We start from the raw sequence: 57,671 nt of genomic DNA, 5'->3' as shown, positions 1-57,671 counted from the left end.
GGCCGCGCGGTCCGCGACGACGGCACGGTGATCGAAGGGCTCTATGCTGCAGGTAATGTCAGCGCACCGGTGATGGGCCACACCTACCCGGGTCCGGGCGGCACCATCGGCCCGGCGATGACCTTCGGTTACCTCGCGGCGCTCCACCTGGCAGGAAAGGCGTAATCCGTGCCCATCAACCTCGACGAAGCGCTCGGCGCCGAGCTTGCACCTGTCGAATTCTCGTGGACCAGCAGCGATGTCCAGCTGTACCACCTGGGCTTGGGCGCGGGTGCAGACCCGATGGACAAGCGTGAGCTGCGCTACCTGACCGACGACACCCCGCAGGTGCTGCCGACGTTCGGCAATGTGGCGCAGAGCTTCCACATGACCGAGCCGCCGGCGGTGAAGTTCCCGGGCATCGACATCGAGCTCAGCAAGGTGCTACATGCCAGCGAGGCGGTGACGGTTCCCGGGCCGATCCCGCCGTCGGGCACCGGCACCGCGGTCACCCGGTTCACCGAGATCTGGGACAAGGGCAAGGCCGCGGTGATCTGGTCGGAAACGACCGTCAACGATCCGGCCGGCACGCTGCTGTGGACGCAGAAGCGGTCGATCTTCGCCCGCGGCGAGGGTGGCTTCGGCGGCGACCGCGGCCCGTCGGGGTCGTCGGCGGCCCCCGACCGGTCCCCCGACCTGGAGCTGACCGTGCCGACGTCCCCGCAGCAGGCGCTGCTCTACCGGATGTGCGGCGACCGCAACCCTCTGCACTCGGATCCGGATTTCGCTGCCGCAGCAGGATTCCCGCGTCCCATCCTGCACGGGCTGTGCACGTACGGGATGACGTGCAAGACGCTGGTGGACAATCTCCTCGACGGTGACGTCAGCGGCCTGAAGACCTACGGCGCCCGGATGGCCGGTGTCGTGTTCCCCGGCGAGACGCTGCGCATCAGCGTGTGGAAGCAGGACGGGGCCTACACCGCCACGGTCACCGCACCCGAGCGGGACAACGCCGTCGCGCTGGCGGGCGTGGAATTCGTGCCCGCCTGACCGCCCGGGGCTAGGCGCAGAGCTCGTCGACCCTCGCCGCAGTGGTCTGGGCGTTGTTCATGCGCTCGGTCTGGGCCTGGTCGGCACTGCCCGCGCCGGCGAGCTGCCCCATCCCGATCTCGGTGAGATCGTCGGCGAAAGAGCGCACCGCGTCCGCGAGTTCGCCCGGTTCTGCATCGCTGACCTGCCAGCGCAGGTACTGTCCGCCGCCCAGCGTGGCCAGCCGGGCGTTGGCGGCCACTGCCTGCGTCGCGACCCGGTCAGGTCCCAGATTGGCGTTGGTCTGCAGCGACACCGCATTGCGCACGGTCTCGAAAGCTGAGCACAGCTGCGTTTTGTCGACTGATCCGGCGCTGCTCGCGGAGTCATCGGAGCGCAGCAGACCCCACGCGGCGAGCACCGCAGCGACGAGGGCGATGACCAGGGCGGCTGGGGCGACCCATCCTGCGGCGGTGCGATTCGAGTACGTGGTGTCCGGCATTCGGCGATCATAGCCGGGCGGGAGTTGCTCGACGACAAGATGTTTGGCAGGTGGAGAGCGCGACAACGGCCGGGTACGGCGCCTGGAGGCGACCGGACCCGGCCGTACGTCGACCTACTGTGCCTTAGTCGTCGTCGCTGCTGCTCGGCGCCGGGGTGCCGTCGCTGCCGTCGGTGCCGCCGCGGCCGGCTTCGCCGCCGTAGCCACCTTCGGCGTCGCTCTGGTCGTCGGCGGTGGCGTTGCCACCGTCGCCGCCGTCGCCGCCACCGCTGAACAGGCTGCCGCGGCCACCGTCGCCGCCCCAGCCGCCGCCGGCCTTCTCGCCGCCGTCCGCGTCGCCGCCGCGACCACCGTTTCCGCCTTTACCGCTGAAGGTGGCATCGCCGCCGAAGCCGCCATCGCCGCCGTAGGCGGTGTCGTTCTCGGTGACCGCGTCGCCGCCGTCGCCACCGTCACCGGCGTCGCCGTTGCGGCTGGTGCCACCGTCGCCACCGAAGCCGCCCTCGGCGTAGGCGTCGGTGCCGCCGTCGGCGTCACCGCCGTCACCGCCACGTCCGCCGGCGCCGTTGAAGCCGGCCGAACCGCCGGTGCCACCGTCCCCGCCCAGGGCCTCCTCGCCCTCGGCGTTGGCCGTGGAGTTGCCGCCGTTGCCGCCGGCCCCACCGTTGCCGATGTAGCCCTGCGAAGACCCGCCGTCACCACCACGGCCGAACGAGACGTCCTCGTTGAAGTAGCCGTAGGCGCTGCCGTTCTCCGAGGACGCATCGCCGCCGTCGCCACCGTTGCCGCCGTTGCCGATGTAGCCGCCGCGCCCCCCGTTGCCGCCGTTACCGGCGTAGGCATTGTTGCCCAGCGACTCGTCGCGCTCGGTCTCCTCATCGTCGACGAAGTCCTCGGTGTTGAAGTCGTTACCGCCCTTGCCGCCGTTGCCGCCGTTACCGAACCAGCCGCCGTTGCCGCCGTTACCGCCCTTGGTGGCGGCCGTGCGCGCGCCGGTTTCCTCGTTGTAGACGGCATCGAGGCCATTACCGCCGTTGCCGCCGTTGCCGAAGAACTGGCCGGCGTTGCCGCCGTTGCCGCCGTTCTTACCGTCGCCGCCGTCGCCGCCGAGGATTCCGCCGTTGCCGCCGTTGCACGCGGCGCCGGTGCAGTCGTCCGCGGCATCAAGACCGTTGCCGATCAGCCAGCCACCCGGGCCGATCATTGGCCGGATCGTCGGGAGGTCCGCCGCTGCGAGGGCGCCCGCCTGGTCGGACCCGGCCGACGAGCGCGAGTCGCCGTAGCCTTCCCACCACTCCTGCGACACCAACTGGACGTCGTAGGACCGCTGCGCAGGAGCGTCGTCGGTCCCGATCAGCGCAAGAGTGCCCAGACCGGCCATCGCTGCGCCGGTGACGCCCGCGGTGAGAAAGGTCTTGACGGCCAGAACCCGTTGACCTTTGCGGGCGGTGGAATGCTTGGGCATGGTCGGTGCGTCCCCTGTCGTGTCGGAAAAAGAGCGTGTTACCGGGCGTGCGTTCTTCGACGGTACTCCACCACGAAGACTCCGCGGACAGAATCTATGAGTTTGCTGACGGGCCTGTCAAGACTTCCCCCCGTACTTGCTGCGCTGCGCACTGCAGGCAGCCGAAGCGCAGTGTACCAGCCGAATACTCCCCACCGGCGGGTAAAGGTGCCGGTCGGCGCCGGGATCGGACCGCGGACGCTTTCTCCTTTGCTCACCGTCGGGCTGGCTACAGCAGGGGCGTTCGGGTGAGAACACGTCCGCGACCGCGGCCGGACCTCGTCGCCGGTCGATACGCGACGTTCCCCCAGCTCCGGCGGGTGAGACCGACATGAGACGACGGGCGACCTGCTACTTTGCTCCGGGGGCAACCTCGCTGCTCGTTGAACCGAAACCAGGAGGAAGATAGTGAAGATCAAGCCCACGTGGGCTGCTGCCATCGGATCCGGCGCTGTGGCGCTGGCTCTCGCCGGTGCACCGTTGGCTTCGGCCGAGGCCGACGTGAAGTACCTCGGCCAGCCGGGCGAGCTGGTCAACGGCTCGGTGGTTCAGCACTGGACCGTCACCGACCTCAAGCCCAGCTCCGACGTCATCCCGTACCGCCCGGTGGGCACGCTGTGGGAGGCGACGGCGACCGACGAAGCGGTCTCGGGCGCGGTCACCCCGATCGTCTCCAACTTGAACGCGCGCGCCGGGAACGGCGAGACGTACCGGGTGTTGTTCGGCGTCGCCACCGAACAGGGCGTCAACCCGGCGACCATCACGCAGGGCCAGAAGACCACCGGCAAGATCTACTTCGACGTGACCGGCGCCCAGCCGGACAGCGTCGTCTACAACAACGGAGGCACCGATCTGCTTGTCTGGGTGCAGGCGCCGCCGGCGCCTGCGGCGGGTGCGACCAGCTCGAGCCCGGCCTACCCGGGGGGCGCGTCGCCGTCGACGTCGGCAACCGCCGAGGAAGCCGCGCCCGCGACTGATGCCGCAAACCCTGACGCCGCGGCAGCGGAGGCTCCCGCGCCGGAGGGGATGCCGGCCGGCAGCTCGGGCACCCCGTTGCCCGAGGGCAGTTCCGGCACGCCGCTGCCGGAGGGCAGCTCGGGCACACCGTTGCCGGAGAACGCCGCTGTAGCACCGGAGGCTCCGGCTCCGGCTCCGGCCCCCGCGGCCGCCCCGGCTCCGGCGGGCAGCGCCGGCACCCCGCTCCCGCAGGGCAGCGCCGGCACCCCGTTGCCTGATGCCGCGGCGCCGGCTCCCGCAAATTCGGCGCCGGCCACCACGGTCGTTCCCGCACCGCCGGCCTGATCGGACTGCGGACGTCGCACTCCTGACCGGTCGATCCGCCGGTCAGGAGTGCGACGACCACCAGGTGTAGAGCTGCACCATGTTGGGCCCTTGCGGACCCGAATGGACTTCACTGAGCAGCCGGTCCGCGGTGGTCGTCCACGCGACCGTCGGCCTATTCTGCTGAAAACCGCACACCAGCGTGCCGGCCACCTGATCCGGGGTTGCGTTGCGCCGCCACGGTCCAGGGGACTGAATGTTGTTCGGGCAATTCACCACCGAAGAGGTGTCCACCACCTCGTCGAACAACTCCGTCAGCGCGTCGGAGTCGCGGGCCAGCGTGTATGTCGCCGCCAGCGGGCCACCGGGATCGGTGTTCGGACCGCAACTGACCTGTGCCAGTGCGCCTTTCGGCGGCACAACGGGCGCGCACGCGTCGGCGGGATATCCGCGCGGCACCAGGCTCAGGACGCGGTTCTCGGCTTCAGGCTGGGAAACGGTTGGCGACGTGGTCGCCGGCTCGGAGGCCTCTGATGTCTGCGGCTCGTCCGAAGAAGGCCAGAACGACCACGCGAGCACGCCGAGCGCGATCACGGCGACGGTCGCCGCACCCACCACGACCAGAGGCCGACGGTCACGCTGCACGGGCCGCGGATTGACCGACAGTGGCGCGTCGTAACGCGATCCCGAGACGCCCGTGTCCGGCCGACTCGCAGGCCGCAACGGGCCGGTGTCATCGTCATCGGCGGGAGGTGGCTCGGAGGAGCTCATCTGGTCAAGGGTAGTGGGCCTCGACTGGTCGCCGTGGGCAGACACACCCTGACCGGCCGCGACCGGGGCAACAGTGGAACCCGGTGATCAGCCCATCAGCATCGCGTATTGTTCGCGTGCTTCTCCGATCCGGCGCAGAGAATGCCGCACCACGCTGCGCACCCCTGGGTGCGCCAGCACATAGCCGGTGAGCGCCGTCCCGGGCCATCGGCTGGCCTTGTAGACACGGGAGCGTAGGGACTGGCGGGAGACGAATCCCGTGGCGATGTCGCAAGAATTGTTGGTCAGGGCGTTCTTGTACTGTTCGTCACCCCGCGAAAGGTCGATGCATCGGACACCGCGAGCGAATGCCGCCTCGATGGTCCGAAGCGTCCGGATGGCTCCAGGTGAGTATTGCGCGTGCTCCGGGTTGTGCGCCGCGAACCATCCGGCGAAGACCGTGTCCGTCGACAGGCTGAGGTCGGTGGCCACCACCTCGCCCCGGATACGGAGCGACGATCCGACCGCGCGCATCCCGTCTCCATGTCCTTCGGCGAGCAGTCGCAGTAATGGGACGGTCTCGTGTTGAGCGAAAAGATCGGGCCATCCGCTGCGTCGGTATTGCCGTGACTTCCATTTAGCGAGCCGGTCGAGGTCGGCGCAGTCCACGGCCCGACCGGTTTCGAAGACCACGTCGTCGCCGTGGTCTCTGCGCAATTTGCGCTCCTTGTAAAGGATCGTCTTGACGGACTTGTGTGTGCGAATCGAGGCCAGGTAGCTGCTCCAACCACCGGCAGTGTCGATCATCGGGGAACTCGCGGCGACCAGGGAGCGGAAGCCGGCGCCCTGCGCGCCGACGACATCCTGTAATTCGAGAACATGGAGTCCGGTCGCGGCGAGCAATTCCGTCCACGCCCACACCAGCCCCGGCTGATGGATGAACCCTTGGCGGGTGTTGAGCTTCCGGCCGATCGGGGCGGCGACCCCACGCGAAATCATCTGGAAGGGCAAAAAGCCGACGATGGCCGCACCGTCCTCGAAGACAGCGACACGTGCGTCGTCAGAAACAAAGTCAACCGCGCAGGCGAAAGCCGGCGCGAGGAAGGGAGATTGCAGTTGGGGATCGGCAGCCTGGAATTCGAGCCAGCGCGCACACTCACGTGGCCCGAGCTCCCGCGGACGTATCAGGGTTGCCCTCATCGCGACCGTCTCGCCCCCTATCCATAGACGCGCACGTAATCCACCAGCATCCGATTCGGAAAGACCGTGTCAGCGTCGGGCGGTCCCGGCCATTCACCGCCCACCGACAGGTTCAACAGCAGGTAGAACGGGTGGTCGAAGACCCATGACCCACCGGCTTCGTCGGCGGTGAAGGTCCGAGTGACCTCTCCGTCGACGTACCAGTCGATATGGTCCGGATACCAGCGCACCGCGTACGTGTGCCAATCGCCGACGGACTGTCCCTCTGGCAGAACGTGTTCCGCTCCCCAGCGGAGATCTGGCGCCTGGACGTGCTGTTCGACATCGCGGACTCGGTGGCCGAGTGTTTCCAAGATGTCGATCTCGCCCGCCTCGGGGAAGCCGATGTCGTCGATGTTGCTCCCGAGCATCCAGAACCCTCCCCACATGCCGGTACCGACCGCCGACTTCACCCGCGCCTCGAACATGCCGTACCGCTGGGCGAACAGTGACTTCGTCGTGATCTTGCCGCTGATGTAATCACAGCGTCCGTACCAGCATTCGAGAGGTTCCTCGGCCTTGCGTGCCTCGATGACGAGGTGTCCATCCCCGTCGAGGAAGACATTGCCCGACTCGGTATAGAACTGCAGCTCCTCGTTCCCCCATCCGTGGCCGCCCACGTCTGGCGCCCACTTTCCTCGGTCTGGGAGCGACCCTGCAGGTCCGTCGAATTCGTCCGTGAACACCGCCGTGGCGGGGTCTGGTGCAGCCTCGCCCCGCGGGAGCGGCTGTTGACAGGCGACCAGCAGGACCGCGATCATGAGCGCACCCAGCACACCCGAATGCCTGTTCGCCCCGCACCCGTGCATCCTCATGGCTTCCCCACCGCCCTCCGGTCGCCATCCGCGATTGCAGCGCGCGCGATGACGACGGTGGAAACACCGAATCGCCGCACGAGTTTCGATCGCTGTAGTCGGGGGATCAGCGCTCGGTACCGCGGGACCAGGCGACCTGGAATCCACGGGTAGTGCGAGAGTAGAGGCCATGCATAGCTGACGTCGACGACATCGAACCCGGCTGCGGCGATCAAGGCTCGCAGCTCCCGAGGCCAGTAGTTGCGCGCCTTCATCACCCGCAGAGACAGTTGACGAGGAAGCCACGGAACGAACGGGACCGGCGAACTCACGTTCCACCCGCCGAGGCGAATTCCGTGTCCCTCGAATGGAAACCAGCGATTGGGGCTGAATACCACGAGCACTCCGCCAGGCGCGAGCACACGTCGGAGCTCACGTAGCACGCATTCCTGGTCGGCCACGTGTTCCAGCACCTCGTTGAGGAGAATCCCGTCGAAGTGGCCATCGGGGTACGGCAGCGCCTCGGCCGACGCCGCGATGAACTCCACCCCAGGCCGGCTGGCCCATCGACCGCGTGCCGCCTCGGTACGCCCGGGATCCGCCTCGACACCGACGACGGTGTGCGCACCGTGTTCCTCCAACCCCGCGGTGTATTCACCGTCGCAGCTACCGCAATCCAGCCAACGGCCGGAAATCCGGCAGTACCGCGCGATGATTCCGAGCCGATAGTCGACGACGCCGCCGGTTGCTGTTGAGCCACCGGGTCGAATCTCACACGGCTCGAACCGGTTCCATAGATCGCCACCGTGTGTGTGAGCATCGAGTTGGCTCATGGTGCGTCCTTTCCGGGTCGGGGGCGTTTCGACACGTCGCCGGCATCAACATTTGACAGCGTTCCCAACGCAATTCCACGCGGTGACTGTGCGGAGGTCCCGGAAACTTCAGTCACGCTCAGCGTCTCGATACTGATGACGGATATGGTGTCGGCATACATGTTGGTGACGTAGGCGAGATCACCGACTGGACTCAGCGCGATCGTCGTCGGTGAGTCGCCGACCGGAATCGTCCTCATCACCATTGCCGTTGCGGTATCGATGACGGACACGGTGTCCGAGTTCTGGTTGGCTACGAGCACGCGTGCGCCATCTCGGCTCACGACGACACCGTACGGATACAGTCCGACCGGGATCGCGCTACCGATGACCCGCTGTGATTCGACATCGAGCACTGACACCGAGTCGGCACCGGAGTTGGTGACGTACGCGCGCAGTCCGTCACGGCTCATCGAGATCTGGCTGGGCCGCGCGCCTACCCTGATGGGCTCACCGACCACCCTCCACGACTGTGCGTCGACCAACCGGACGTCATTGCTGTAGTGACCGGTGGCAAAGACCGTGGTCCCATCCGGGCTGATCGCGATACCCGACGGCGCGTCGCCGATGGAAACCGGAGCGCCGATGGGGCGGTGTGTGCGGGTGTCGAACGCTCGGAGATCATCGCTCTCACCGCCTGCTACGTACAACGCCGAACCATCCGGACTGAGCGCCAACGCGGACGGAAAGATTCCCGCACGCAGCGGTTCACCGATCACCGTCGCCGACCTGGTGTCGACGACGGTGACATTGTTCGATGACGGGCTGATCACATAGGCGCGCTGCGCATCTGAGCTCAGAACGACGTCCGATGGTACCGAACCGACCGGAACCGGCCTTGCGGCCGCCACCATGGTTCCCGCGTCCAGTACCTGTAGGTCGCTAGACCGGGCATTGACGACGAACGCGTATGTTCCGTCGGGCAGCGCAGGCTCGGCTGGTGGCTGAGGCGGCGAGGAACAACCCACGAGCGCCGCGATCAAGCCTGAGGCCATGAGTGACCGCCGAGGTGTTGAGACTGCCCTTCGCGATTCACGCATCACGAAATCCGATCAGCGATTTGACCGTCTCGCGCGCGGCTCGTTGGACACGGAACACCGGGAGTCGCTCCAACCAGTATTCGGCGAAGTCATACTGCTGTGCTCCGAACCTCGTCTTGAACTGCGCCAGACCGGTGGAGAAGCCGGAGTCACCCATGTGGTAACGCAGATATCCGTCACGGCAGGCGTGTTCGACAGCCGTCTTGTGGAGCAAGCTGTTGACCTTGACCGGTACGTCGATGGCGGTATCCATTGCGCCGCGCGTGTAATGGGCGACCAATCCTGCCCGCAGCACCAAGATTGCCGCGACGGGCCGGTCCCGGTACCAGGCCAACGATATCTGACAGCCATCTCCCATCGTCTCCGCGATACGCCGGAACTTGTTCAGCGGGTCGCGGTGACATCCGCGCAGCCGGCCAAGCCATGGGGGTTCCCCTTGCCGCACTGCCCACCTGTCGAAGGACCGCTGTAACAACTCGTAGAAGATCGGAACGAAAGTACCCGTGCAATCGGTGCCGACGACCACCCCGGCTTCCTCCGCCCGGCGTACTTCCCTGCGGACCTGCGACTTGAACCGTGACCGCCATACTGTCTCGAACCCTCCGCTGAGATCCAGAATATGGGCCCGTGACGGAAGGGCTGTCACGCCTCTGCCGGCGGACACGATCTCCCAGACTTGTTCCTGAACAGGGTTTGGGCGTAGGTGGATTCGCAGGGCGCTCGCGGACAAGTCGCGCCAGACCGCCTCGGCCAAGGCGACATCCGGCTTCGCGGGGGCACTGATCAGCCCGCCGTACCCCCAACTCTGCGGCATCGAGTGAACGACCCCGCCGACGCCCCTTGAACGGACCAGCGGGAGTACGGCCACGGACCCGTCCGATCTCTCGTACATTCTTGTCGCGTCGCGAAATCGACCGGTTGCGGAGAGGCAATCCACCCATGCCGGTGACTGGGTGGGCATTGCCTCGGGATCGGCGGCGAACACTGCTTCCCAGACGTCGCGCGGCACGGGTGTGCGAACAGCGAATCCCCCTGCTGTGTGCGCCGTCACCGGCGGGGTCGAGGTCATCGTTGTCACACCTCAGAAGGCCTGCAACACAGGCGACTCGATGTGCGACTCAGCCCGCAGCCAATCGATCGTTCTCTCGATACCTTCCGCTAGCGGGACAGTCGGATGCCAATCCAGCGTCGATCTGCACTTGGTGATGTCCAATGCGCTCGCTCGGACCTCCCCGCTACGGGCCGCAGCATAACGAGGCGGGTCCGCGTTGCCGGTCGCATCTGCGATCAATCGGTGCACTTCGTTCACCGTTGTCTGCAGCCCGGTACCCACGTTGAAGACGCCCGCGACCACGTGATCAGTGGTGGCGGCCCGAATGAAGGCGTCGGCGACATCGGCGACGAACACGTAATCCCGGGTGGACTCTCCGTCTCCGTAGATCGTCGTCGCCAACCGATTCATCAGCGCGTGGCAGAAGATGGCGATGACGCCCGCTTCGCCGTGTGGATGCTGGCGGGGGCCATACACATTCGCAAGGCCCAGGCTGATGGGCCGTACCCCGTACATCGCGGCATAGGCACCCGCGTACAGTTCCCCGGCCACCTTCGCGGCCGCATATGGTGAGAGCGGATCGACCGGGCAGGTCTCGGTGACCGGCAGCCTTTGCGGAGCCCCGTATCGGGACCCGCCGGACGCCGCGTAGATGAACCTGTCGACGTCCGCCCTCCTGCACGCCTCGAGGAGGCTTATCGTGCCGAGCACGTTGATGGCCGCGTCGCGTTGGGGGTCCGCAATCGACGCCGGCAGACTGGCCTGTGCCGCCAGGTGGAAAACAACGTCGGGGCGGTTTGCGGCGACGATGCTTGTGAGTTCGGGTCCCAGTAGATCTGCGCGGATGAACGTGAAGCGCCCGTCCGGTCCGTATTGGAGAAATGCCTGCTTGAGGTTCTCGGCACGACCGGTGCTGAGGTTGTCCAGCCCGATCACCTGGTGCCCGTCGGCCAGCAGGCGGTCGACCAGCGTCGAGCCGATGAACCCCGCTGCCCCGGTGACGAATGTGCGCATTAGGACTTTCCTTTCGTTGATGGATGGGTCTCGGGCTCCGACATGTGGTAAGCCGGTTTGTTGCCTGTCACAAACACCCCCCGAGTCGACCGGGCACCGCGAAGCCGTCGGTACATCCGCCATGCACCTGTGCGAAGTCGTTCGCCGTCCGGTGCCGTGCGGGCTCCACCACCCGTCAGCCATTGCGCCAACCGGGCGCTGGACGTGGTGGCGCGGACGGTCAAGCGGGGCAGCGCATAGACGTCGGCACGGTCAGGACAGAGCGCATCCATCACGGCGGCCGCCGATGTGTGACCAGCCGCTGCCACGGCGCGCCGGGTGGCGCCCGAATGAAAACCGTGCGGGTAAGCAAAGCTCGGCACTTCGAACCCGAGAGAATCCTCGAGGGATGCCTTGCTGCGCCGGATCTCGTCCACCGCTGCCTCTTCGCGCATCAGGTCGAGTTGCGGGTGGTGATGGGTGTGTGCGCCCACCTCGACACCGAGGTCGCCGAGTTCGGCGAGCTGGGACCAGTCGAGCATGTCCGCAGGCGGCAACGCCAGGTCTACGGGGCGCGGTCCACGGCCCCGCAGCCCGCCGGTGCACACGTACAGGGTGCTGGGAAGTCTGTGCGACGCGAGGTATTGGGCCGCACTGAAGAAGTCGGCGAACCCATCGTCGAAGGTGATGACCACCGGCCGGGACGGCAGTGCCGTCCTGCCCGCCAACCCCGAGCACAGCTCGGTCACAGTGATGGCCGTACGGCCACTGCCCATGATGATGTCGACGTGTCGCGCGAAGGTCTTCGGTGTCACCGTGAACGGCGCGAGCCAACCGGCGGGATCGTCGGTGACCGCGTGGTAGAGCAATACTGGGATCACTCTCATGTCATGTTCCGTTCCGGCTCGTCACCCGCGGTATCGCATCTGGCCCGCGCTTCGCGCAGCCCGAAGGTCACGGCAGCGACGGTGGTAACAGTGGCCAGCAAGGCAATACGATGTGCCATGGAATCGTTGCGCAGCGCCGTCATCAGCACGCTGATGCCGATCGCCAGCGATGCACTCAGCGCGACTGCGAACACCCACCGCTCGACCTGATCAGTCGCGATCGCCGCTGATAACGCCAGCCCCGGGCCGAACAAGACGAAGACGTAAACGACGAGAACCCGTAACGGTGTACCCTCGGGCAGCCAGGTGGCCGCCAGGGCAACCCATCCGGCTGCGGCGAGAATCCAGTACAGCGGCGGGATCTGGGCCAGGTCACGAATCTCGATCACACCGACTCCTCTGTGGACTGAGGCTGCGCGTAAGTGATGACTACGGCATCCTGATTGCGGAAGATGACACTGAACTGCGGTGATTGCTCCAGTTCGCGTTCGATCGCGTCGATGCTTCCGGGCGGCATCGCGCCGATCATCTCGGTGTCCGCGATCTGACTGCGGGTGATCAGCAGGTACGCATGGTGGTGGCGGGACATCATGTCACCGAACAACTCGACCGGATTGTCGATGATCGCCTGACGGTCGTCCGGTTCGAACAGCGCGAAGCGCATGTAGTCGTAGTATTCGTAGTTCATGAATGCCCAGGGAAAGTCGCTGGTTTCGCCGATGATCAATGATCCCCGCGGAGCAGTCCCATAAACGAACCGCGACGCCTCGACCTCGCGGTGGCTGAAGTAGTTGGCCTCTTCCTTGCCGTAGTAACTGAACAGGAAACCCGGGATGAGAACGAGCGCCATGATCGGCAGAGCCAACCTCGTCCCTGCAGACCGGCCGTTTCGTTCCGTGGGGAAGAACGCCGCGGCGGCGTAGAACGCCAGGAACGGCATCGCGAAAAGATAGACGCGGAAGATCATCTCGCCGCCATAGTCATTGAGCAGGAACATCGGTATCGGAGCCAACGCGAGAAGCACCAGTACCGACTCGCGGTGGTTCCGGAAGCGCCGCGCGAAGCCGAGAATCGCCAGAAGGCCGATCGCGGCACTGTGTGCGCGGTCGATCTGCGCGACCACCACCTGGCTGGGTGACGCTGCGGACAGGTTGATGAAGCCGGATTTCGCGTTGGCGCCCGGTGCGCCGATGGACTCGACGACGCTACGGATGTTCCCCGAGATCCACGGCCAGGCGAAAACGACATCCCATCCGAGGGCGATCAGCAATGCGGCCGGCAGCAGCCATCGAACCCTGTACCGGCAGAACGCCAGCGCCACCAGAGCGAAGACCACCATCAGGGGCGTCAACTGGTGGGTGCATGCGATGGCGCCGACCATCAGTAGGATCGCCGCACTCACGGTGATATCGCGATATCGGTCTGGCGATGGGCCGCGGGGACGCGGCGTCCGGTACCGCACACACACGGCGATGATCGTCAGCATCAGGAAGAACGCCGTGGGCTGCGGCGCGAAGTAGTCCTGTCCGACCCAGCAGCCAAGGACGAACACCACCAGGCCGGCCCAGACCAACCGAGAGTCGTTGGTGAATGCGCGGTAGATGAGGTACAGCGGACCCAAGAACAGAATATTGAACACCACAGGGGCCCACGGTGCATAGTCCAGCACCGTGGACAGCCCGGCCGACTGCGCCATTGTTGCGTTCAAGGTGAAGAATCCCGGCCAACGCTGGTAAACACCCAATTCCCTGATGGAGTCGTCGATCCCGTGGTGCCGCAGGAAGAAGTCCACAACTCCGACGTGCTTCCAGGCCCACGAGTAGCGCAGAGTGCCGTAGAGAGCGCTGGGAGTGGCATGCAGGAAGACGATCAGCGTGATCAGATACGCACCCAACAACCAGTGGCGCGTCCCGCCCTGGAGGATCAACACGGCGCACCCGATGACAGCGGTCGCCAGCGCCACCCAGAACGTCAACGGCAGCAGCGGGAGAAGCCCGAAGTCGCCGATCAGATCCAAGCGTATGCGGGGAAGAGAGATCAACCAACAGCCAACCGCGAATGGCACACCGGCAGCGGCGGCCTGAGCTACAGTGTTGTGCGCGAGGCCTATCCGACGTGGACCCGCGTCAGCCCCGACGGTACGTACGCGTCCAACCGTGTAACCGAGCGCAGTGATCATCACGCCGATCGCCATCGCGATCGCGGCCACGAACGCGGCGACTTCGCCCCTCATCGCGCGGCCCAGGTTGCAGGCGATGCCGCGCGGAATCGTACGCATCAGGTAGCTGCGCTCTGTTGCCAACGCGCGTGCCGGTGACTCCAGACGGCTTACCCGCGCCTTGGAGAGCCCCTCCGCGTAACACCGGGACCTGTAGTACGACCACGTCCCCCGGGCCCTCGGCACCGAGTGCAGGACCTCGGCCGACGGTTCGTACACGTGGGTGCCCTCGGGATGTTGTCGCTGGACCCGGATGCACAATTCAGTCTCTTCGCACCCGACCGGACGCGCCCCCACTCGGCCCAATGTGGTGTCGAAACCACCGGACTCGATTAGGACGCTCCGCCGGAGAGACATGTTCGCGCCGATGAAGTTCCGGATCGGGGCTCGCTCGGTCGGCAGCCCCAGGTAGCTGCAGCCCACCACCCAGTCGAACTCGGGCGGAAACCAACTGGGCCGCCCCCCATGCCAATTGGCACACACGCGGCCGCCGACACCTAGTACCGAAGGATCTGAGTACGGTGCCACAAGAGCCGCGACCCAGTTGTGGGCGGCCACAGCGTCGTCGTCAAGGAATGCCACCACGTCGGACCTTGCCGCGTCGACACCGGTGTTGCGGGCACCGGACAGACCCTGACGATACGCATTCGCCAGAACCCGCACGCCCGGGAACTCTCGACCGGCCCTCGCGAGAAGTTCAGGGCAGTGGTCGACGACGAGTAGGATCTCGTCGGGCCGCACCGACTGGTTGCGCACCGATCTGATCGCGGCAGACAGAAGAGCCCAGCGGTCCTCGGTGTATGCGCAAATCACGACCGCGACCGTCGGACCACTTCGTTGGGTTATCGCGGCGCGAGGACCCGACGGCCTGCTGGATCCCCAGCGCCGGATCTGTAGCCGGGCCATCACCCCGTCGGAGAGCGTCAGGTTGTTCACTGCCCTCAGCACCGGAGCGATGTTCGCAGCCCACCACACTCGATGACCCTGGTAACTACCGCATTTGCGCCAGATGTCCGCCGCATGATGAAGCCACGCCAGCAAGATCGCAGACCTCTCGTCCAGGCGATCACAATCGGGGGTGCCGGACTCTGCCGAGTGGTACACCGCGCGCAGCGGTCGGCGCTCCCTCAAGACGAGCCCGCCGGCACGCAACCTGCGCCGGACCACCACTCCGAGTTCGCTCGCCTCCATCAGCCGACTGATGCTCAGGGTCAGAAGGTATCCATCCAGCATCGCCAACTGGTTGGGGCGTGCTCCGCCCCAGTCGACTATGCCCCTGACAGGTCCGTTGACGCCGTCGAAGGTGATGTTGTCGGGCGTGAAGTCGCCGTGCGTCCAACTCACCAGCATCTTTCGCTGCATGAGTGCGCCCGAGAGGATCTCACCGACGTGATCAACCGCTGGGAGCATGCGCGGGTCCATCTTGTGGCACATACCGGCAAGCAACGTCAATGGCTCCCCCACCCAGCGGTGTAGATGGGTGTGCTCGACACGGGTGACCCTGCCGGTGTTGACGTGAAGAAGCGCGATGGCTTGGAGAGCCTCGGTGGCCAGCCGTTCCACCTGCTCGGGCTCCTGGCGCAGAAGGCTCGCGAGTGTGTCTCCGGGGCAGAATGTTTCGACGGAGATCGCCTCGTGACCGCCTTCGTGATACGTGAGAACACGGGGAAGACTGTGCTGGAGACACGTCAATCGCGGGTCGGTTGCGAACTGGTCGAGCACCAATCGCTGGGTGTGCAGCTCCCGTGCCCCCAGTGGCCCGCGAGCGACCTTGACAACCGCACACGGCTGCCCGTCACGCGAACGCAGCAGCCCGACCGCGACGTCGCTGACGGTCGGTACGGCCTCCACCGTCGCGCTTTGCTGCACGCCCGGGCAGCCGGCTCCGGCGACCTCCGCCCAAACCGCGGCGGGGATGGGGCCGACCGATTGACGCCCGCGCAGTCGAGACACCCAGCCGTCGGCTGCGGTACGGAGCCGGAGCTTTGTGAGCAAACGCAGGAGAATGAGCAACCAGGTTGCTGGTACCGCCAGCCGCGCTCGACGACGTGGCAATTCGGGTGATACGAAGTGGCGGCCGAGCATCCACCCGCGGCGCCACGTCAGAAGGCCGGCCGCCATCGTTGTCTGGGAGATCAGCCAGGCAAGACCTGCCCCCGTCAGGCCGAGTGTGTGCAACAGTATCCAGGTCAGGCTCAGGACGACGACACACTGGGTGAGCTGGATCGACAACAGGAACCCAAGGCGGCGCTGCGCGCGGGCCGAACTCACAGCGGTCGCAACGACCAGGTTCGGTATCGCCGCCAACGCGAGCAGTTGCAGCGTCACAGTGGCAGCCCGGTAATCGGGACCGAAAATCGAAAGCAACAGTGGCGCAGTGATAATCGTTGCAACCACCGCCGGTACCAGAACCTTCGATGTGTGAATAAGAACGTGACGGACGCTATCCGGGAGTCGATTCAGGTTGCCCGCGCTCTCGGCCACCAGCGAGGTGCCCATGTTCGCATTGACCAGGTGCAGGCTGTAGGCGATCACCCATGCAATCGCGAAGTACGCATTGGGCGCGGCACCGAGCACCGCAACGACCATGAGGGGCATCAAATCGATGGACCCGATAGAGGAGATGGAGCCGGCGTAGTCGAACGCGACAAATCGGCGGATATGTCGTGCCGGAGGGAGATTGTCGATCTGATTGCACGCCTGGTGCTTCGGGATCGCCCAGCCGAACAGATAGACGCCCAGCCCCAACACCACGATCGCCAAAGCGATGACCCAGGATGCGAAGATTCCATGGAAGGGCAGGATCGAGGCGAGTGCTACCACTGCCCCGAGCTTGCCCACAGCCATGGCGACGTTCACCGCAGGTACCAACCCCGCGCGGTGAATACCGACCAGCACCCCGTTCTGGATGACGAACAACGCGTAGACGACAGTGCCCGCGACGAACAGCGCAGCCGGCCCGACTCCGGAGAGGAACGCTGTGCCGGGTGCAAATACGCGAACAGCGACCACCGCCGTCGTGGCGACGGCGATAGCCAAACAACTGCTCACGATGAAAGACGTCGCAACAAAGCGACCGGTGCGGCGCCCTGCGGTCGGCACGAACCGCACCATGGCGCTGGCCAGGTTCAGCTGGGCGATGGTGGCGACCAACACCATCATCGAGATCGCTGCCGAGTTGCTTCCCACACTGGTCGCGTCATATCTCCAAGCCGCAGCCGCCCAGAACCCGAACCCGATCGCCGCTGCGGAGGCGGAGCTGATGGAGAGGAGATAACCGTTACGCAGCAGGGGATTACTCCAGATACCGGTGATCGCGTCGCCCGCCCGTCGAGTGCTCGAATACCTTCTGAGACCGCGACGTACCGGTGCCGGCGCAGTGTCCGTCGGGCCCTCCACCAATGCCACTTCCGTCGTCATCTGCAGTATCCGCTGCCGCGGTTCTGCCATCGGCTGACGGCGTAGGCCGCCGGACCATATGCGAGGCCCCGCCGCTCCAGCCGGCCCAGCTCCGACGGACAGCCGGCATATCGTCCGCGATTCCGGGCGGACGCGGCACTGAAGGCATACGAGAGACCGCGGGGAAGGCGGACGATCAACTGCGGCCACATCCGCCATTCGTGGACCATGACGCTGGCCAGGAATGCGCCAAGACCTACGCCGTAGCCGTACGCCTGATTCTGTATCGCCGCCATCTCGCGGTGATGGCGATGCCACACTACGGCCGAAGGTTGATAAACCAGCTTGTGGTCGAGGACGACACGAAAAAAGGCGGCCAGATCGTCACCGCCCCGGGCGAATGTGCCGATGCCGGTGGCGCTGTCGAAGCCACCGAGCTCGCGGAGGACAGCGGTGTCGAACGCCATGTTGGCGCCGGAACCGAGCCGCCCTGCGGTGAACGGGAACAACGGATCCCCGGGCCGATTGTCGCTGGTGTCGAAGACCCGCTGACGGAATCCCTTGTCGAAACCACCGTGCTGCTCGAGCATCAGCTGTGCCGGAGTGATCAGCTCAGCGGGCAGGATCAGTCCGGTGACGCAGCCGACATTTGGGTAGGCACGGAAGCCCTCGGCAATGGCGCTGAGCCAGTTCCGGTCGACGACGACATCGTCGTCGACGAAAGCGACGATCGAACCGGTCGCCGTTTCCAGGCCTCGGTTGTGCGCCGACGCCAGTCCCTTGCGATCTTCCCGCCGGTACCGGACCGAGGGTGCGTACAGCTGCTTCACCAGGCGCGCTGTGGCTGCAGTCTCCGGCGCATTGTCGACAACGACGATCTCGTAGTCCGGGTAATCCAGGTCGAGTAGGGCGTTGAGGCAGATCCGGAGGAGTCGGGGTCGTTCGCGAGTGGCAACCACCACTGTGATCCGCGGCGCCTCAGCCTCTACTGCACGGCGTCGGTCCATGCAACGGGGGGTCGCCGCCGGCGTGGCGGCCAGGTCGGTGAGCTCATTCGCCGCCGGCAGCGCGTCTGACTTCAGGTGGGCGTTGGCGGCCTCGCGGAACTCCGACCACACCGTCGGCGCGTGGGTCGACCAGTCGAGCCCCTTGGTCGCGTCGAGAACGATCGTGCCCAGCGGATGAGTATGCAGTCGAACCAGGGTGAGCACTTTTCGCGGACCGCCGACGCCGCCGGAGGTGGCCAACCGATCGGGCGGACAGCTGAGTTCGACGTCGGCCCGGCCTACCGGCAGATCGTCAAGGGTGACGTGGCGGGCCGTCGTGTCGTGCGATTGCGTGGCGGAGCGCGCAGGCGCTTCGGTACTCATCGGGACGGCACCGTTGCTGCCAGGCTGGGGCGCCCACGGTCGGCGTGCCTGTTCGAGACTGCCTGTACCAGGCGTCCTGACAGGCCCGCCCGATGGCCGCCGACAACGGTGTGCAGCACCCGAATTCCGTCACGTATAGCGTGCAGGTTCGATTTCCCGGCACGGCGCGGCATCTCCAAACTCGGGACCTCGACGATGCGTAGTCCAGCTTGCATAGCTCGCACGACCATCTCGGCCTCGATCTCGAACCCGGTTGCCGACAAGGAAAGATGCTCGAGATAGCGCCGGTGGAATGCACAGAACCCATAACAGAGGTCTGTCAGATCCGTTCCGTAGAGGCTGTTGAAGACTGTCAGTAGAAAGCGGTTCCCGAATCTGCGGAAGAGGGTGATGTCCAGTGATCCGCCACCGCCGATGAAACGCGATCCTTTCGCGAAATCGTACCCATTCGAGAGAAAGTGGATGTAATGGCGAATCTCTTGCGGTGCCATACTCCCGTCGGCGTCCATCATCACGATGACATCGCCGGTGGCAGCCATGAAACCGGTACGCAAGGCACTCCCCTTACCGATTCCCTCCTGCTGTACGACCCGGACATCTGGTCGGTAGCGGCGCGCTGTCACCAACGTCGCGTCAGTAGAGTCGCCATCGACGATGATGATCTCGTCGATGTCGTCGGCGATCTGTTCGAGCACCCACGCGATGTTGCGGGCCTCGTTGCGTACCGGGATCACCAGGCTCACTGTCGAACGCTCAGTTCGAGCTGACTGGCGCGCACCGGACATCGGTACCGAGCCGTTCCCCGGTATCGTGGCCTGACTGTTGCTGCCGTTGCCGCTTATTGATGTGACATCGATCATGAGATCATCTCCCCCGTTGGTTTTTTGGCGTGTGTCATTCGTGCAGAGGTGAAGCGGTCACTCCACCGTTACGGATTTCGCAAGGTTCCGCGGCTTGTCGACATCCCACCCGAGCGTGAGACCGATTGTCCGCGCCAGCATCTGGAGCGGAACTATGCATTCCAACGGCCCCCATGGCGCTGCGAGGTCAGCTTGGACCGGTATGGTGCTTTCCGCCGTACCCACGCTGACCACATGACCGCCCCGGACTTCGACCTCCGCGATATTCGCCGCCAGCTTCTTGTCCGCGCCGCGTACGGCGACCACCGGGGTGCCGCTACCGATGAGCGCGAGAGGACCATGTTTGAGCTCACCGGCGGGATAGTGCTCGGCCCATCGGTACGTCAGCTCCTTGAGCTTGAGCGCGCCTTCGGCCGCATAGGGCACTCCGGTGCCGCGTGCGATGTAGATGAAACCCGGAGCTGTACAGTATTTCTCAGCTATATCAGGGACCACCGAAGCGGCTGCTGCGGTGGCCTTCGCCAAGCGTTGCGGGAGACTCTCCATCGTGTCGACGAGTCCAGCTGCAGAACTGGTCGACAAGCGCCCTACCGCGATTAGGGCGGAGATCATCAACGCGCAACCGGCTATCACCTGGCAAACGAAGGTCTTCGTCGCCGCGACGCCGATTTCGGGACCAGCGTTGCATGACAGGAAGGCGTCGGCGCTCCTGGCAAGGGTGGAATGCGAATTATTTGTCAGCCCGAGAAGTGTGCCCGGCTGCGCACACGTAGTCACCGCGCGCAGTACGTCTGCCGTCTCACCGGATTGACTGATCGCCAGGCAGAGGGTATCTGGTTCAACCACCTCGCTGTTCGCCTCACTGGCGACAGTGAGGCAGGCCGGCACGCCGCCGAATCGGCGCACCAGATTGGCGATGACATGACCCGCGTTCAAGGAGGTGCCGCAACCGACGACGCGCAGACGCTCGAATGCCGGCATCGAGAGGCCACGCCAGAGGCTTCCGTCGGCCACTCCATCCGCCAGCTCTGCGAGCAATCGCGCCACCGCGGTAGGTTGCTCGTCGATCTCCTTGGCCATGTAGTCGACATATCCACCGAGACCCGGGGTCTCGACGCTGCCCACACCCCCGGTCTTCCCGAATACGGTGGCACCGGCAGTCGACTGACCGTGCTGCTCGACATCGGAGAGCTCCAGCACGTCACCGTCGTCGACCACACGGAACCTCTCGACCCATTCACCGACAGCAGCGATGTCACTGGCGACCAACACGGCGCTGGCGGTGTGCGCAAGCAACAGTGGGGAACGATGACACGAGACGATGATTCGGCCGCTGGCCGCGTCGAGGACGGCTATCGCCCAGCTGCCTTCCAGCAGGGAGAGGGCCCGCCGCACCGCCAGGAGCGGGTCCCCGGCATCGCACAGCTGATCCTCGATCAGGTGGCAGATCACTTCGCTGTCCACGGCAGACTCGAACCGATGACCGGACCGCTCGAGCCGCCGGCGCAGTAGTCCGGCGTTCTCGATTATCCCGTTGTGCACCAGGTTGATGCGGTGGCTACAGTCGCTCAGTGGGTGGGCGTTCGCGGTGGACACCCCGCCATGTGTGGCCCAACGGGTGTGACCGATGCCCGCGCCGCCCAACGGCGCTCCAGCCCAACGCAGTACCGCCGCCTCGAGTGCGTCGATCCGTTCGACCGAACGAAGCCGCGCTACCGCCCCGTCCTGAGTGGTCACGGCGATACCGACCGAGTCATATCCGCGGTACTCGAGACGACGAAGCGCGGGCAGAAGGTAGCCCGTGGCCGGCCCCTCGTTAAGGCACGCGACTATCCCACACATCAGCGCGTGGCCCTGACAAACATGGCTGCGCCGTTACCCGAGTCGTTCGCCAGCGGCGCCGAATCGAGGGAGGGAGCTAACCCGATGATCACCACTTCACTATCGGGGCCGAGTATGCCTGCGTACATGGGCCATCGGAGCTAAATTCGGCTAGTCCCCGAGCCAGTCCTCCTGGGCACCATCGCCCAGCCGAAGGCTGCGCGACAGAGCCGCTGCCTCGGATCGGCTTCGGACACCGAGCTTGGTCAAGAGATTGTGCACGTGGTTCTTGACCGTATGTACCGCGATATGGAGTCGGACAGCGATGTCCTGGTTCGACCGGCCCTGCTCCAGCAGTCGCAGGATCTGGATCTCACGGCCCGTAAGGACCGGATCCCTGCCGACAAGGTTCCGGTCCGCGGTGACCGTGGACAGCCGACGAAGCAACAAGGCCGAGACCTCTGGGGGACACGAGATTCGGCCTTCTGCAGCAGCATTGATCAGCACCAATAGATCTGCAAGAGAATCTGTGCGCATGTGGTAGCCCGCTACCCCTGCTTCTGCACACGCGATGATTGCCGCTTCGTCGTGTTCTGATACCGCGACCGCGATCACCGGGGTGCGGGGGGCCAGCCGCAGAAGCACATTCAGTATCTCACCGATGCCACGAGTTGGGGTGTTCAGAAGTATCACGCTCGGTCGGGCGGCATCGATGCCTGTGATGATCGACGACAGGTCCCACGCCGTCCGGACGCCGGCAGCTCCGTAGGTCTTGAAGATGGAAGCGAGAGCGTCACGGTAGAGGGCGCGGTCGTCGACGAGCAGAATGTTGCTCTCCCCGAGCGCGTCCGGCTTATGCCCGTTCCGATGCGCCGATGCGCCGATGCGACCTCGGCGCCGTCCCAGGATGGGAGGGCCATCGATGTCGCGCGGCCGAAGGGCCCGGTCGCACCCGCGAAGTGTCGCGCTGACATCAGTGGCTCCCGACCCGGCGTGCGGGCAGTGTCGACGGCAGATGACCCGGTAACCGAAGGTTCGACCTCAGCGTCGCCGACCTTGCGCGGTCCGTCACGAGCGGGGGACGGACCGCGCAAGGCAGCCTGTATCGGACGTCCCCGGTACCGCTGGCCGTGGTCGTACGCCTCACCCGGTTGGGTTCAGCCGCCGGTTCGTCCGTCGTCACTGGTCAACTATCAACCGGACCGGGGCTTGGCGCATATGGTCCATTGGAGCGATTTCGAACCCGTCGTGTGACTAGTTCCCGCTCCGATTCCTACCGGATCGACCTCACCAGAGCCGCAGCTTCGGCCCTGGTGTTGACCCCGAGTTTGCTCAACACGGCGTGGACGTGGTTCTTCACGGTATGCAGGCTTATGCAGAGTCGGTCAGCGATATCCCGGTTCGACAGGCCCATCTCGAGCATGCGAAGGATCTGCATCTCCCTGGTCGTCAGATCCAGCTTCATCGAGCCCGTACGGCGCTCCGTTGCGATCGAGGTCAGATGGCGAAGCAACGTTGTCGATACCACTGGGGGACAGGCAGACTCACCGACGACTACCCGTGAGATCACGTTGAGCAGTTCAAAGAGCGAATCGGTGCGGAGATGATATCCGGCGGCCCCGGCCTCTGCGCACGCGATGATGCCCTCTTCGTCGTCCTCAGCGATACCGACGACGATCACCTTGGCTTGCGGAAAGGCCTCGCGCGCAACCCGGAGCAAGTCGATTTTCTGGCGCGCGGTCATGCTGAGCAGAACGATGTCGGCGGCCATCTTGTCTGCGGCATCGACGACAGAGGCGAAGTCCCACGCCGTGGCGGTGGTCGACACGCCGACGTGGTCGAGGATGGTGGCGAGTGCCTCGCGCTGCAGCCTGATGTCGTCGATGATCACCACGCGCGCGGTGGCCAACATGTCCCGACTGGCCGCACTCCCGACGCGCTGCGACAAAACGCGCTGTTGCAGCGGGTCCTGCTCAAGGACCCCGGCTAGAGCCGGTGAAACTGCTCTACCACTACCCAAACCTTGGGCGGACCCAGCCCAGCCTGGTCCCGCTGACACCGGCAAGCCGGTGACCGGCATGGTCCCGGACGCAGACCATGGGTGGCGCGAGTCGGCAAGAGAGACCGCTGCAGAACCGAGGACGTCTCCGACGTTCCCTTGGAGATGGTGTTGCGTCATATCCGACCTCGTTCATGCCGAACGAACGCCCAGTCCCCTAGACCAGCGGAGGCCGTGGCTTCGCTAAAACTACACACCGCCGTCAATTTTTTGCGGTGTGACCCCCAAGTTCCATCCATAAGACCAGTTCCATGCGCTACACCAGCCGATCGGACACATCAAGATCCACAATGCTAAACATTTGCTGAAATCCTCGTCAACCGGTAAATTAGAACTGCGGTCCGAGTGGTTTCTCAGTCAACGAGTTGAGCAACACATCTTTCGGCAGAGCCTGACATGTCTTTGCAGTTGAGCGGCCCTTCGCTGGGCAATGTCGGCAGGCGACGACCGCTACCGCAAGGCAGCGTTTCGTTATTCACGGTGGGTCTCAACCCAGGATCAGTCCCGAGGTCGGTACCCCGGTGCCCGCCGTGACCAGCACATGCTCGACGTCGGGCACCTGGTTCACCGAAGTGCCGCGCAGCTGCCGGACACCCTCGGCGATGCCGTTCATACCGTGGATGTAGGCCTCGCCGAGCTGACCGCCGTGGGTGTTGATCGGGAGTCGTCCACCGATCTCGATCGCACCGCCGGCGATGAAATCCTTGGCCTCACCTCGGGCACAGAAACCGAGTTCCTCGAGCTGGATCAGCGTGTACGGCGTGAAGTGGTCGTAGAGGACGGCGGTTTGGATGTCGTTGGGCGACAACCCGCTCTGCTGCCACAGTTGTCGGCCCACCAACCCCATCTCCGGCAGACCGAGTTCCTCACGGTAGTACGAGTACATGGTGAACTGGTCGGCGCCGGCAGCCTGGGCCGCGGCCTCGATCACCGCCGGGCGGTGTTTGAGGTCCTTGGCCCGCTCGGGGGTCGTCACGACGATCGCGACACCGCCGTCGGTTTCCTGGCAGCAGTCGAGCAGCCGCAGCGGCTCGGCGATCCACCGGGAGTTCTGGTGGTCTTCAATCGTGATGGGCTTGCCGTAGAAGTGGGCTTTCGGATTGTTGGCGGCATGCTTGCGGTCGGCGACCGAGACGGCACCGAAATCGGCGCTGGTGGCCCCATACTCATGCATGTAACGCTGCGCGATCATCGCCACCGAGGCGGCCGGTGTGCTCAGGCCGTGCGGGTAGGACCAGCTGTACTCGACACCGCGCGAGTCGGCGTTGACCGTCAGACCGGTCATCACCTGACCGAACCTGTGCCCGGAACGCTCGTTGAACGCCCGGTAGGCCACCACCACTTCGGCGACGCCGGTCGCGACGGCGAGCGCCGCCTGCTGCACGGTCGCGGCCGCCGCGCCGCCGCCGTACCCGATCTGGCTGAAGAAGGTCAGCTCACCGATTCCGGTGGCGCGGGCCACCGCGGTCTCCAGATTGGAGTCCATCGTGAACGTGACCAGGCCGTCGACATCGGCAGGTGCCAGCCCGGCGTCGTCGAGTGCGTCGAGAACCGCCTCGGCGGCCAGACGCAACTCGCTGCGGCCCGAGTTCTTCGAGAAGTCGGTCGCGCCGATACCCGCGATCGCGGCCTTTCCGGAGAGCATCAGTGATCCCCCAAGGTAAGTGTCGCCGTGGCGATGACGTGATTGCCGAGACTGTTGGCGCCGACCACCTTCACGGTGGCGACGTCGCCGTCGACAGCGGTGACCTCGCCGGTGAACGTGATCGTGTCGTAGGCGTACCACGGCACACCCAGACGCAGACTGATCGACGTGATCCTGGCCGTCGGGCCCGCCCAGTCGGTCAGGTAGCGCTGCACCAGGCCGGTGTCGGTCAGGATGTTGACGAAGATGTCCTTGGATCCCTTGGCCTGGGCCTTGTCCCGGTCGTGGTGGACGTCCTGGTAATCGCGGGTCGCGATCGCCGTGGAGACGATGAACGTCGGGTCGCCGTAGATCTGCAGTTCGGGCAGGACCGCTCCGACCTCCAGGGCGGGGGCGCTCACCGGGCCGGCTCCCACGCGTACAGCGTCCACGCGGGGCTGACGTCGCTGTCCGGGAAGTCGATGTACGTTGCGCGCACAGGCAATCCGATCTGCACTTCGCTGGGGTCGATGTTGCGCAGCTCGCCGAGCATCCGCACGCCCTCCTCCAGTTCGACGAGGGCGACGACGAACGGCAGGCTGCGCCCGGGCACCTTCGGCGCGTGATGCACCACATAGCTGTAGACCGTGCCGTTTCCGGAGGCCACCACGTAGTCGACAGGGGCATCCTTGTCGGCCCACACGGCCGGCACCGGTGGGTGCTGCAGCGTGCCGTCGGGACGGCGCTGGATTCGCAACTCGTGGCTGTTGATGCCGTCCCAGAAGAACTGGGAGTCCTTCGACGAGGCCGGACGCATCAAGCTGTCCGGATCGAGGTCCTCCGGCAGGTCCGGCTTGTCCTCACCGCGCGGCTTGAACTTCATGATGCGCCAGTTCATCTCGGCGACGGTCTCGTCGCCCGACGCGCCGTTGGGCACGGTCCACGTGATGAGCTGGTTGATGAAGAACCCCTCACCCAACGCGGTCTGCTTGGGGCCCACCACGTCGGTGATCTCGGCGTGGACGGTCAGCTCCTCGCCGGGCTGGAGATAGCGGTGATAGGTCTGCTCGCAGTTGGTGGCCACCACGCCGACGTAGCCGGCGTCGTCGAAGAGCGCCATCATCTTCGACAGCGGGTCATCATCGGAGCGGCCCTGTCCGAGTCCACCCATCGTCCACACCTGGATCATCGCCGGAGGTGCCACGATGCCGGGATGGCCGGCAGCCTTGGCGGCCTCGGCGTCGACGTAGATCGGATTCTTGTCCCCGATGGCGTCCACCCAGTGGTGAATCATGGGCTGGTTGACCGGATCCCGGGCGGTACGCGGTTCGCTCTTACCCGCCGCTGTGATCCGGTCGATGCCGGGCTGCAGGTCTGCGCTCATCGGGGCACCCTCGGGACCTTCAACCCCGACGCCGCGATCATCTCCCGCATCACCTCGTTGACTCCACCACCGAAGGTGATCACGAGGTTACGTTTGGTGATCTTGTCGAGCCAATCGAGCAGGTGGGCGGTGTGCGGGTCGGCCGGGTTGCCGTAGCGGCCCACGAGTTCCTCAGCCAGCCGGCCCACCTCTTGGATCCGTTCGGTCGAGAAGACCTTGGTGGCAGCGGCATCGGCGACGGCGATGGTCTCGCCGGACGCGGCGACCTGCCAGTTGAGCAGTTCATTGATGCGCCAGATCGCCTTGATCTGTCCGAGGAGCCGACGCGCGGGCTCCTGCTGGAGTGGAACCACGCCGTCGGAGCCGGCGGTGGCTGCCCACTCGTACACCTCGTCGTAGATGCCGGCGATCCGGCCGGCCGGGCCGAGTCCGACGCGCTCATGGTTGAGCTGCGTGGTGATCAGCTTCCAGCCGCCGTTCTCCTCTCCGACGAGCATGTCGGCGGGCACCCGGACGTCGTTGTAGTACGACGCGTTGGTGTGGTGGGCACCGTCGGACAGGATGATCGGCGTCCACGAGTATCCGGGATCCTTGGTGTCGACGATCAGGATCGAGATGCCCTTGTGCTTGGCGGCGTCGGGATCGGTACGACAGGCCAGCCAGATGTAGTCGGCGTCGTGGGCGCCGGTGGTCCACATCTTCTGCCCGTTGACGATGTATTCGTCGCCGTGCTTGACCGCTGCGGTCCGCAGCGATGCCAGGTCGGTCCCCGCCTCCGGCTCGGAATAGCCGATCGCGAAATGGATGTCCCCGGAGAGTATCCCGGGCAGGAACTTCTTCTTCTGCTCCTCGGTGCCGTGCACCTGCAGCGTCGGGCCGACGGTCTGCAGGGTCACCATGGGCAGCGGTACGTCGGCTCGGTTGGCCTCGTTGACGAAGATCTGCTGCTCGATGGGCCCGAAGCCCAGTCCGCCGTACTCCTTGGGCCATCCGACGCCGAGTTTGCCGTCGGCGCCCATCCGCTTGATCACCGCGCGGTAGGCCTCGTTGTGCCGGTCGCTCTCCATCGCAGCCGCCTCTTCGGGCGTGATCAGCGTGGAGAAGTACTCCCGCAGTTCGGCTTGCAGCTTCTGCTGTTCCGGTGTCAGTTCGATGTACATCTCAGGCTCCCACCAGGTCCAGACGATGTGAAGGACCGCCGAGTTGGCGGGTCAGGTCCTTGATCGACGAGTAGTAGCGGTCCATCGGGTAGGTGATGTCCATGCCCATGCCGCCGTGCAGGTGGTGGCACAGCCGCATCGCCGGCGGCGCCTGCGAGGTGAGCCAGTAACCGAGGATCGTGAGGTCTTCGTCCGCGTCCAGCCCCTCAGTGAGCCGCCACACCACCGAGTTGGACACCAGATCGACTGTGCGCGAGGCGATATAGACCTCGGAGAGTTGGGCCGCCACCGTCTGGAATGTCGACAGCGGCCTGCCGAACTGCTCCCGGTTGGCGACGTAGTCGGCAGTCAGCCTCAGCGCACCGGCCACCAGTCCGGCCGCGAATGCGCCGACGGCCGCCAGGACGAGTTGATTCACCCGCGACGGCGCCGCACCGGCGAGCACATCGTCGTCGCCGACCGCAACGTCGGTGAATGTCACGGTGGCTTCCTCGCCGCCGCTGGCGGTCGGAGTCGTGGTCACAGTCAGGCCATCCGCATCGCGCGCGACCATCACCACACCGGCATCGGCAGTCACGAGGATCCAATCCGCCTGTGCTGCATAGCCGACCGCGATCTTCGTCCCATTCAGCTTTCCCGCAGCCAGAGTGGTCGCAGGCTGATCGGGCAACGAGACGCCGGGCTCGTTGAGCGCCCACGTCAACACAGAACCCTTCGCGACGTTCGACAGATACCGGTCCTGCTGGGCGTCCGATGCCATGTCGAGCAGCACCGCGGTCGACCCGAGCGTGACCAGCGCGGGACTGACCGTGCCTCGCCTGCCGATCTCGGTGAGCGCGGTCGCGATCTCGGCCAGACCGACCCCGTCACCACCGAGGCGCTCGGGCACCGCGAGTGCCGTCACACCACCGGAGACCAGTGCGTCCCACGTGTTGTCGCGCTCGAGCACCGACGTCACCACATCGGCGACAGCCTGCTGCCCCTCGTCCGGACTGAAATCCACCCGACTCCTCCTTGAGTCTTCGTGCCTTACTGAGAGACCGGGCAACCCTTGCCGGTGTAGTCCACCTGCCAGTGCTTGATCCCGTTGAGCCAACCGGACTTCAGGCGCTCCGGCTCGCCGATCGGCTTGAGGTCCGGCATGTGGTCGGCGACGGCGTTGAAGATCAGGTTGATGGTCATCTTGGCCAGGTTCGCACCGATGCAGTAGTGCGCGCCGGTCCCGCCGAACCCGACGTGCGGGTTGGGGTTACGCATGATGTCGAACTGGTTCGGGTTCTCGAAGACCTCTTCATCGAAATTGGCCGAGCGGTAGGACATCACGACCCGCTCGCCCTTCTTGATCTTCACGCCACCGAGCTCGGTGTCCTCCAGGGCGGTGCGCTGAAACGCCGAGACGGGGGTGGCCCACCGGACGATCTCGTCGGCGGCGGTCTCGGGCCGCTCCTTTTTGTACAGCTCCCACTGATCGGGGTTCTGCGAGAACGCGATCATGCCGTGGGTGATCGAGTTACGCGTGGTCTCGTTACCGGCCACGGCGAGCATCACCACGAAGAAGCCGAACTCGTCGTCGGAGAGCTTCTCCCCCTCGATATCGGCCTCGATCAGCTTGGTGACGATGTCCTCGGTCGGGTTCTTCGCCCGCTCCTCGGCCATCTTCATCGCGTACTGGATCAACTCGAACGACGACATCGCGGGATCGACGTCGGCGTACTCCGGGTCCTCCCCGGCGGTCATCTCGTTCGACCAGCGGAAGATCTTGTCGCGATCGTCCTGCGGTACGCCGAGCAGCTCCGCGATGGCCTGCAACGGCAGCTCACACGACACCTGCTCGACGAAGTCGCCGGACCCCTCGGCTTTGGCGGTCTCGGCGATCTTCTGGGCCCGGGCCCGCAGTTCGTCCTCCAGCCGGCCGACGGCGCGCGGAGTGAAGCCGCGCGAGATGATCTTGCGCAGGCGGGTGTGCTGGGGCGCGTCCATGTTCAGCAGGACCGCCTTCTGCAGGTCGATCGCGTCGCGCGTCATGTCCTGCGGCCAGGTCGGGATGGCGCCGTCAGGCGAGCTGCCGAAGATCTCGTTGTGCTTGGACACCTCTTTGACGTCCGCATGCTTGGTGACCAGCCAGTAGCCCTTGTCACCGAAGCCCCCCGTGCCGCCGGGCACGTCGACCCAGTGGATAGGCTCGGACTTGCGCAGTTCGGCGAGCTCCTCGACCGGGAGACGCTCGAGGTTCAGCGTCGCGTCGAGGAAGTCGAAGTCGGGGCTGATCGGACATGAGTTCGGGCCGGGCATAGGAAAGCACTCCTCAATTGCAACGTGTTCTAGTGCCAGTAAAACATGCCTCCACCGCAGATGAAAGGCACGACGGCATCGCTGCTTGTCAGACTAATGAAACGTGTTCTAGCCTGACGCAATGGGTAACCCTGTCATCGTCGAAGCCACCCGCAGCCCCATCGGCAAGCGCAACGGATGGTTGTCCGGTCTGCACGCCACCGAGTTGCTGGGCGCGGTGCAGAAGGCGCTCGTGGACAAGGCCGGTATCGAAGCAGATCAGGTCGAGCAGATCATCGGCGGCTGCGTCACGCAGTACGGCGAACAGTCCAACAACATCACCCGGGTCAGCTGGCTGACCGCAGGGTTGCCGGAGCAGGTCGGCGCCACCACCATCGACTGTCAGTGCGGGAGCGCCCAGCAGGCCAACCACCTGATCGCCGGCCTGATCGCCACCGGGGCCATCGACGTCGGCATCGCCTGCGGTATCGAGGCGATGAGCCGCGTGGGACTCGGCGCCAACGCCGGGCCGGACCGGGGCCTGATCCGCGCTGCGTCCTGGGACATCGACATGCCCAACCAGTTCGAAGCCGCCGAGCGCATCGCCAAGCGGCGCGGCATCACGCGTGACGACGTCGACCGGTTCGGCTTCGAATCTCAGCGCAAGGCCAAACAGGCGTGGGCCGAGGGGCGCTTCGACCGCGAGATCTCCCCGATCACCGCACCCGTGCTCGACGAGAACAAGCAGCCCACCTCGGACCTGGCGCCGGTCACCCGCGACCAGGGGCTGCGGGACACCACGATGGAGTCGTTGGCCGGGCTCAAGCCGGTGATGGAGGGCGGAATTCACACCGCCGGTACCTCGTCGCAGATCTCTGATGGCGCGGCGGCGGTGCTGTGGATGGACGAAGACAAGGCCCGGGCACTCGGCCTCACGCCCCGTGCCCGCATCATCAGCCAGGCCAACGTCGGGGCCGAGCCGTACTACCACCTCGACGGCCCCGTCCAGTCGACCGCGCGCGTCCTGGAGAAGGCCGGAATGAAGCTGGGCGACATCGACCTCGTCGAGATCAACGAAGCGTTCGCGTCCGTCGTGCTGTCGTGGGCTCGGGTGCACGAGGCCGATATGGACAAGGTCAACGTCAACGGCGGCGCCATCGCGCTGGGGCACCCGGTGGGCAGCACCGGCGCCCGGCTCATCACCACCGCGCTGCACGAACTCGAGCGCACCGACAAGTCCACCGCGCTGATCACCATGTGCGCCGGCGGCGCCCTGTCGACCGGAACGATCATCGAGCGCATCTGATGATCTCGGACGCGGACCGCATCGCCGCGGCTCAGGCGTACATCTCTGCCCTGGCCTCCCACCGGGCCGACGCGGTCCCGTTCGCACCGGGCTGCACGCGCACCGAGGTCGGCATCAAGACCGGATTCTCCGGAAATCATCTGCGCCGCAGCCTCAACCGCGGCCTGCAGTACCGCGTGATCGAGTCGGTGTCGTCACCGGAGTTCACCGTCGACGGCGACATCGTGCGCGCACGGTTCGAACTGTCGACCAAGCCCTCGCTGGCCGGGCGCCGCGTCGGGGCGCGTGTCGACGAGACTTTCCGGATCCCGGCCGACGATCCGGCCGGCCGAGCTCAGATTCACCAGATCACCGCCTCCATCCGACCGTTCATCACCAGATAGGTGTCCCCGCCGTGACCGAAGCCTCCCGCCCGCTGTCCGACAAGCAGATCAAGAGCCTGAACTCCAAGGCCGTGGGCTTCGGCATCAAATGGATGTCGCGCGCACAGACCTTCCTGTTCAAGAAGACCAACGGGCGATTCGGGGACAAGTTCCTGCGCGGCTCCGAGGTCGGCATCCTGACCACCACCGGCCGCAAGACCGGCGAACCCCGCGACGTGCCGCTGCTGTTCCTTCAGGAGGGCCGCCGGATCGTGCTCGTCGCATCCCAAGGCGGCCGCGACACCCACCCGATGTGGTACCTCAACATCAAGGCCGATCCGACGGTGGTGTTCCAGACCAAGCACGAGAAACTCCACCTCGTCGCGCGCGAGGCCACCGACGCCGAGCGCGACGAGTACTGGCCCAAGCTCGACGCGATGTACCCCGACTACGTGAACTACCGGTCCTACACCGACCGCAAGATCCCGATCATCATCTGCGACCCCCGCTAGGCGCCGTAGACCGGGACCGGGGGGCGGGCCTTGGCCAGCAGATCACCGACCACCGGACCCAGCTCCGCGGGATCCCACTTGGCCCCCTTGTCGATCTGCGGCCCGTGCGCCCAGCCCTCCGCGACGCGGATCTTGCCGCCCTCGACCTCGAAGACCTGGCCGGTCACGTCGCGGGACTCGACGCTGCCGAGCCAGACCACCAGCGGCGACACGTTCTCCGGTGCCATCGCGTCGAAATCCTGGCCCTGGGTGGCCATCATGTCGGCGAAGACGGTCTCGGTCATCCGGGTACGCGCCGAGGGCGCGATGGCGTTGACGGTCACCCCGTAACGGCCCATCTCGGCTGCCCCCACCAACGTCAGCGCGGCGATGCCGGCCTTGGCGGCACTGTAGTTGGCCTGCCCGACCGAACCCTGCAGCCCCGCACCGGAACTGGTGTTGATGATGCGGGCATCCACGGTCTGACCGGCTTTGGACTGCGCCCGCCAGTATGCGGCGGCGTGCTTCATGGTGGCGAAGTGACCCTTCAGGTGCACCGCCGTGACCGCGTCGAACTCCTCTTCGCTGGTATTGGCGAACATCCGGTCGCGCACGATGCCGGCGTTGTTGACCAGCACGTCGAGGCCACCGAAGGTGTCGACAGCGGTCTGGATCAGCCCTTCGGCCTGGGCCCAGTCGGCCACGTTGGCGCCGCTGGTGACGGCTTCACCTCCCGCAGCGACGATTTCGTCGACCACGGCCTGCGCAGCGCTGCCGCCGCCGGCCGGCGAGCCGTCCAGGCCCACCCCGATGTCGTTGACCACCACCCGCGCGCCCTCGGCGGCGAAGGCCAGCGCATGTGCGCGACCGATCCCGCCGCCGGCACCCGTCACGATCGCCACTCGGCCGTCCAGCAATCCCATGTGCTGATCCCTTTCTGAAGTCACCCTTGCTTGTTGACGTCTGCAGTGGTGGTCGACAGGTAGTGCGGCGGCTCTCCTCCGCCGTGCACCTCCAGCGATGCACCACTGATGTAGGCAGCGGCGTGCGAAGCCAGGAATGCGGCGGCCCAGCCGATGTCCTCCGGCTTCGCGAGGCGTCCCAGCGGAACGTTGCGCGATATGGCGGCGATCGAGTCGGCGTCGCCGTAGAACAGGTCGGACTGCTCGGTCTCGACCATGCCGACCACGACCGAGTTCACGCGCACCTTCGGTGCCCACTCCACCGCCAGGGTGGTGGTCATGTTCTCCATGCCGGCTTTGGCCGCCCCGTAGGCCGCGGTGCCCGGCGTCGGGCGTCGCCCGCTGACGCTGGTGATGTTGACGATCGAACCGCCGCCGTCCTGACTCTGCATGACCGCATTCGCGTGCTGGGAAACCGACAGGGCACCAAGCAGATTCAATGCCACGATCTTGGTGCTGAATTTCGCCGAGGCCTCGGCGGCCGGCACGTAGGGCGACCCCCCGGCGTTGTTCACCACCACGTCGAGGCGGCCGTGGTCGGCAGCGATGCCGTCGACGAGGGCCTTGACCGCATCGTCGTCACGGATGTCGCAGGCCCGGAATTCGTAAGGCAGTCCCTCGACCGCCCGGCGGGCGCAGGTCACCACCACGGCGCCCTGCTCGGCGAACACCTTGCTGATTCCTGCCCCGACACCCCGCACCCCGCCGGTGACGAGCACGACACGGCCGGTCAGACCCAGTTTGATGGCGCTATCGACGGCGTCAGTCACTGTGCTAGCGTACCAAGCAAGTGCTTGCTTAGGTAGCCACCCCCTCAGGAGTCCGCATGACCATCAGCACCAAGACCGTCGAACCGGGCATCGTCGCGGTCACCGTCGACTACCCGCCCGTCAACGCGATCCCGTCCCGGGGCTGGTTCGAACTGGCCGACGCGATCACTGCGGCCGGCCGCGACATGAGCACCCACGTCGTGGTGCTTCGCGCCGAGGGTCGGGGCTTCAATGCCGGCGTGGACATCAAGGAAATGCAGAACACCGAGGGCTTCACTGCGCTGATCGACGCCAATCGTGGCTGCTACGAAGCGTTTCGGGCCGTCTATGAGTGCGCGGTGCCGGTCGTTTCTGCCGTCAACGGCTTCTGCGTCGGCGGCGGTATCGGGCTGGTGGGCAACTCCGATGTCATCGTCGCGTCCGACGACGCGAAGTTCGGTCTGCCCGAGGTCGAGCGCGGCGCACTCGGCGCGGCCACCCACCTGTCCCGCCTGGTGCCCCAGCACCTGATGCGTCGGCTGTTCTTCACCGCCGCCACCGTCGACGCCGCCACACTGCATCACTTCGGGTCGGTCCACGAGGTGGTTCCGCGGGCCGAGCTCGACGAGGCCGCGCTGCGGGTGGCCCGCGACATCGCAGCCAAGGACACCCGGGTGATCCGCGCGGCCAAGGAGGCGCTGAACTTCATCGATGTCCAGCCCGTCAACGCGAGATATCGCATGGAACAGGGCTTCACATTCGAGCTGAACCTGGCCGGTGTCTCCGACGAGCACCGGGATGCGTTCGCAGGGACCGACAAGGGAACGAAATGAGCGACAAGAGAACCACTCTCGACGAAGCCGTCGGGGGCATCCGCAGCGGCATGACGATCGGTATCGGCGGCTGGGGCTCGCGCCGCAAGCCGATGGCCTTCGTGCGCGCGCTGCTGCGCACCGACGTCACCGATCTGACCGTGGTCACCTACGGCGGCCCCGACCTGGGGCTGCTGTGCTCCGCCGGCAAGGTCAAGCGGGTGTATTACGGCTTCGTGTCGCTGGATTCGCCGCCCTTCTACGATCCATGGTTCGCCAAGGCGCGAACCTCCGGCCGCATCGAGGCCCGGGAGATGGACGAGGGCATGCTGCGGTGCGGTCTGCAGGCCGCCGCCCAGCGACTGCCGTTCCTTCCGACCCGCGCCGGCCTGGGCAGCGATGTCCGAAACTTCTGGGGTGACGAGCTCAAGACCGTGACGTCTCCGTACCCGACCGGCGACGGCTACGAGGAACTCATCGCGATGCCGGCACTCACCCTGGACGCAGCGTTCGTCCACCTGAATCTCGGCGACGAACGTGGCAACGCGGCTTACACCGGTATCGACCCGTATTTCGACGATCTCTACTTGATGGCGGCCGAACAGCGGCATTTATCGGTGGAGAAGGTGGTGACGACCGAAGAGTTGGTGAAATCGGTTGCACCACAACAGCTGCTGGTCAACCGGATGATGGTCGACACCGTAGTCGAGGCGCCCAACGGCGCCCACTTCACCACCGCCGAGCCCGACTACCGCCGCGACGAGAAGTTTCAGCGCCACTATGCCGAGGCCGCCGGCTCGGAGGAAACCTGGGCGGAGTTCGCCCGCACGTACCTTTCGGGCAGCGAGGACGACTACCAGGCAGCGGTGGCCGAGTTCAAGGAGCAACAGTCATGACGTCCCCCACCCGCGCCGAGGTGTGCGCCGTCGCGTGCGCCGAACTGTTCCGTGACGCCGGCGAGATCATGGTCAGCCCGATGACGACGATCGTCTCGGTCGGCGCCCGGCTGGCCCGCCTGACCTTCTCCCCCGACATCCTGTTGACCGACGGTGAAGCGCGCCTGATCGCCGACACGCCGGCCATCGGCGCCCAGGCGGCCATCGAGGGCTGGATGCCGTTCGGCCGGGTGTTCGAGACGTTGACCTGGGGCCGGCGCCACGTCGTGATGGGCGCCAACCAGATCGATCGCTACGGTAACCAGAACCTGTCGGCATTCGGTCCGCTGCAGCAGCCCACCCGGCAGATGTTCGGCGTGCGCGGCGCACCGGGCAACACCATCAACCACATCACCAGCTATTGGGTCGGCAACCACTCCAAGCGGGTGTTCGGCGACGCTGTCGACGTCGTATCCGGAATCGGCTGGGACAAGGTTGATCCGGCCAACCCGGCATACCGCTTCTTCAACGTCTACCGGGTGGTGACCAACCTCGGGGTGTTCGACTTCAACGGCCCCGACCACCAGATGCGGGCGGTGTCGCTACACCCGGGGGTAGCCGCCGAGCAGGTCGTCGAGAACACCTCTTTCGAGGTGCACGGCCTGGGCGAGGCCGGCACCACCCGGCTTCCGTCGGACGAGGAACTGACACTGCTTCGCGAACGGATCGATCCGAAGTCACTGCGCGACAAGGAAGTACGGTGAGCGCGCACCTGACCACGCCCCTGACCGAGCTGGTCGGTATCGAACATCCAGTGGTCCAGACCGGCATGGGGTGGGTGGCCGGCGCACGTCTGGTGTCGGCGACCTCGAATGCCGGCGGCCTGGGCATCCTGGCCTCGGCGACGATGACGCTCGACGAGCTGAAAACCGCCGTCGCCAAGGTCAAAGCCGCCACCGACAAACCGTTCGGGATCAACATCCGTGCCGATGCCGGCGATGCGAACGAACGGGTCGATCTGTTGATCGCCGAGGGGGTCAAAGTCGCTTCGTTCGCGCTGGCCCCGAAGCCGGATCTGATCGCCAAACTCAAAGAGGCCGGCGTCGTGGTCATCCCGTCGGTGGGTCTGGCCAAACACGCCAAGAAGGTCGCGAGTTGGGGCGCCGACGCGGTGATCGTGCAGGGCGGCGAAGGCGGCGGTCACACCGGTCCGATCGCCACCACGCTGCTGCTGCCCTCGGTGCTCGACGCCGTGGCCGACACCGGGATGCCGGTGATCGCCGCGGGCGGTTTCTTCGACGGCCGCGGCCTGGCCGCGGCGCTGTCCTACGGCGCCGCCGGGGTCGCCATGGGCACCCGATTTTTGCTGACCAGCGACTCCACCGTGCCCGACCCGGTCAAGCAGCGCTACCTGCAGGCCGCGCTGGACGGCACAGTGGTGTCCACCCGGGTCGACGGGATGCCACACCGGGTGCTGCGCACAGGCTTGGTGGAGAGGCTCGAGAGCGGCTCACCCCTGAAGGGTTTCGCCGCCGCGGTGGGCAACGCCCAGAAGTTCAAGAAGATGTCGGGGATGACCTGGAAGTCGATGGTCAAGGATGGCCTGGCCATGCGGCACGGCAAGGAGCTGACCTGGTCGCAGGTCGTGATGGCGGCCAACACGCCGATGTTGCTGAAGGCCGGCCTGGTCGAGGGCAACACCGATGCCGGAGTGCTCGCATCGGGGCAGGTCGCCGGAATCATCGAGGACCTGCCCTCGTGCGCCGACCTCGTTCCCGCCATCGTGGCCGAAGCTGTCGAGCACCTGCGGAAGGCATCCAGCTTCATCGGTGAGTGAAGATTAGAGCTTCATTTTCTGATATTGAAGCTATTATCTTCATATGGCGGCGTTGAAGGCAGATGCTTCATCTCCGGTCGCGACGCTCATCGGTGACGTCGTCAGTTCGCGCGCGCATCCCGACCGCAGGCGACTGCACCGGCGGCTGACAGCGGCCCTCGCCGCCATCGCCGACGACGCCGCCCAGCCGCCTGCCCTGACGGTCGGTGACGAGTTCCAGGGCAGCTATCCGACGGTCGGGCACGCGCTCGACGCCACGCTGACCTTGCGATTGGCCCTAGGACCCGAGATCGACGTCCGATTCGGCATCGGATGGGGTCCGATCGAACGACTCGACGAGTCCGGCATCCAGGACGGCCCCGGTTGGTGGGCGGCGCGCGAGGCCATCGAATGGACCGCGCAGGCTCAGCAACAGCCCGGCCTGACCCACGTGCGCACCGCCTTTCGCAACGGGTCCGCGTCGGGTGCGGATGCGCACGCGGTCAACGCCGCCCTGTTGTGTCGGGACCATCTGCTGGGATCGCTGGACGACAGAGCGCTGCGGATCCTGGCGGGGCTCCGAGCGGGGCGGTCGAAGAAGGAGGTGGCGATGTCCGAAGGGATCAGCGCTTCGGCGGTGTCCCAGCGCGCCGGCCGCACCGGTCTCGATCTGCTCCTGCTCGCCGCCGACCAGTTGCGAGAGGTCACGTGAGCGCGCTGGCGGTGTTCCTGCTCGCCGTCGGCGTCGGCGACATCGTCCGCAAGCTGACGTCGCGGACCTGGCCGGCGGTCGGGGCCGGTCCGGCGACCGTGATGGTGGCGGCCGCGCTCGCGGGGCTGTGGCGAGGCGGGGACCTCGTCCTGCTCGGGTGCGCCGCTGCGGTGTCGATGGCCTGGCTGCATCTGGGCGCGCGGGCGGATCGCACCGGCATCCACCATGGCCGCGCGCTGACCGCCTTCGGCGTCGGTGCCGCGGTGTTGGTGATGCTGTCGGGCTGGGCGTCACCGGCGGGTGGCGCGCTGGGATCCTGGCTGGACTGGGTCGGGCTGGCCGACGTCGACCCGGATCGGGCGCTGCTGGTCGTCGCCGTCGTGCTTGTTCAGTTGGTGACAGCGAATCAGCTGGTCCGCCTGGTGCTCGGGTCGGTCGGCACCGTCCGTCCGGAAGGGCAGCCCCAGCCGTCGGACCGGCTCAAGGGCGGCCGCCTCCTCGGGCCCATGGAGCGGCTGCTGATCGTCGGCCTGGGGCTGGGAGGCGAGCTCGGCCTGGCATCGGCCGTGGTCGCGGCGAAGGGAATCATCCGCTTTCCCGAACTCAACGCTCAGCGCAAGGACTCGCCGGGGACGGGCATCGACGAGGTCACCGAGTACTTCCTGGTCGGCAGCTTCGCCAGCTGGCTGGTCGCGATGGGCGGGCTGGCGCTGGTCTTGCATTGATCGCGCGGAATCGCCTCGGTCGCCGCACCGGCTTCCTACACTCGGCCGGGTGAAGACCAACGCGGCAATTCTGTGGGAGTACGGCGGCGACTGGACCGTTGAGGAGATCGACCTCGATCCGCCCGGCGACGGCGAGGTGCTGGTGTCGTGGGAGGCCACCGGCCTGTGCCACTCCGACGAGCACATCCGCACCGGCGATCTGCCCGCGCCGCTGCCGCTGATCGGCGGCCACGAAGGCGCCGGAATCGTCCGGGAGGTGGGCCCCGGCGTGATCGGCCTCGCCCCCGGCGACCACGTAGTGGCCTCGTTCCTGCCCGCGTGCGGCCGGTGCCGGTTCTGCTCGACCGGTCATCAGAACCTGTGCGACCTCGGCGCCCTGATCATGGCAGGCACGCAGGTCGACGGAACCTACCGGCGCCGGGCCCGCGGCCAGAACGTCGGCGCGATGGCGTTCGTCGGGACCTTCTCGCAATACGGTTCCGTGCCCGAGGCGTCGATCGTCAAGATCGACGACGACATTCCGTTGTCCCGGGCCTGTCTGCTCGGCTGCGGTGTCACCACGGGGTGGGGGTCCGCGGTGAACACCGCCGACGTGGCGCCCGGCGACACCGTCGTGATCATCGGGCTGGGCGGGATCGGCAGCGGCGCCATCCAGGGTGCACGGCTGGCCGGCGCCGAGAAGATCATCGTCGTCGAGCCGGTCGAATCCAAGCGGGAGTTGGCTTTCCGGTTCGGGGCCACCCACTTCGTCACCTCGATGGAGGAGGCGACCGCGCTGGTGGCCGACCTGACGCGCGGAGTGATGGCCGATTCGGCGATCCTGACCGTCGGCCTGCTGGAGGGCTCGATGCTCGAAGAGGCCGCCAACATCATCCGCAAGGGCGGCGCGGTGGTGATGACGGCGCTGTCGACGATGGCGGACAACCAGCCGACCCTGGGCATGATGATGTTCACGCTGTTCCAGAAGCGGCTGCTGGGCAGCCTTTACGGCGAAGCCAACCCGCGCGCGGACATCCCGCGCCTGCTGTCGCTCTACCGCGAGGGCAAGCTGCTGCTCGACGAGACCGTGACCCATGAGTACAAGCTGGCCGAGGTCAACGAGGGCTACGAGGACATGCGGGCGGGCCGCAACATCCGCGGCGTGATCCTGCACGACCACTGAAGTCCACTTCGGAGTCAGGGCCGGAACAGGATTCCGTCGTCCGACGCCGCCTTCATCAACTGCGGGATCGTCAGGGTCCCGTAGCCGGTGTGGACGGGCCCGCGCGCGGTGCCCAGGAACCCCACGATGCCGGGGTCGGGAGTGACGTCGAGGTGGTAGGCCTGCACGCGGGGTAGGTGGTACTGGAAGAAGTTCATCAGGTAGTCGAACAGGAAGATCACGCTGCCGATCAGGCTTCGGCCCCACAGCGCCGACGCGTTGTACAGCGGCGTCATCGCGGCGGGGTCTCCGATCATCACGATCGGACCGAAGTGCGGCTTGCTGCCGCCCCCGGGCACGTAGCGCGGCATGAACGGTTGCAGGCCAGGCAGATCCGTGGCCATGTACGGCGCGGAGCTGCCGTAGGTTCCGATGTTGACGAACATCGCGTCGGCGCCGTTGCCGGGGGTTCGGGTGTTCATGCCGGGGGCTTCGAAGCCGATGCCGGCCAGGCCTCTCTGCTGGGCGACGAACTGCGCCTGCCACCCGCCTAGCGAGTGTCCCGTGACGAAGATGTCGTCGGTGGCGTAGCCCTGTAGAGCGGCGGCGGCCTGCACCCGGTCGGCGAACGCGAGCGCGTGGTAGAAGGTCAAAGGTGTGGTCGGCGTGAAGACCACCTGCAGATCGGCGAGCACCTGGCTGATCGTGATGAGCGGGTTGAACAACAGGTGCGACCCGCCCGTGGTGCCTTGGTAGGCGATGATGACCTGTCCCTCCGGAGTGACCCAGGTCTTGGCCACCATGCCCGAGAAGACGTTCACCGCCGACAGCTGAAAGCCGTTGACGGTGAACGGCATCAGCTCGCCGGGAGTCGATCCGAGCACATAACCGGAGGCGGAAGCGTTGAGGAACTGCGCCACCGTCGGCGTCGGCCGGGTGGTCGGCCCGGTGTAGGTGAGCGCGGGCACCTCCGGCTGCGGAGGGGGCGGCCGGTGCAGTCCCAGCAGTCGTTCGACTTCCCGGAACGCGGCGAAGATCAGGTCGTTGATCGGCGCGAGACCGTAGGGCCTGTCCGGTCGGTCCGCGGTCGAGGTGAAGTCGAGCACCTGCAACACCGCGTTGACCACACGCGCGGGCAGCGTGAGCAGTTCGGCGAGCGGCGAGAGCGGCTGCGGCGCCAGTGCCACCGCGGTGGGCTCGACCGAAATCGTCGCGAGCGCGCCTCGGGCCGGTGCCTCGGCAGCGGGCAGCCCGGCCGGTAGCACGCTCCGCTGCGGGCGCGTCGTCGTTCGGTCCAACCGCACGGACGGACGCCGGACCGAGCGGTCGGCGACCGCGGGCTCGACCACTTCGGCGAGGACGACGGCCTTGCCGTCCGTCACCGCCGGGTCCGGCGCCACCGCATCGTCGGGCCCCGGAGGGTTCGGCTCCTCGAGGTCGGCGACGCCGACGTCAAGTTCGTACCCGGCGCGGTCGCGAGACTCGGCGCGGTCGCGAAGGCGATGCGGGGCCCGGCGCGCCGGCCCGCCCGCCTCGTCCGTCTCGTCTGTCTCGGCGCGACCGGGCCGGCCGTCGTCGGCGCGGCTGGTGGTCGTCGACGGCCGCTCGGACGTCGACTCCGAGTTGATCGCACCGATCGGGTCGGCGTACGCGACGCCTTCGATCGGGGCGACCGCAAGCCCGATGCAGATCGCGAGCGACGCGAGGCTGTAGCCGAGAGGCCTGACAATCCGACGACTCTGCGCCCGCACCACGAACCTCCATCTGACAACACGCGATGTCAGATGAGCCTAGCCGGTGCGACGCGCGCGGAACCGTCTTTCGGGTGTCAGACCGCGGTCAACCGACGAGGGCCGCCGTGCTGAAGGCCTGATGAGTCCGAGCGCCCAGGTACTCCGGCCGGGGCTCGTCGGCGCTGAAAGGCGCCTCGAGTTGGTTCTCGACCGAGTTGAACACCAGGAAGATGTTGGACCGCGGATACGGCGTGATGTTCGAACCCGACCCGTGCATGATGTTGCAGTCGAACCACAGTGCGGTGCCCGCCGGCCCCGTGACCTGGTCGATGCCGAACCGCTCCGCCGCCGCGGTCAGCGTGGCACGGTCGGGCACTCCGATCTCCTGCTTGACCAACGAGGACGTGTGGTTGTTGCGCGGCGTGGCGCCGACGCAGGGGTAGAAGACCCGATGCGAACCGGGCATCACCATCAGCGAGCCGTTGTACGGGTAGTTCTCGGTCAGCGCGATCGAGCACGACACCGCACGCATCTCGGGCATGCCGTCCTCGGCGTGCCAGGTCTCGAAGTCGGAATGCCAGTAGAACCCGGATCCGGTGAAGCCGGGCATCAGGTTGATCCGGGCCTGATGCAGGTAGACGTCACTACCCAGCAACTGGCGCGCGACCGGCAAGACGGTGTCGAGTGTCACGACCTCGGAGATGACGTCGCTGAACAGGTGCGGCTGAAACACCGACCGCACGCTGCCGCCCGGTTCGCGGATGATGCGCGGATCGTCGGAATCAGCGCGCGCGGCGATGCGCTCCAGTTCCGACTGCAACGTCGGCAGCCACGGCGAGTCGACCGCATCCGGGCGCACCAGGTAGCCGTTGCGCTCCATCGACTGCAGGTCCGACTCGGTCAGCGGCCCACCGGCCGGCGGTCCCCACACGGTCGGCTCGACCCGGTCGATCGGGTCGAGACGGGTATCGAGTCGGGTCGGGTAGCGGTCAGCTGCCCGGGTGAGTTGCTCTGTGCTCAATTGGCCACCGCCGCCGGGTATGCGCCGTTCTCGTCGTGCACCTCCTGGCCGGTCACGGGCGGGTTGAACACGCACAACATGCGCATCGTGGTGTCCGTGGTGACACGGTGACGCTCGTGACCGTTGAGCAGATACATCGACCCGGGACGCAGCGGATAGTCTTGCCCCGTCTCGAGATCGGTCAGCATGCCGGTGCCCTCGACGACCCAGACCGCCTCGACGTGGTGGCGGTAGTGGAACTCACTCACGGTGTTCGGCTCGATCGTGGTCTCGTGAAACGAGAAGCCGACGCCATCGTCGGCCAGGATGATGCGCTTGGACCGCCAATGTGCGGCTGCGACATCCCGGTCTGTGCCGGTGATTTCCTCAGTGGTGCGGACTATCAAGTCGGCACCTCCTTTCCGTACGTTGGTCTGCGCTGTTACTCGACAGTAGCGGCGACCGCCTCGGCCAAGATGTCGATGCCCGCGTCGAGGTCCTCCTCGGAGGTGGTCAGCGGCGGCAGCAGCTTGATGACCTCGTCGGAGGGACCGCTCGTCTCCATCAGCACGCCGCGCTCGAAGGCGGCGTAGCACGCGGCCGACGCCAGCGCCGCATCCTCGAACTTCAGTCCCTGTGCCATCCCCCTGCCGCGCGCACTCACACCTTCGTGCTTCGCGGCGATCTGGTCGAGCCGGTCCCGGATCTGCCGCCCCTTCGCGAGCGTGTCCTCGACGAACGTCTCGGTCTCCCAGTACGTCTCGAGGGCCTTCGCCGCGGTGACGAATGCCGGGTTGTGGCCACGGAACGTTCCGTTGTGCTCCCCGGGCGCCCACACGTCGAGATCACGCCGGAACAGCGTCAGCGCCATCGGCAGGCCGTAGCCGCTGATCGACTTCGACAGCGTCACGATGTCGGGGACGATCCCGGCCTCTTCGAAGCTGAAGAACGGACCCGTTCGTCCGCAGCCCATTTGGACGTCATCGATGATGAGCAGGATCTCTCGGCGCTGACACAGCTCGGCCAGTCCGCGGAGCCATTCCATCCGTGCCACGTTGAGGCCGCCCTCGCCCTGCACGGTCTCGACGATGACCGCGGCCGGACGGTTGAGCCCGCTGCCGGAGTCGTCGAGCACCCGCTCGAACCAGTGGAAGTCCTCGGTGACCCCACCGAAGTAGTTGTCGTAGGGCATCGGGGTGGCGTGCACGAGCGGGATGCCCGCTCCGGCGCGCTTCATCGAGTTACCCGTCACCGAGAGCGCACCCAGCGTCATACCGTGAAAGGCGTTGGTGAAGCTGATGATCGACTCGCGACCGGTGACCTTGCGAGCCAGCTTCAAGGCCGCCTCGACCGAGTTGGCGCCGGTGGGCCCGGGGAACTGCACCTTGTAGTCCAGTCCTCGGGGCCGCAGAATCAGCCGCTCGAAGGTCTCGAGGAGGTGCGTTTTGGCCTCGGTGGCCATGTCCAGCGAGTGCACGATGCCGTCATTGGCGAGGTAATCGATCAGCGGCTGCTTGAGTATCGGGTTGTTGTGCCCGTAGTTCAGCGCACCGGCCCCGGCGAAGAAGTCCAGGTAGCGGCGACCGGAGGCGTCGGTCACCCAGGAACCCCGGGCGGAGGCCATTGTGGTCGGCCAACCGCGGCAGTAGCTGCGGACCTCGGACTCGACGGAGCTGTACACCGCCGGGAGGTCGGGTTCGTTGGAACGGGTGATCGTTGCTGGCGTTGACATGTTTCCCTTCAATGGTGTCAGTCGACCATGGATGTCGTGATCGGACCGATGCGTAGCAGCGGCTCGTCCGGGTGGTTCTGATCGACGTCCAGGTCCGCTGCGGTGAACCTGGGCTCCTCGACGAGAGGAACGCCCTGCCGCCGGGCGAAGGCGGCGAAGAAGGCTCGCGACGCTGCGTTGTCCGGAGCGACCGTGGCCTCCACAGTCACCGGGTGGCCGTGCCGGTCGAGTCGTACCCGCTCCACCAGCCCGTCAAGCATGACGCTGGCAAGTCCGGTGCCCTGCGCCGCCCGGGCGACCGCGACCTGCCAGACGAACAGCACCTCGGGTCGGCTCGGGGGGTGGTAGCCGGTGATCAAGCCGCACAGATCACCGTCGCGGTCGGCGACGATCGTCGTGTCGGCAAAGTCTGTGGCCATCAACAGATACGTGTACGTCGAGTTGACGTCGAGCACATCGGTCTCGATGACCAGGCGCCGCATCGCGAGCGCATCGTCCTGCTGCGGTCGGCGCAGGAAACGCGCCCACGAATTGGTCCGTTGGACAGCGCTTTTCGTGGCCACCGTCCACGGGCGCGGCATCACGTCGGCACCGCGCGAATCAGCATCGTCCACTTCAAGATCACCACCGAACAAAATTCACATGCGTCATCAGTTACGTCATCGGTGTTATGACCGTATTCGGGCAAAGCCTGAAAACGCAAGGCGCGTCCGCGCGGTGGGACAGGGGTGATCAACGGCGCAACAGCGCGCCTAACTGCGAACTCTGCAACGGCGCAGCCCATTCGGCAACCCGCCAGGTTGTTACCGTTCCGTGACCCTGGCGAGACCGCCCGGTGATATTGCTCACAAAATGAGAGGTCAAAGCCGTTCGATGATGGTGACGTTCGCAGTGCCGCCGCCTTCGCACATCGTCTGCAGTCCGTAGCGGCCGCCGGTCCGTTCGAGGGTGTTCAACATGGTCGCGAAGAGCTTCGCGCCAGTCGCGCCCAACGGGTGCCCAAGGGCGATCGCACCGCCGTTCGGGTTGACCTTCTCGGGGTCGGCGTTGGTCTCCTTGAGCCAGGCTTGCACCACCGGCGCGAACGCCTCGTTGATCTCGACGGTGTCGATGTTGTCGATCGACAGACCGGTCTTGTCCAGCGCATAACGGGTGGCCGGGATCGGCCCGGTGAGCATGAACACCGGGTCGGCGCCGCGGGCACTGATGTGGTGAATGCGGGCGCGCGGCTTCAGATTATGTGTCTTCACCGCCTGCTCGGAGGCCAGCAGCACCGCGCTGGCACCATCGGAGATCTGGCTGGCCATCGCTGCGGTCAGGCGACCGCCCTCGACGAGCGTCTTGAGGCCTGCCATCTTCTCCAGCGACGTGTCGCGCGGGCCTTCGTCTACGGCGAAGCCGTCGACATCAATGATCTCGTTCTCGAAGTGGCCGGCGCGGATCGCTGCCTGGGCGCGCTGGTGGCTGGTGAGCGCGAACTGCTCCATGTCCTCGCGGGAGATGTCCCACTTCTCGGCGATCAACTCGGCGCCGCGGAACTGGGAGATCTCCTGGTCGCCGTAGCGATGCAACCAGCTCTTCGATTCGTTTGTCGGAGAGGTGAATCCGAACTGCTCGGCGACCGTCATCGCCGAGCTGATCGGAATCTGGCTCATGTTCTGCATACCGCCGGCGACGATCAGGTCGGCGGTACCGGACAGGATCGCCTGAGCGCCGAAGGAAATGGCCTGCTGGCTGGATCCGCACTGCCGGTCCACGGTCACGCCGGGTACCTCTTCGGGGTAGCCGGCGGCCAACCAGGACAGCCGCGCGATGTTGCCGGCCTGCGGACCGATTGCGTCCACGCAGCCGGCGATGACGTCATCGACAGCGGCCGGATCGACGTCGTTGCGCGCGAACAGGCCACGCCAGCCCGCCGCGCCGAGGTCGACGGGATGCACACCGGCCAGCGATCCGTTGCGCTTGCCGATCGCGGTACGAACTGCGTCGATCACATACGCCTCAGCCATTGCTGCTCTCCTTGGTTGTTGGCCCGGCGGTGATACCGCCGAGAACGATCGAAAGATACTGCTGACCCACCTGCTGGGCGGTCAGCGGCCCACCGGGCTGGTACCAGCGCACCGAGACCCAGGTGGTGTCACGGATGAACCGGTAGACCAGGTCGACGTCGACGTCGGGACGGAAATGGCCCTCCTCGATGCCCTGGGTGAGGACGTCGATCCACATCTTGCGCTGTTCTTTGTTGCGCTCCTCGACGTAGCCGAAGCGGTCCTGCAACGACAGCCGCTTCGCCTCGTCCTGATAGATCACCACTTCGGCGTGGCGGGTCTCGATCGCCTCGAACGACGCCATGAACAGCCCCTTGAGGCGCTCGAGCGGGTTGGACTCGGTGTCGATGATCTGTTGGTACCGCTCGAAGAGCCAGTCGAGGAACCCGCGCAGCACCTCGTCGACCATCTCCTCTTTCGACGAGAAGTGGTGGTACAGACTGCCCGACAGGATTCCGGCCGAGTCGGCGATGTCGCGCACGGTGGTGGCGCGCAATCCACGCTCGGCGAACATCGTCGCGGCCAGCTGCAATAGTTCGTCGCGGCGGGTATTGCCGGCGGCGGGGGCCGCCTGGGCTGGGCGCTCGGCACTCATGGGTGCTGGCTCGACACCGAGATCACCTCGCCGGTCAGGTAACTGGAGTAGTCGCTGGCCAGAAACGCGATGGTGGCCGCGACCTCCCACGGCTCGGCCGCGCGGCCGAACGCCTCACCCTCGGCCAGCCGGTCCAACAGCTCGGAGCTGCTGGTCTTCTCCAGGAACTTGTGGCGGGCGATGCTCGGCGATACGGCGTTGATCCGCACCCCGTGTTCGACGGCTTCGATGGCGCTGCACCGGGTCAGGGCCATCACGCCGGCCTTGGCCGCGGCGTAGTGCGACTGGGAGTGTTGCGCGCGCCAGCCCAGCACACTGGCATTGTTCACGATCACACCGCCGTGGGGCGCGTCGCGGAAATAGCGCAGCGCGGCCCGTGTCGCCCGCATCACCGATGTCAGCGTCACGTTGAGCACGCGGTCCCACTCGTCATCGGTCATGTCGATGACCGGCGTCTGCCCGCCCAGGCCGGCGTTGTTGACCAGAACATCGATGCGTCCGGCCTTTTCGACCGTCGAGGTGATCAGCGCATCTACGGCTTCGGTGGAGGTCACATCGCAGACCACGGAGTCGACCTTGCCCAGTCCGAGCGCGGCGAGCTCGTCGCGGGTCTCTCCCAGCCGGCGCTCGTGGTAGTCCGAGACCACCACATCGGCGCCTTCGAGCAGCACACGGCGGGCGGTCGTGGAGCCGATGCCGGTGCCGGCTGCAGCGGTCACGAGCACGACCTTGCCCTTGAGCAGACCGTGGCCCTCGATCTCGGCGGGTGCGACGGAAAGATCTGTCATGGCCGAGCCTCCCGGGGTAGGCCGAGCACCCGCTCGGCGATGATGTTGCGCTGGATCTCGTTGGATCCGCCGTAGATGGTGTCGGAGCGGGAGAACAGGTACAACCTCTGCCATTCGCTGAACTCCCCGTCGGGCAGGGTCAGCCCGGCCATGCCTTCGACGTCCATCGCGATCTCACCCAGCTCCCGATGCCAGTTGGCCCACAACAACTTCGACACGTTGTCCATCCCCGGCTGCTCCACGTCCATCGTCGCCAGCGCATACGATCGCATCGTCTTGAGCCCGGCCCACGAGCGCGTCAACCGCTCGCGGATCAGCGGGTCGTCGGCGGCCCCAGTGCGCTTGGCCAGCTCCACGAGGTTGGAATGCTCACGTGCGTAGCGGATCTGCTGCCCGAGCGTGGAGACGCCACGCTCGAAGGTCAGCGTGCCCATGGCCACCCGCCACCCGTCCCCCGGCTCCCCGACCACGAGGTCGGCATCGGTGCGGGCGTCGTCGAAGAAGACCTCGTTGAATTCCGAGTCACCGGTCAGCTGGATGATCGGCCGGACCTCGACGCCGGGCTGGTCGAGTGGAACCAGCAGATAGGACAGGCCGGCGTGGCGCTTGGAGCCCTTCTCGGTGCGGGCCACCACGAAGCACCACTGCGCCCAGTGCGCGAGCGACGTCCAAACCTTCTGGCCATTAATAAGCCACTGTTGACCCGCTTCGTCGAGCACGGCGGTGGTGGACACGTTGGCGAGGTCGCTGCCCGCGCCCGGCTCGGAGTAGCCCTGCGACCACAGCTCGGTGACGTCGAGGATCTTGGGCAGGAATCGCTTCTGCTGTTCCGGCGTGCCGTAGGCGATCAACGTGGGGCCGAGCAGCTCCTCGCCGAGGTGGTTGACCTTGTCGGGGGCGTTGGCCTTGGCGTACTCCTCGTAGAAGGCGACGCGGTGGGCCACCGTCAAGCCGCGGCCGCCGTGCTCCTCGGGCCACCCCAGACAGGTCAGCCCGGCGGCGGCGAGATGCCGGTTCCACGCGAGCCGCTCTTCGAAGGCCTCGTGTTCGCGTCCCGGCCCTCCCAGACCCTTCAACGCCGCGAAGTCGCCGACCAGATTCTCCGCGAGCCAGTCGCGGACCTCAGCCCTGAACTCCTGGACCTCTATCACCCCTGTAGGGTAGCCTACCAAGCACTTGCTTGGGTAGCCGATCCCTGAGGAGCACCGATGACAACCGCCGCGCGGACCACCCCCGCGGTCCTCGACCGCGTCGCGCGCGAGCTCCCCGAACACGCCGCCGTCGTCACTGCCGACCGGATGCTGACGTACGCCGAACTGCGCGCCGAGGTTCGCCGGGCCGCGGCCGCGTTGATCGACCTCGGAGTCCAGCCGGGCGACTGCGTCGCGATCTGGGCGCCGAACACCTGGCACTGGGTGGTCGCATGTCTGGCCGTCCACCATGCGGGCGCAGTTCTGGTCCCGCTCAACACGCGGTACACCGCCGGCGAGGCCACCGACATCCTGGCGCGCACCGGGGCGCCGCTGCTGTTCGCCTCGGGCGAGTTCCTGGGTACCGACAAGGCCGCGAGCATCGACCGTGCCGATGTACCGGCACTGCGCCACGTCGTCCGGGTCCCGATCGAAAGGGCCGACGGGACGTGGGACGAGTTCATCGCGCGCGGCGCGGATCTGGCGGCAGTCGACGAGCGCGTCGCCGCCGTCACCGACGAAGATGTCTCCGACATCCTGTTCACCTCCGGCACCACCGGACGCAGCAAGGGGGTGCGCTGCGCACAGCGTCAGTCACTCGACGCGTCGGCGGCATGGGCGGCGTGCGGGCAGGTCTCCAGCGCGGACCGCTATCTGTGCATCAACCCGTTCTTCCACAACTTCGGCTACAAGGCCGGCATCCTGGCCTGCCTGCAGACCGGGGCGACGCTGTTCCCCGCGCTGACATTCGATCCGGAACGGACCATGCAAGCGGTGCAGGACCACCGAATCACCGTGCTGCCCGGTCCCCCGACCATCTACCAGACCCTGCTCGACCATCCCCGACGCGGCGAGTTCGATTTGAGCTCGCTGCGGTTCGCGGTCACCGGTGCGGCAACCATCCCGGTCGTGCTGATCGAACGGATGCAGAGTGAGCTCGACATCGACATCGTGCTGACCGCCTACGGCCTCACGGAGGCGGCGGGCTTCGGGACGATGTGTCGCGCCGACGACGACGCTGTGACGGTCGCAACCACCTCCGGCCGTCCGATCGCGGACTTCGAGCTGCGAATCGGTGATCAAGGCGAAGTGTTGCTCCGCGGCCCCAACGTGATGCTCGGCTATCTCGACGATCCCGAGGCGACCGCCGCCGCGATCGACGCCGACGGCTGGTTGCACACCGGCGATGTGGGCGAACTCGATCCCGCCGGGAATGTGAAGATCACCGACCGGCTCAAGGACATGTACATCTGCGGCGGCTTCAACGTCTACCCCGCCGAGATCGAGCAGGTCCTCGCGCGACTGCCCGGCGTCGCAGAAGCCGCCGTGATCGGCGTGCCCGACGACCGCCTCGGCGAAGTCGGCAAGGCGTTCGTCGTCACGCTGCCCGGCGCCACGCTCGACGAGCAGACCGTCATCGCCTACACGCGTGAGCATCTCGCGAACTTCAAGACCCCGCGGAGCGTCGAATTCCTCGACGCGCTTCCGCGCAATCCCGGCGGCAAGGTGGTCAAGCCCGAGCTCCGCCGACACACCGAGAGGGCCTGATGTGGACCTGACCTTCGACGACGCCACCCGCGAATTCCAGATGGAGGTGCGCGAATTCCTCGGCAAGAACAGGGATTTCTTCCCGACCCGGTCGTATGACACCGCCGAGGGCTTCGAGCAGCACCGCCGCTGGGACAAGGTGCTGTTCGACGCCGGACTGTCGGTGATCACCTGGCCCGAGCGCTACGGCGGCCGGGACGCATCGCTGCTGCAGTGGATCGTCTACGAGGAGGAGTACTTCCGCGCCGGTGCGCCGGGCCGCGCCAGCGCCAACGGCACCTCGATGCTGGCGCCGACGCTGTTCGCGCACGGCACCGAGGAACAGCGCGACCGCATTCTGCCGAAGATGGCCAGCGGCGAAGAGATCTGGGCCCAGGCCTGGTCGGAGCCGGAGTCGGGCAGCGACCTGGCCTCGCTGCGCTCGACGGCGACGCGGACCGACGGCGGCTGGCTGCTCAACGGGCAGAAGATCTGGAGCTCGCGCGCGGTGTTCGGAGAGCGGGCGTTCGGGTTGTTCCGGTCCGACCCGGAGGCTCAGCGGCACAAAGGTCTGACCTACGTCATGTTCGACCTGAAGGCCGATGGGGTCACGGTTCGCCCCATCGCCCAGCTGGGCGGCGACACCGGATTCGGTGAGATCTTCCTCGACGACGTGTTCGTCCCCGACGACGACGTCATCGGCAGCGTGCACGATGGCTGGCGTGCGGCGATGAGCACCTCGAGCAACGAGCGCGGCATGTCGCTGCGCAGCCCCGCACGGTTCCTCGCGCCGGCCGAACGACTGGTCGCGCAGTGGAAGGACAACCCCGACCCGGCGTTCACCGACCGCGTGGCCGACGCGTGGATCAAGGCGCAGGCCTACCGGCTGCACACGTTCGGCACCGTCACCCGGGTCGGTAACGGCGGCGAGCTGGGCGCGGAATCGTCGATCACGAAGGTCTTCTGGTCCGAACTCGACGTCGCCCTACATCAGACCGCGCTGGATCTGCGCGGCGCCGACGGTGAACTCACCGACTCGGTGACCGACGGTCTGCTGTTTGCCCTCGGCGGGCCGATCTACGCCGGCACCAATGAGATTCAGCGCAACATCATCGCCGAGCGCCTGCTGGGCCTGCCCCGAAAGTAGACGGACGTGAACTTCGAGATCGACGAACAGCAACGCGATTTCGCGGCGAGTATCGACGCCGCGCTGGGTGCGGCCGACGTGCCCGCCGCGGTTCGCGCCTGGGGTGACGGCGACACCGCGCCCGGCCGCAAGGTGTGGGCTCAGCTCACCGATCTGGGCGTGACCGCGCTGCTGGTGCCGGAGAAGTTCGACGGTATCGACGCCCACCCGGTGGACCTGGTGGTGGCGATGGAACGGCTGGGTCGCTGGAACGTGCCGGGCCCGGTGGCCGAGTCGATCGCGGTGGCGCCGGTTCTGCTCCGCGACGACGACCGCAGCGCGGCATTGGCCGCCGGTGAGCTGATCGCCACGGTCGCCATGCCGCCCCTGACGCCGCGGGCAGTCGACGCCGACACCGCAGGTCTGATCCTGCTGGCCACCGAGGGCACCGTCGCCGACGCCGAGAAGGGCACACAGCACGAATCCGTTGACCCGGCGCGAAAGCTGTTCGAGGTCTTGAAGGACACGGCCTCCGGCGACGCCAGGCCCGCCGACGTCGAACGCGCCTTCGAGTTCGGCGCACTGGCCACCTCGGCTCTGCTGGTCGGTGCGGCCCAGGCGATGCTGGACGCGTCGGTGGAGTACGCCAAGCAGCGAAGCCAGTTCGGGACCGTGATCGGCACGTATCAGGCGATCAAGCACAAGCTGGCCGACGTGCTGATCGCCGTGGAGCTGGCCCGGCCGCTGGTTTACGGCGCGGCGCTGTCGCTGGCGGACGGTTCCCCGGACACCGGCCGCGACGTCAGTGCGGCCAAGGTCGCCGCCGCCGACGCGGCGTTGCTGGCCGCGCGTTCGTCGCTGCAGACCCACGGGGCCATCGGGTTCACCCAGGAACACGACCTTTCGCTGTTGTTGTTGCGGGTGCAGGCGCTGCGTCCCGCCTGGGGCGACCCGACGTGGCACCGCCGGCGAGTGTTGGAGGCACTGTAGTGAGCGAAGAACGGGACCTGTTGCGCGACACCGTCGCCGCGCTCGTCGACAAGCATGCCTCGCCGGAGGCCGTGCGCAAGGCGGCCGCGTCGGAGCGGGGCTACGACGAGACGCTGTGGAAGATGCTCTGTGAACAGGTCGGCGCCGCGGCACTGGTCGTTCCCGAGAAACTCGGCGGTGCGGGCGGCGAACTCGCGGATGCCGCAGTCGTTCTCGAGGAACTCGGCAAGGCGCTGGTGCCGACGCCGCTGCTGGGCACGACCCTCGCGGAGTTGGCGCTGTTGTCGGTCGACGAGCCGGACACCGAGACCCTGGAGTGCTTGGCCGAGGGAACGATGATCGGAACGGTCGTCTTCGACCCCGGTTACGTCGTCAACGGCAACGTGGCCGATGTGGTGATCGCCGCCGATGGCCAGCGCGTGACCCGGTGGACGACGTTCACCGTCACACCGGTGGCCGCGATGGACATCACCCGCCCCCTTGCGGCGCTCGAGGCCACCGAAACCTCGCCGCTGGGAACCGATCCCGGGCTGGCGGATACCGCGGCGATCCTGTTGGCGGCCGAGCAGATCGGTGCGGCCACCCGCTGCCTCGAGCTCACCGTCCAGTACACCAAGGACCGTGTGCAGTTCGGCCGCCCGATCGGCAGCTTCCAGGCGCTCAAGCACCGGATGGCGGACCTGTACGTCGCCGTGCAGTCGGCCAAGGCCGTCGTCGACGAGGCCGTGGCAGAACCGTCGCCCACCTCTGCCGCGCTGGCGCGGCTGGCGGCCAGTGAGGCTCTGTCCAAGGTTGCCGCCGAGGCGGTGCAGATGCACGGCGGCATCGCCATCACCTGGGAAAGTGACATTCAGCTGTATTTCAAGCGCGCGCACGGCAGCGCCCAGCTGCTCGGACCGCCGCGGGAGCAGCTGCGGCGGCTCGAAGCCGAGGTGTTCTAGCCTGAGCCTGTGACAGTCTCACTGCGCGCCGGCATCCCACCGTTCTATGTGATGGACGTGTGGCTGGCCGCGGCCGAACGCCAGCGCACCCATGGCGATCTGGTCAACCTCTCCGCCGGGCAGCCCAGCGCCGGGGCGCCGTCAGCGGTACGCGATGCCGCCGTGGCGGCACTGCAGCGTAATCAGCTCGGGTACTCGGTAGCCCTCGGCATCCCCGAACTCCGCACGGCCATCGCGGAGTCGTACTCGGCGCGTCACGGCCTGACCGTGCGCCCGGATGACGTCGTCGTGACGACGGGATCGTCGGGCGGCTTCCTGTTGACGTTCCTGGCGTGTTTCGACGTCGGCGACCGGGTCGCGATCGCCAGCCCCGGTTACCCGTGTTACCGCAACATCCTCTCGGCGTTGGGCTGTGACGTGGTCGAGGTGCCCTGCGGTCCGGAGACCCGCTTTCAGCCGACGCTGCAGATGCTGCAGCAGCTCGACCCGCCGGTGGCCGGGGTGGTGGTCGCCAGTCCGGCGAACCCCACCGGAACCGTCATCCCGCCCGCGGAACTCGCGGCGATCGCGTCGTGGTGTGACGTCGAGGGCGTGCGGTTGATCAGCGACGAGGTCTACCACGGCCTGGTTTATCCGGGCGCCCCGGCGACCAGCTGCGCCTGGGAGACGTCGCGTGAAGCCGTTGTGGTGAACAGCTTTTCGAAGTACTTCGCGATGACCGGGTGGCGGCTGGGCTGGCTGCTGGTGCCCGACGAGCTCAAGCGTGCGGTCGACCGCCTGACCGGTAACTTCACCATCTGCCCGCCGGTGTTGCCACAGCTGGCGGCGGTGTCGGCGTTCACCCCCGCATCGATCGCCGAGGCGGAGGCCTTGCTCGATGACTACGCGGCGAACCGGGCGATGCTTCTCGACGGGCTGCGGGCGATCGGCATCGACCGGCTGGCTCCGCCCGATGGCGCGTTCTACGTCTATGCCGATGTCTCGCATCTGACCACCGACTCGATGGCGTTCTGCTCCAACCTGCTCAACGACACCGGGGTCGCGATCGCACCGGGGGTCGACTTCGACACGGTGCGCGGCGGGGCGTTCGTGAGACTGTCCTTCGCGGGACCCGCGTCCGACATCGACGAGGCGGTGCGCCGCATCGGCGCCTGGGTCGGCGCACGGTAGTTGAGTTCCTAACGGATGTCAACGGCGTGTTGGCTCGTAGGCTCGTGTTTGGCGGGCCTGGATGTTGGAGCGCTTGGCGACTCCTGTGACTCCTGGCCCGCCGCCTGTTTGCGGCGGTCGCGCATGCGTTGGTGACGGATGTTGTCGCGGCGCCGGGGTTGGATCTGGTAGCGCTCTTTGACGATCTTGCGGCCCTGAGCGTCGGTGATCGGGGTGCCGTCGACATCGCGCAGGACGTAGGGCTGGCCGTTGCGCATGCAGGTAGCGATCCGGGTGACCAGCAGGGTGGCCAGGTGGCAGATCGCCGAGTCGTGGTGGCGGTCGCCGGTCATCAGTCGCTGGTATTTCGCGGCGATCTGCGGGTCGATCTTGCGGGCTTGATCAGCGGCGGTGTATAGCATTTCGCGCAGCAGGGGGTCGCCGGCCTTGGTGATCGAGGATTCGACCTTGCTCAGCCCGGACTGGCTGACCTTGGGGACCAGTCCGGTGTAGGCGCGGATCGCGGCCAGTGAGGTGAACCGGTGAGGATCACCGATCCGCCCAGCGATCACGGCGCTGATGACCGGTCCGACACCGGGAGCAGAAGCCACGATTGCCTTGGGGTCGGCGTCGGCGTAGAGGTTCGCGACCCGTTCATCGATCTGCTTGATCTGCCGGGTCAAAAACAGCGCCTGTTCGGCCTCGTGGGCGATGTCGTCGCCCAGTTCGGCGAAGTTCATCCCGTCGGGTCCCCACAGCATGAGGGTTTCCTTGGCTGCGACGATGAGTCCGGCGGCGTGGTCCTCGCGCCACGCGCCGCGGGACCGGGCGATCAGAAACCGGCTCAGACGTCCCTGGCCGAGTCGGATCACCGTATTCGGGTCGGCGTAGCGGGCGAGGAACTCCAACGCCGCGTTGCCGTAGTTCGAGCCGAGCACCGCATACCACGCTGGCCCGAGGAGCTCGACGAGCGCATCGAGCCGTGAATACACCGCCACCCGGCGTTTGATCATGGTGGAGCGCTGTCGGACCAAGCGCCGCAACGGGTCTGCCGGTCCCTGGCCGGAATACTCGCGCAACCCTTCGGGATGAAGTAGCGGCAGCCGGGCCAGCAGCTCGGAGTCGATGCGATCGTTCTTGGTGTGCTTGGAGTAGTACTTGCGCAGATCCGCCGATTGGGTGGTAGGCACCATCACCACCGGGCGCCGCGGCGGCGGAACCACTCGGCCAGCACGATCCATGCGTTACGGGTCGGCTCGACCACCACGGTCACGTCCGTGGCGTCGGCCAGGAACAGATCGGCCCACAACCGCTCCAAGTCCGCCGGCCGGGTCGAGAATTTCCGGCCCCGCCATACCGTGGTCCCGTCGCGGGCCAGCGTCGCTTGATGCGCCGCGCGCACCGCTACGTCGATTCCTAATGTCCATGCCATCGTTGTGTGCTCCTGTCAGCCATCAATCCCTATTCACCCAGGTGGCTGACCATCGCGGCTGTGGCCCAGACATTCTCTAAGCAGGAGTCCACACCGACCGGCTGGCTCCAAGTTCCCGAACAAGGACACCGCTCGACCAGCCACCGAGCTCGCGAGCGGACCACTCAAATCTCAGGGATCACCACGCGTCCCAGTCGGACGTTCGGCCCGCCCGCGAACTCACACTCCAAAGCTAAATGTCGGACCGTCCGCGTACAGTCGGGGATGTGTTCGAAAGTTTGTTCGGCGACTTCTCTGATGCGGCCGGTGAGGCGGAGCTGCGGGCGGTCGTCGAGCGCTGCGAGCGGCTCAAGTCGGCGGCCGCGGCGGCCCAGGCGCGGGCCACCGCATTGTGGGCGGCCAAACGCCACGCCGCCGAGGACGCCGCCGGAGTCCGCAAGGACAAGCGCGGCAAAGGTTTGGCCGCCGAGATCGCGCTGGCGCGCCACGACGCCCCGGCCCAGGGCAACCGGCATCTCGGGTTCGCCCGGGCACTGGTCCACGAGATGCCCCACACCCTGGCCGCGCTGGAAACCGGGGCGCTCACGGAGTGGCGGGCCACGCTGATCGTGCGCGAATCGGCCTGCCTGAGCGTCGAGCACCGCCGCCAGTTGGACAAGGAACTGTGTGCCGATCCGGCGCGGCTGTCCGGCTGGGGCAACAAACGCATCGAAGCCGAAGCCAAGACCATCGCCGCACGCCTGGACGCTCGCGCGGTCGTCGAGCGCATCGACAAAGCCGCCGCGGGTTGTGCCGTCAGTTGCCGGCCCGCGGCCAACAACATGGTCTACCTGACGGTGCGACTACCGCTGGCCCAGGGCGTGGGCGTCTACGCCGCCTGCAAACAGGCCGCCGACACCACCGCCGACGAACGCCCCCGCGGGCAGGTGATGGCCGAGACCATCTACCAGCGCGTGACCGGACGCGCGGCCACCGCGCCGGTCCCGGTGGCGCTGAACCTCGTGATGGCCGACACCACCCTGGCCGGCGACGACGACGAACTGGGCTGGCTGCCCGGCTACGGCCCCGTCCCGGCCGGATTCTGCCGCGCCCTGATCGGCCAGGCCGCCCTCGACGAACAGACCCGGGCCACGCTGCGCCGCCTCTACCGCCACCCGCAGTCCGGGCAACTGGTCGCGATGGAATCGAAGGCCCGCATCTTCCCCAAAGGCCTCGCAGCGCTGCTCGACGCCCGCGACCGCACCTGCCGCACCCCCTACTGCGACGCCCCGATCCGCCACCACGACCACGCCACCCCGCACCGCGCCGGCGGACCCACCAGCGCGCGCAACGGCCTCGGCGAATGCGAAGCCTGCAACTACGCCAAAGAAGCCCCCGGCTGG

At 66.6% G+C, this 57,671-nt stretch carries 53 protein-coding genes and 1 pseudogene (2 of these 54 cut by a window edge); 19 read left to right on the top strand and 35 right to left on the bottom strand.

Features of this window, described 5'->3' with window-relative positions; all coding sequences use genetic code 11:
• Both kstD and G6N31_RS24530 read left to right on the top strand, forming a co-directional pair.
• A protein-coding gene (kstD, locus tag G6N31_RS24535) for a 3-oxosteroid 1-dehydrogenase (RefSeq protein WP_098003279.1) crosses the window boundary here: on the top strand, positions 1-165 show its end. The gene continues 1,518 nt to the left of window position 1, outside the view; only the last 165 of its 1,683 coding nucleotides appear in the window; its start codon lies off the left edge, out of view; it ends in the stop codon at positions 163-165.
• A gap of 3 nt (positions 166-168) precedes the next feature.
• Entirely contained in the window at positions 169-1,029 is an 861-nt protein-coding gene (locus tag G6N31_RS24530) for an enoyl-CoA hydratase ChsH3 (protein ID WP_098003220.1), read from the top strand.
• A gap of 10 nt (positions 1,030-1,039) precedes the next feature.
• Here G6N31_RS24530 and G6N31_RS24525 read toward each other — a convergent pair whose 3' ends face one another.
• Both G6N31_RS24525 and G6N31_RS27690 read right to left on the bottom strand, forming a co-directional pair.
• A complete protein-coding gene (locus G6N31_RS24525; RefSeq protein ID WP_098003221.1) occupies positions 1,040-1,510 on the bottom strand; it encodes a hypothetical protein in 471 nt (156 codons plus the stop codon).
• Positions 1,511-1,634: 124 nt separating this feature from the next.
• Positions 1,635-2,975: a hypothetical protein gene (locus G6N31_RS27690; RefSeq protein WP_098003222.1), complete on the bottom strand. Its 1,341-nt coding sequence runs from the start codon at positions 2,973-2,975 to the stop codon at positions 1,635-1,637.
• A gap of 447 nt (positions 2,976-3,422) precedes the next feature.
• On the opposite strand from G6N31_RS27690, the gene G6N31_RS24515 reads away from it, so the two are divergent.
• Entirely contained in the window at positions 3,423-4,316 is an 894-nt protein-coding gene (locus tag G6N31_RS24515) for an MPT63 family protein (RefSeq protein WP_098003223.1), read from the top strand.
• A gap of 42 nt (positions 4,317-4,358) precedes the next feature.
• Here the strand turns inward: G6N31_RS24515 and G6N31_RS24510 are convergent, their stop codons facing one another.
• The 21 genes from G6N31_RS24510 to G6N31_RS24410 form a co-directional block, all read right to left on the bottom strand.
• The gene (locus G6N31_RS24510; RefSeq protein ID WP_098003224.1) at positions 4,359-5,066 is read right to left on the bottom strand and encodes a hypothetical protein; all 708 of its coding nucleotides are present in this window, start codon (positions 5,064-5,066) and stop codon (positions 4,359-4,361) included.
• 87 nt (positions 5,067-5,153) lie between these two features.
• On the bottom strand, positions 5,154-6,245 hold the full coding sequence (locus G6N31_RS24505) for a GNAT family N-acetyltransferase (protein ID WP_098003225.1): 1,092 nt from the start codon (positions 6,243-6,245) through the stop codon (positions 5,154-5,156).
• A 17-nt stretch (positions 6,246-6,262) separates the two neighbouring features.
• Complete coding sequence (locus tag G6N31_RS24500) at positions 6,263-7,045, bottom strand: glycoside hydrolase family 16 protein (RefSeq protein ID WP_276057241.1); 783 nt, start codon at positions 7,043-7,045, stop codon at positions 6,263-6,265.
• Positions 7,046-7,095: 50 nt separating this feature from the next.
• On the bottom strand, positions 7,096-7,911 hold the full coding sequence (locus G6N31_RS24495; RefSeq protein WP_098003227.1) for a class I SAM-dependent methyltransferase: 816 nt from the start codon (positions 7,909-7,911) through the stop codon (positions 7,096-7,098).
• Positions 7,908-8,945 (bottom strand): beta-propeller fold lactonase family protein, encoded by a 1,038-nt coding sequence (locus G6N31_RS24490; RefSeq protein WP_163722362.1) that lies wholly within the window; start codon positions 8,943-8,945, stop codon positions 7,908-7,910. The genes G6N31_RS24495 and G6N31_RS24490 overlap by 4 nt, the downstream gene beginning before the upstream one ends.
• A gap of 37 nt (positions 8,946-8,982) precedes the next feature.
• Positions 8,983-10,059 carry a GNAT family N-acetyltransferase gene (locus tag G6N31_RS24485; protein WP_133117681.1) on the bottom strand — a complete coding sequence of 359 codons (1,077 nt, stop codon included), beginning with the start codon at positions 10,057-10,059 and terminating at the stop codon, positions 8,983-8,985.
• Positions 10,060-10,071: 12 nt separating this feature from the next.
• The gene (locus G6N31_RS24480; protein WP_098003230.1) at positions 10,072-11,055 is read right to left on the bottom strand and encodes an NAD-dependent epimerase/dehydratase family protein; all 984 of its coding nucleotides are present in this window, start codon (positions 11,053-11,055) and stop codon (positions 10,072-10,074) included.
• The gene (locus G6N31_RS24475) at positions 11,055-11,921 is read right to left on the bottom strand and encodes a polysaccharide deacetylase family protein (RefSeq protein ID WP_098003231.1); all 867 of its coding nucleotides are present in this window, start codon (positions 11,919-11,921) and stop codon (positions 11,055-11,057) included. The genes G6N31_RS24480 and G6N31_RS24475 overlap by 1 nt, the downstream gene beginning before the upstream one ends.
• Positions 11,918-12,310 (bottom strand): hypothetical protein, encoded by a 393-nt coding sequence (locus G6N31_RS24470; protein ID WP_098003232.1) that lies wholly within the window; start codon positions 12,308-12,310, stop codon positions 11,918-11,920. The genes G6N31_RS24475 and G6N31_RS24470 overlap by 4 nt, the downstream gene beginning before the upstream one ends.
• The gene (locus tag G6N31_RS24465; protein WP_163722361.1) at positions 12,307-17,559 is read right to left on the bottom strand and encodes a glycosyltransferase; all 5,253 of its coding nucleotides are present in this window, start codon (positions 17,557-17,559) and stop codon (positions 12,307-12,309) included. Before G6N31_RS24465 ends, G6N31_RS24470 begins: the two co-directional genes overlap by 4 nt.
• Positions 17,556-18,908, bottom strand: coding sequence for a glycosyltransferase family 2 protein (locus tag G6N31_RS24460; protein WP_098003234.1), 1,353 nt, complete (start codon positions 18,906-18,908; stop codon positions 17,556-17,558). Before G6N31_RS24460 ends, G6N31_RS24465 begins: the two co-directional genes overlap by 4 nt.
• The gene (locus tag G6N31_RS24455) at positions 18,905-19,768 is read right to left on the bottom strand and encodes a glycosyltransferase family 2 protein (RefSeq protein WP_098003235.1); all 864 of its coding nucleotides are present in this window, start codon (positions 19,766-19,768) and stop codon (positions 18,905-18,907) included. Before G6N31_RS24455 ends, G6N31_RS24460 begins: the two co-directional genes overlap by 4 nt.
• 57 nt (positions 19,769-19,825) lie before the next feature.
• Entirely contained in the window at positions 19,826-21,610 is a 1,785-nt protein-coding gene (gene glmS, locus G6N31_RS24450) for a glutamine--fructose-6-phosphate transaminase (isomerizing) (RefSeq protein ID WP_098003236.1), read from the bottom strand.
• Between the two features lie 150 nt (positions 21,611-21,760).
• Positions 21,761-22,282: a response regulator transcription factor gene (locus G6N31_RS24445; RefSeq protein ID WP_098003237.1), complete on the bottom strand. Its 522-nt coding sequence runs from the start codon at positions 22,280-22,282 to the stop codon at positions 21,761-21,763.
• 580 nt (positions 22,283-22,862) lie between these two features.
• Positions 22,863-23,501, bottom strand: a complete 639-nt coding sequence (locus tag G6N31_RS24440; protein WP_163722359.1) for a LuxR C-terminal-related transcriptional regulator — start codon at positions 23,499-23,501, stop codon at positions 22,863-22,865.
• A 634-nt stretch (positions 23,502-24,135) separates the two neighbouring features.
• Positions 24,136-25,293: a 17-hydroxy-3-oxo-4-pregnene-20-carboxyl-CoA lyase gene (ltp2, locus tag G6N31_RS24435; RefSeq protein ID WP_098003239.1), complete on the bottom strand. Its 1,158-nt coding sequence runs from the start codon at positions 25,291-25,293 to the stop codon at positions 24,136-24,138.
• Positions 25,293-25,694 (bottom strand): MaoC family dehydratase, encoded by a 402-nt coding sequence (locus G6N31_RS24430; protein ID WP_098003280.1) that lies wholly within the window; start codon positions 25,692-25,694, stop codon positions 25,293-25,295. Before G6N31_RS24430 ends, ltp2 begins: the two co-directional genes overlap by 1 nt.
• Positions 25,691-26,656, bottom strand: coding sequence for a bifunctional MaoC family dehydratase N-terminal/OB-fold nucleic acid binding domain-containing protein (locus G6N31_RS24425; protein ID WP_098003240.1), 966 nt, complete (start codon positions 26,654-26,656; stop codon positions 25,691-25,693). The genes G6N31_RS24430 and G6N31_RS24425 overlap by 4 nt, the downstream gene beginning before the upstream one ends.
• Positions 26,653-27,816: an acyl-CoA dehydrogenase FadE29 gene (gene fadE29 / locus G6N31_RS24420; RefSeq protein ID WP_098003241.1), complete on the bottom strand. Its 1,164-nt coding sequence runs from the start codon at positions 27,814-27,816 to the stop codon at positions 26,653-26,655. The genes G6N31_RS24425 and fadE29 overlap by 4 nt, the downstream gene beginning before the upstream one ends.
• A 1-nt stretch (position 27,817) precedes the next feature.
• Positions 27,818-28,819 carry an acyl-CoA dehydrogenase family protein gene (locus G6N31_RS24415; RefSeq protein ID WP_098003242.1) on the bottom strand — a complete coding sequence of 334 codons (1,002 nt, stop codon included), beginning with the start codon at positions 28,817-28,819 and terminating at the stop codon, positions 27,818-27,820.
• A 26-nt stretch (positions 28,820-28,845) separates the two neighbouring features.
• Positions 28,846-30,108 carry a cytochrome P450 gene (locus G6N31_RS24410; protein WP_098003243.1) on the bottom strand — a complete coding sequence of 421 codons (1,263 nt, stop codon included), beginning with the start codon at positions 30,106-30,108 and terminating at the stop codon, positions 28,846-28,848.
• A gap of 121 nt (positions 30,109-30,229) precedes the next feature.
• Here G6N31_RS24410 and G6N31_RS24405 point away from each other — a divergent pair, with 121 nt between their 5' ends.
• Genes G6N31_RS24405 through G6N31_RS24395 form a run of 3 tightly spaced genes read left to right on the top strand, consistent with a single transcriptional unit; the run spans position 30,230 to position 32,267 of the window.
• Positions 30,230-31,393, top strand: a complete 1,164-nt coding sequence (locus G6N31_RS24405; protein WP_098003244.1) for a steroid 3-ketoacyl-CoA thiolase — start codon at positions 30,230-30,232, stop codon at positions 31,391-31,393.
• Complete coding sequence (locus tag G6N31_RS24400) at positions 31,393-31,776, top strand: DUF8021 domain-containing protein (protein WP_179964235.1); 384 nt, start codon at positions 31,393-31,395, stop codon at positions 31,774-31,776. Before G6N31_RS24405 ends, G6N31_RS24400 begins: the two co-directional genes overlap by 1 nt.
• Positions 31,777-31,787: 11 nt before the next feature.
• Complete coding sequence (locus G6N31_RS24395) at positions 31,788-32,267, top strand: nitroreductase family deazaflavin-dependent oxidoreductase (protein ID WP_098003245.1); 480 nt, start codon at positions 31,788-31,790, stop codon at positions 32,265-32,267.
• On the opposite strand, the gene G6N31_RS24390 is transcribed toward G6N31_RS24395, so the two are convergent.
• Together G6N31_RS24390 and G6N31_RS24385 are read right to left on the bottom strand one after the other, a co-directional pair.
• Entirely contained in the window at positions 32,264-33,169 is a 906-nt protein-coding gene (locus G6N31_RS24390; protein ID WP_098003246.1) for an SDR family oxidoreductase, read from the bottom strand. The genes G6N31_RS24395 and G6N31_RS24390 overlap by 4 nt on opposite strands.
• Before the next feature lie 20 nt (positions 33,170-33,189).
• Complete coding sequence (locus tag G6N31_RS24385; RefSeq protein ID WP_098003247.1) at positions 33,190-33,978, bottom strand: SDR family oxidoreductase; 789 nt, start codon at positions 33,976-33,978, stop codon at positions 33,190-33,192.
• A 56-nt stretch (positions 33,979-34,034) separates the two neighbouring features.
• On the opposite strand from G6N31_RS24385, the gene echA20 reads away from it, so the two are divergent.
• From echA20 to G6N31_RS24350, 7 genes are read left to right on the top strand one after another with little or no spacing between them, the layout of a single operon-like run.
• Complete coding sequence (echA20, locus tag G6N31_RS24380; protein ID WP_098003248.1) at positions 34,035-34,790, top strand: (7aS)-7a-methyl-1,5-dioxo-2,3,5,6,7,7a-hexahydro-1H-indene-carboxyl-CoA hydrolase; 756 nt, start codon at positions 34,035-34,037, stop codon at positions 34,788-34,790.
• Entirely contained in the window at positions 34,787-35,665 is an 879-nt protein-coding gene (gene ipdA / locus G6N31_RS24375; protein ID WP_098003249.1) for a cholesterol ring-cleaving hydrolase subunit IpdA, read from the top strand. The genes echA20 and ipdA overlap by 4 nt, the downstream gene beginning before the upstream one ends.
• Positions 35,662-36,408, top strand: coding sequence for a cholesterol ring-cleaving hydrolase subunit IpdB (gene ipdB / locus G6N31_RS24370; protein WP_098003250.1), 747 nt, complete (start codon positions 35,662-35,664; stop codon positions 36,406-36,408). The genes ipdA and ipdB overlap by 4 nt, the downstream gene beginning before the upstream one ends.
• Positions 36,405-37,481 carry a (3aS,4S,5R,7aS)-5-hydroxy-7a-methyl-1-oxo-octahydro-1H-indene-4-carboxyl-CoA dehydrogenase gene (gene ipdC / locus G6N31_RS24365; protein WP_234815278.1) on the top strand — a complete coding sequence of 359 codons (1,077 nt, stop codon included), beginning with the start codon at positions 36,405-36,407 and terminating at the stop codon, positions 37,479-37,481. Before ipdB ends, ipdC begins: the two co-directional genes overlap by 4 nt.
• 43 nt (positions 37,482-37,524) lie before the next feature.
• Positions 37,525-38,172 (top strand): SatD family protein, encoded by a 648-nt coding sequence (locus G6N31_RS24360; RefSeq protein ID WP_098003251.1) that lies wholly within the window; start codon positions 37,525-37,527, stop codon positions 38,170-38,172.
• The gene (locus G6N31_RS24355; RefSeq protein ID WP_098003252.1) at positions 38,169-38,897 is read left to right on the top strand and encodes a hypothetical protein; all 729 of its coding nucleotides are present in this window, start codon (positions 38,169-38,171) and stop codon (positions 38,895-38,897) included. The genes G6N31_RS24360 and G6N31_RS24355 overlap by 4 nt, the downstream gene beginning before the upstream one ends.
• Before the next feature lie 49 nt (positions 38,898-38,946).
• Positions 38,947-40,059 (top strand): NDMA-dependent alcohol dehydrogenase, encoded by a 1,113-nt coding sequence (locus tag G6N31_RS24350; RefSeq protein WP_098003253.1) that lies wholly within the window; start codon positions 38,947-38,949, stop codon positions 40,057-40,059.
• A 14-nt stretch (positions 40,060-40,073) separates the two neighbouring features.
• Here the strand turns inward: G6N31_RS24350 and G6N31_RS24345 are convergent, their stop codons facing one another.
• From G6N31_RS24345 to ipdE1, 9 genes are all read right to left on the bottom strand, one after another.
• Entirely contained in the window at positions 40,074-41,789 is a 1,716-nt protein-coding gene (locus G6N31_RS24345) for an alpha/beta hydrolase family protein (RefSeq protein WP_098003283.1), read from the bottom strand.
• A gap of 88 nt (positions 41,790-41,877) precedes the next feature.
• Positions 41,878-42,792 carry an ectoine hydroxylase gene (gene thpD / locus G6N31_RS24340; RefSeq protein WP_098003254.1) on the bottom strand — a complete coding sequence of 305 codons (915 nt, stop codon included), beginning with the start codon at positions 42,790-42,792 and terminating at the stop codon, positions 41,878-41,880.
• Positions 42,789-43,178, bottom strand: coding sequence for an ectoine synthase (locus G6N31_RS24335; protein ID WP_098003255.1), 390 nt, complete (start codon positions 43,176-43,178; stop codon positions 42,789-42,791). The genes thpD and G6N31_RS24335 overlap by 4 nt, the downstream gene beginning before the upstream one ends.
• Before the next feature lie 35 nt (positions 43,179-43,213).
• Entirely contained in the window at positions 43,214-44,503 is a 1,290-nt protein-coding gene (gene ectB / locus G6N31_RS24330) for a diaminobutyrate--2-oxoglutarate transaminase (RefSeq protein WP_098003256.1), read from the bottom strand.
• Positions 44,504-44,520: 17 nt separating this feature from the next.
• On the bottom strand, positions 44,521-45,084 hold the full coding sequence (gene ectA, locus G6N31_RS24325; protein WP_098003284.1) for a diaminobutyrate acetyltransferase: 564 nt from the start codon (positions 45,082-45,084) through the stop codon (positions 44,521-44,523).
• A gap of 279 nt (positions 45,085-45,363) precedes the next feature.
• On the bottom strand, positions 45,364-46,512 hold the full coding sequence (gene fadA6 / locus G6N31_RS24320; RefSeq protein WP_098003257.1) for a steroid 3-ketoacyl-CoA thiolase FadA6: 1,149 nt from the start codon (positions 46,510-46,512) through the stop codon (positions 45,364-45,366).
• On the bottom strand, positions 46,505-47,146 hold the full coding sequence (gene kstR2 / locus G6N31_RS24315; RefSeq protein ID WP_098003258.1) for a TetR family transcriptional regulator KstR2: 642 nt from the start codon (positions 47,144-47,146) through the stop codon (positions 46,505-46,507). Before kstR2 ends, fadA6 begins: the two co-directional genes overlap by 8 nt.
• A complete protein-coding gene (gene ipdF, locus G6N31_RS24310) occupies positions 47,143-47,934 on the bottom strand; it encodes a (5R,7aS)-5-hydroxy-7a-methyl-1-oxo-2,3,5,6,7,7a-hexahydro-1H-indene-carboxyl-CoA reductase (RefSeq protein ID WP_098003259.1) in 792 nt (263 codons plus the stop codon). Before ipdF ends, kstR2 begins: the two co-directional genes overlap by 4 nt.
• The gene (gene ipdE1, locus G6N31_RS24305; protein ID WP_098003260.1) at positions 47,931-49,085 is read right to left on the bottom strand and encodes an acyl-CoA dehydrogenase IpdE1; all 1,155 of its coding nucleotides are present in this window, start codon (positions 49,083-49,085) and stop codon (positions 47,931-47,933) included. The genes ipdF and ipdE1 overlap by 4 nt, the downstream gene beginning before the upstream one ends.
• A gap of 57 nt (positions 49,086-49,142) precedes the next feature.
• Here ipdE1 and fadD3 point away from each other — a divergent pair, with 57 nt between their 5' ends.
• The 5 genes from fadD3 to G6N31_RS24280 are packed head-to-tail and all read left to right on the top strand — an operon-like array spanning position 49,143 to position 54,878.
• Complete coding sequence (gene fadD3 / locus G6N31_RS24300) at positions 49,143-50,672, top strand: 3-((3aS,4S,7aS)-7a-methyl-1,5-dioxo-octahydro-1H-inden-4-yl)propanoate--CoA ligase FadD3 (protein WP_098003261.1); 1,530 nt, start codon at positions 49,143-49,145, stop codon at positions 50,670-50,672.
• A gap of 1 nt (position 50,673) precedes the next feature.
• Entirely contained in the window at positions 50,674-51,798 is a 1,125-nt protein-coding gene (locus G6N31_RS24295; RefSeq protein WP_098003262.1) for an acyl-CoA dehydrogenase family protein, read from the top strand.
• 6 nt (positions 51,799-51,804) lie between these two features.
• Positions 51,805-52,767: an acyl-CoA dehydrogenase family protein gene (locus G6N31_RS24290; RefSeq protein WP_098003263.1), complete on the top strand. Its 963-nt coding sequence runs from the start codon at positions 51,805-51,807 to the stop codon at positions 52,765-52,767.
• Positions 52,767-53,708, top strand: a complete 942-nt coding sequence (gene ipdE2, locus G6N31_RS24285) for an acyl-CoA dehydrogenase IpdE2 (protein ID WP_098003264.1) — start codon at positions 52,767-52,769, stop codon at positions 53,706-53,708. Before G6N31_RS24290 ends, ipdE2 begins: the two co-directional genes overlap by 1 nt.
• Positions 53,709-53,717: 9 nt before the next feature.
• Positions 53,718-54,878 carry a pyridoxal phosphate-dependent aminotransferase gene (locus tag G6N31_RS24280; RefSeq protein WP_098003265.1) on the top strand — a complete coding sequence of 387 codons (1,161 nt, stop codon included), beginning with the start codon at positions 53,718-53,720 and terminating at the stop codon, positions 54,876-54,878.
• Positions 54,879-54,886: 8 nt separating this feature from the next.
• Here G6N31_RS24280 and G6N31_RS27250 read toward each other — a convergent pair.
• Positions 54,887-56,289, bottom strand: a pseudogene (locus G6N31_RS27250) (IS110 family RNA-guided transposase).
• A 266-nt stretch (positions 56,290-56,555) separates the two neighbouring features.
• Here G6N31_RS27250 and G6N31_RS24265 point away from each other — a divergent pair.
• A protein-coding gene (locus G6N31_RS24265; RefSeq protein ID WP_163722355.1) for an HNH endonuclease crosses the window boundary here: on the top strand, positions 56,556-57,671 show its 5' portion. It continues 168 nt past the right edge of the window; 1,116 of the gene's 1,284 nt are visible here — the first part of the coding sequence; the start codon lies at positions 56,556-56,558; the stop codon falls past the right edge of the window.

Source organism: Mycolicibacterium duvalii (assembly GCF_010726645.1).
GTDB classification, from domain to species: Bacteria; Actinomycetota; Actinomycetes; order Mycobacteriales; family Mycobacteriaceae; genus Mycobacterium; species Mycobacterium duvalii.
This window is presented reverse-complemented; position numbering and strand designations above follow the sequence as displayed.

Coding starts and splice junctions, on each gene's coding strand:
- G6N31_RS24510 (WP_098003224.1), bottom strand. CDS start 5,066: ATGAGCTCCTCCGAGCCACCTCCCGCCGATGACGATGACACCGGCCCG.
- G6N31_RS24505 (WP_098003225.1), bottom strand. CDS start 6,245: ATGAGGGCAACCCTGATACGTCCGCGGGAGCTCGGGCCACGTGAGTGT.
- G6N31_RS24425 (WP_098003240.1), bottom strand. CDS start 26,656: ATGAGCGCAGACCTGCAGCCCGGCATCGACCGGATCACAGCGGCGGGT.
- ltp2 (WP_098003239.1), bottom strand. CDS start 25,293: ATGCTCTCCGGAAAGGCCGCGATCGCGGGTATCGGCGCGACCGACTTC.
- G6N31_RS24460 (WP_098003234.1), bottom strand. CDS start 18,908: ATGAGTACCGAAGCGCCTGCGCGCTCCGCCACGCAATCGCACGACACG.
- G6N31_RS24390 (WP_098003246.1), bottom strand. CDS start 33,169: ATGGGATTGCTGGACGGCCGAGTGGCGATCGTGACGGGTGCCGGCGGC.
- G6N31_RS24465 (WP_163722361.1), bottom strand. CDS start 17,559: ATGACGACGGAAGTGGCATTGGTGGAGGGCCCGACGGACACTGCGCCG.
- ipdA (WP_098003249.1), top strand. CDS start 34,787: ATGAGCGACAAGAGAACCACTCTCGACGAAGCCGTCGGGGGCATCCGC.
- G6N31_RS24400 (WP_179964235.1), top strand. CDS start 31,393: ATGATCTCGGACGCGGACCGCATCGCCGCGGCTCAGGCGTACATCTCT.
- G6N31_RS24440 (WP_163722359.1), bottom strand. CDS start 23,501: ATGTTGGCCACCGCGCGCGTGGTGATCATCGACGACATCAGGCTGCAG.
- G6N31_RS24480 (WP_098003230.1), bottom strand. CDS start 11,055: ATGCGCACATTCGTCACCGGGGCAGCGGGGTTCATCGGCTCGACGCTG.
- fadD3 (WP_098003261.1), top strand. CDS start 49,143: ATGACAACCGCCGCGCGGACCACCCCCGCGGTCCTCGACCGCGTCGCG.
- G6N31_RS24405 (WP_098003244.1), top strand. CDS start 30,230: ATGGGTAACCCTGTCATCGTCGAAGCCACCCGCAGCCCCATCGGCAAG.
- fadA6 (WP_098003257.1), bottom strand. CDS start 46,512: ATGGCTGAGGCGTATGTGATCGACGCAGTTCGTACCGCGATCGGCAAG.
- kstR2 (WP_098003258.1), bottom strand. CDS start 47,146: ATGAGTGCCGAGCGCCCAGCCCAGGCGGCCCCCGCCGCCGGCAATACC.
- ipdB (WP_098003250.1), top strand. CDS start 35,662: ATGACGTCCCCCACCCGCGCCGAGGTGTGCGCCGTCGCGTGCGCCGAA.
- G6N31_RS24360 (WP_098003251.1), top strand. CDS start 37,525: ATGGCGGCGTTGAAGGCAGATGCTTCATCTCCGGTCGCGACGCTCATC.
- G6N31_RS24475 (WP_098003231.1), bottom strand. CDS start 11,921: ATGAGAGTGATCCCAGTATTGCTCTACCACGCGGTCACCGACGATCCC.
- G6N31_RS24410 (WP_098003243.1), bottom strand. CDS start 30,108: ATGCCCGGCCCGAACTCATGTCCGATCAGCCCCGACTTCGACTTCCTC.
- glmS (WP_098003236.1), bottom strand. CDS start 21,610: ATGTGTGGGATAGTCGCGTGCCTTAACGAGGGGCCGGCCACGGGCTAC.
- G6N31_RS24525 (WP_098003221.1), bottom strand. CDS start 1,510: ATGCCGGACACCACGTACTCGAATCGCACCGCCGCAGGATGGGTCGCC.
- ectA (WP_098003284.1), bottom strand. CDS start 45,084: ATGCCGCGCCCGTGGACGGTGGCCACGAAAAGCGCTGTCCAACGGACC.
- fadE29 (WP_098003241.1), bottom strand. CDS start 27,816: ATGTACATCGAACTGACACCGGAACAGCAGAAGCTGCAAGCCGAACTG.
- G6N31_RS24455 (WP_098003235.1), bottom strand. CDS start 19,768: ATGATCGATGTCACATCAATAAGCGGCAACGGCAGCAACAGTCAGGCC.
- G6N31_RS24495 (WP_098003227.1), bottom strand. CDS start 7,911: ATGAGCCAACTCGATGCTCACACACACGGTGGCGATCTATGGAACCGG.
- G6N31_RS24500 (WP_276057241.1), bottom strand. CDS start 7,045: ATGATCGCGGTCCTGCTGGTCGCCTGTCAACAGCCGCTCCCGCGGGGC.
- G6N31_RS24490 (WP_163722362.1), bottom strand. CDS start 8,945: ATGGCCTCAGGCTTGATCGCGGCGCTCGTGGGTTGTTCCTCGCCGCCT.
- echA20 (WP_098003248.1), top strand. CDS start 34,035: ATGACCATCAGCACCAAGACCGTCGAACCGGGCATCGTCGCGGTCACC.
- G6N31_RS27690 (WP_098003222.1), bottom strand. CDS start 2,975: ATGCCCAAGCATTCCACCGCCCGCAAAGGTCAACGGGTTCTGGCCGTC.
- G6N31_RS24485 (WP_133117681.1), bottom strand. CDS start 10,059: ATGACCTCGACCCCGCCGGTGACGGCGCACACAGCAGGGGGATTCGCT.
- ipdF (WP_098003259.1), bottom strand. CDS start 47,934: ATGACAGATCTTTCCGTCGCACCCGCCGAGATCGAGGGCCACGGTCTG.
- ectB (WP_098003256.1), bottom strand. CDS start 44,503: ATGTCAACGCCAGCAACGATCACCCGTTCCAACGAACCCGACCTCCCG.